At 34.4% G+C, this 57,671-nt stretch carries 44 protein-coding genes and 6 pseudogenes (1 of these 50 running past the window's edge); 23 read left to right on the top strand and 27 right to left on the bottom strand.

Annotated features, from left to right (window positions below; all coding sequences use genetic code 11):
• Window positions 1-1,242: 1,242 nt before the first annotated feature.
• Window positions 1,243-2,589, bottom strand: a complete 1,347-nt coding sequence (locus F6K18_RS00005; protein WP_287517497.1) for a TldD/PmbA family protein — start codon at window positions 2,587-2,589, stop codon at window positions 1,243-1,245.
• Between the two features lie 182 nt (window positions 2,590-2,771).
• Here F6K18_RS00005 and F6K18_RS00010 point away from each other — a divergent pair, with 182 nt between their 5' ends.
• The 7 genes and pseudogenes from F6K18_RS00010 to F6K18_RS00045 all read left to right on the top strand — a co-directional run bounded on the left by F6K18_RS00010 (window position 2,772) and on the right by F6K18_RS00045 (window position 6,557).
• The gene (locus F6K18_RS00010; RefSeq protein ID WP_287517498.1) at window positions 2,772-3,029 is read left to right on the top strand and encodes a hypothetical protein; all 258 of its coding nucleotides are present in this window, start codon (window positions 2,772-2,774) and stop codon (window positions 3,027-3,029) included.
• An 82-nt stretch (window positions 3,030-3,111) separates the two neighbouring features.
• Window positions 3,112-3,735, top strand: coding sequence for a hypothetical protein (locus tag F6K18_RS00015; RefSeq protein WP_287517501.1), 624 nt, complete (start codon window positions 3,112-3,114; stop codon window positions 3,733-3,735).
• Between the two features lie 442 nt (window positions 3,736-4,177).
• A complete protein-coding gene (locus F6K18_RS00020) occupies window positions 4,178-4,366 on the top strand; it encodes a hypothetical protein (protein ID WP_287517503.1) in 189 nt (62 codons plus the stop codon).
• A gap of 345 nt (window positions 4,367-4,711) precedes the next feature.
• Window positions 4,712-4,816: pseudogene (locus tag F6K18_RS00025) on the top strand (transposase); the annotation flags it as partial.
• 70 nt (window positions 4,817-4,886) lie between these two features.
• Window positions 4,887-5,351: pseudogene (locus F6K18_RS36295) on the top strand (choice-of-anchor W domain-containing protein).
• A gap of 11 nt (window positions 5,352-5,362) precedes the next feature.
• Window positions 5,363-5,470 carry a PEP-CTERM sorting domain-containing protein gene (locus F6K18_RS00040; RefSeq protein ID WP_287517510.1) on the top strand — a complete coding sequence of 36 codons (108 nt, stop codon included), beginning with the start codon at window positions 5,363-5,365 and terminating at the stop codon, window positions 5,468-5,470.
• 341 nt (window positions 5,471-5,811) lie between these two features.
• Window positions 5,812-6,557: pseudogene (locus F6K18_RS00045) on the top strand (IS1 family transposase).
• A 1,211-nt stretch (window positions 6,558-7,768) separates the two neighbouring features.
• On the opposite strand, the gene glcD reads toward F6K18_RS00045, so the two are convergent.
• From glcD to F6K18_RS00060, 3 genes are all read right to left on the bottom strand, one after another.
• On the bottom strand, window positions 7,769-9,247 hold the full coding sequence (glcD, locus tag F6K18_RS00050) for a glycolate oxidase subunit GlcD (RefSeq protein WP_287517512.1): 1,479 nt from the start codon (window positions 9,245-9,247) through the stop codon (window positions 7,769-7,771).
• Between the two features lie 541 nt (window positions 9,248-9,788).
• Window positions 9,789-10,277: a hypothetical protein gene (locus F6K18_RS00055; RefSeq protein WP_287517515.1), complete on the bottom strand. Its 489-nt coding sequence runs from the start codon at window positions 10,275-10,277 to the stop codon at window positions 9,789-9,791.
• 88 nt (window positions 10,278-10,365) lie between these two features.
• A complete protein-coding gene (locus F6K18_RS00060; protein WP_205127288.1) occupies window positions 10,366-10,527 on the bottom strand; it encodes a hypothetical protein in 162 nt (53 codons plus the stop codon).
• A gap of 804 nt (window positions 10,528-11,331) precedes the next feature.
• Here F6K18_RS00060 and F6K18_RS00065 point away from each other — a divergent pair.
• Window positions 11,332-11,733, top strand: coding sequence for a hypothetical protein (locus F6K18_RS00065; RefSeq protein ID WP_287517517.1), 402 nt, complete (start codon window positions 11,332-11,334; stop codon window positions 11,731-11,733).
• A gap of 305 nt (window positions 11,734-12,038) precedes the next feature.
• Here the strand turns inward: F6K18_RS00065 and F6K18_RS00070 are convergent, their stop codons facing one another.
• From F6K18_RS00070 to F6K18_RS00080, 3 genes are all read right to left on the bottom strand, one after another.
• Window positions 12,039-12,452 (bottom strand): hypothetical protein, encoded by a 414-nt coding sequence (locus F6K18_RS00070; RefSeq protein ID WP_287517519.1) that lies wholly within the window; start codon window positions 12,450-12,452, stop codon window positions 12,039-12,041.
• A 1,233-nt stretch (window positions 12,453-13,685) separates the two neighbouring features.
• Entirely contained in the window at window positions 13,686-14,408 is a 723-nt protein-coding gene (locus F6K18_RS00075) for a 1-acyl-sn-glycerol-3-phosphate acyltransferase (RefSeq protein ID WP_287517520.1), read from the bottom strand.
• A gap of 880 nt (window positions 14,409-15,288) precedes the next feature.
• Window positions 15,289-15,759, bottom strand: a complete 471-nt coding sequence (locus tag F6K18_RS00080; protein WP_287517523.1) for a nucleoside deaminase — start codon at window positions 15,757-15,759, stop codon at window positions 15,289-15,291.
• Window positions 15,760-16,167: 408 nt separating this feature from the next.
• On the opposite strand from F6K18_RS00080, the gene menB reads away from it, so the two are divergent.
• Window positions 16,168-17,001, top strand: a complete 834-nt coding sequence (gene menB, locus F6K18_RS00085; RefSeq protein WP_124144018.1) for a 1,4-dihydroxy-2-naphthoyl-CoA synthase — start codon at window positions 16,168-16,170, stop codon at window positions 16,999-17,001.
• Between the two features lie 333 nt (window positions 17,002-17,334).
• On the opposite strand, the gene F6K18_RS00090 is transcribed toward menB, so the two are convergent.
• On the bottom strand, window positions 17,335-17,550 hold the full coding sequence (locus F6K18_RS00090) for a hypothetical protein (protein WP_287276347.1): 216 nt from the start codon (window positions 17,548-17,550) through the stop codon (window positions 17,335-17,337).
• A 427-nt stretch (window positions 17,551-17,977) separates the two neighbouring features.
• A complete protein-coding gene (locus F6K18_RS00095; protein ID WP_287517525.1) occupies window positions 17,978-18,619 on the bottom strand; it encodes a DUF721 domain-containing protein in 642 nt (213 codons plus the stop codon).
• Between F6K18_RS00095 and F6K18_RS00100 the strand changes: the two genes are divergently transcribed.
• From F6K18_RS00100 to grxC, 5 genes are all read left to right on the top strand, one after another.
• Window positions 18,611-19,870, top strand: a complete 1,260-nt coding sequence (locus tag F6K18_RS00100) for a hypothetical protein (RefSeq protein ID WP_287517527.1) — start codon at window positions 18,611-18,613, stop codon at window positions 19,868-19,870. The two genes, F6K18_RS00095 and F6K18_RS00100, sit on opposite strands and share 9 nt — an antisense overlap.
• Before the next feature lie 612 nt (window positions 19,871-20,482).
• Entirely contained in the window at window positions 20,483-20,608 is a 126-nt protein-coding gene (locus tag F6K18_RS00105; protein WP_287517528.1) for a hypothetical protein, read from the top strand.
• Window positions 20,609-20,680: 72 nt separating this feature from the next.
• Entirely contained in the window at window positions 20,681-21,400 is a 720-nt protein-coding gene (locus F6K18_RS00110) for a PspA/IM30 family protein (protein ID WP_287517529.1), read from the top strand.
• A gap of 458 nt (window positions 21,401-21,858) precedes the next feature.
• Window positions 21,859-22,626 carry a PspA/IM30 family protein gene (locus tag F6K18_RS00115; protein WP_287517530.1) on the top strand — a complete coding sequence of 256 codons (768 nt, stop codon included), beginning with the start codon at window positions 21,859-21,861 and terminating at the stop codon, window positions 22,624-22,626.
• Window positions 22,627-23,767: 1,141 nt separating this feature from the next.
• Window positions 23,768-24,085, top strand: a complete 318-nt coding sequence (gene grxC / locus F6K18_RS00120) for a glutaredoxin 3 (protein WP_287517531.1) — start codon at window positions 23,768-23,770, stop codon at window positions 24,083-24,085.
• Between the two features lie 287 nt (window positions 24,086-24,372).
• Here grxC and menD read toward each other — a convergent pair whose 3' ends face one another.
• The 6 genes and pseudogenes from menD to F6K18_RS00155 all read right to left on the bottom strand — a co-directional run bounded on the left by menD (window position 24,373) and on the right by F6K18_RS00155 (window position 31,862).
• Window positions 24,373-26,130 (bottom strand): 2-succinyl-5-enolpyruvyl-6-hydroxy-3-cyclohexene-1-carboxylic-acid synthase, encoded by a 1,758-nt coding sequence (gene menD / locus F6K18_RS00125; protein WP_287517532.1) that lies wholly within the window; start codon window positions 26,128-26,130, stop codon window positions 24,373-24,375.
• Between the two features lie 65 nt (window positions 26,131-26,195).
• Window positions 26,196-26,891 carry a hypothetical protein gene (locus F6K18_RS00130; protein WP_287517533.1) on the bottom strand — a complete coding sequence of 232 codons (696 nt, stop codon included), beginning with the start codon at window positions 26,889-26,891 and terminating at the stop codon, window positions 26,196-26,198.
• A 193-nt stretch (window positions 26,892-27,084) separates the two neighbouring features.
• Window positions 27,085-28,710, bottom strand: a pseudogene (locus tag F6K18_RS37190) (SUMF1/EgtB/PvdO family nonheme iron enzyme); the annotation flags it as partial.
• An 81-nt stretch (window positions 28,711-28,791) separates the two neighbouring features.
• Complete coding sequence (locus F6K18_RS00145) at window positions 28,792-30,285, bottom strand: isochorismate synthase (RefSeq protein WP_287517534.1); 1,494 nt, start codon at window positions 30,283-30,285, stop codon at window positions 28,792-28,794.
• A gap of 389 nt (window positions 30,286-30,674) precedes the next feature.
• Window positions 30,675-30,848, bottom strand: a pseudogene (locus F6K18_RS00150) (zinc ribbon domain-containing protein); the annotation flags it as partial.
• Window positions 30,849-30,860: 12 nt separating this feature from the next.
• Window positions 30,861-31,862 carry a transposase gene (locus F6K18_RS00155; protein ID WP_287517535.1) on the bottom strand — a complete coding sequence of 334 codons (1,002 nt, stop codon included), beginning with the start codon at window positions 31,860-31,862 and terminating at the stop codon, window positions 30,861-30,863.
• A gap of 452 nt (window positions 31,863-32,314) precedes the next feature.
• Here F6K18_RS00155 and menA point away from each other — a divergent pair, with 452 nt between their 5' ends.
• A complete protein-coding gene (menA, locus tag F6K18_RS00160; protein ID WP_287517536.1) occupies window positions 32,315-33,211 on the top strand; it encodes a 2-carboxy-1,4-naphthoquinone phytyltransferase in 897 nt (298 codons plus the stop codon).
• 336 nt (window positions 33,212-33,547) lie between these two features.
• The gene (gene msrB / locus F6K18_RS00165) at window positions 33,548-33,946 is read left to right on the top strand and encodes a peptide-methionine (R)-S-oxide reductase MsrB (protein ID WP_124143994.1); all 399 of its coding nucleotides are present in this window, start codon (window positions 33,548-33,550) and stop codon (window positions 33,944-33,946) included.
• A 221-nt stretch (window positions 33,947-34,167) separates the two neighbouring features.
• On the opposite strand, the pseudogene F6K18_RS00170 reads toward msrB, so the two are convergent.
• Window positions 34,168-34,941, bottom strand: a pseudogene (locus F6K18_RS00170) (RNA-guided endonuclease InsQ/TnpB family protein); the annotation flags it as partial.
• A 36-nt stretch (window positions 34,942-34,977) separates the two neighbouring features.
• On the opposite strand from F6K18_RS00170, the gene F6K18_RS00175 reads away from it, so the two are divergent.
• Together F6K18_RS00175 and menH are read left to right on the top strand one after the other, a co-directional pair.
• Window positions 34,978-35,154 (top strand): anacyclamide/piricyclamide family prenylated cyclic peptide, encoded by a 177-nt coding sequence (locus F6K18_RS00175; protein WP_287242959.1) that lies wholly within the window; start codon window positions 34,978-34,980, stop codon window positions 35,152-35,154.
• A 181-nt stretch (window positions 35,155-35,335) separates the two neighbouring features.
• A complete protein-coding gene (gene menH / locus F6K18_RS00180) occupies window positions 35,336-36,166 on the top strand; it encodes a 2-succinyl-6-hydroxy-2,4-cyclohexadiene-1-carboxylate synthase (protein ID WP_353734971.1) in 831 nt (276 codons plus the stop codon).
• Window positions 36,167-36,177: 11 nt separating this feature from the next.
• On the opposite strand, the gene F6K18_RS00185 is transcribed toward menH, so the two are convergent.
• Complete coding sequence (locus F6K18_RS00185; protein ID WP_287517537.1) at window positions 36,178-36,738, bottom strand: EF-hand domain-containing protein; 561 nt, start codon at window positions 36,736-36,738, stop codon at window positions 36,178-36,180.
• A gap of 587 nt (window positions 36,739-37,325) precedes the next feature.
• Here F6K18_RS00185 and F6K18_RS00190 point away from each other — a divergent pair.
• From F6K18_RS00190 to F6K18_RS00205, 4 genes are all read left to right on the top strand, one after another.
• On the top strand, window positions 37,326-38,288 hold the full coding sequence (locus F6K18_RS00190; protein ID WP_287517538.1) for an o-succinylbenzoate synthase: 963 nt from the start codon (window positions 37,326-37,328) through the stop codon (window positions 38,286-38,288).
• Window positions 38,289-38,609: 321 nt separating this feature from the next.
• Complete coding sequence (locus F6K18_RS00195) at window positions 38,610-38,762, top strand: hypothetical protein (RefSeq protein ID WP_287517539.1); 153 nt, start codon at window positions 38,610-38,612, stop codon at window positions 38,760-38,762.
• A complete protein-coding gene (locus F6K18_RS00200) occupies window positions 38,746-40,191 on the top strand; it encodes a 2-succinylbenzoate--CoA ligase (RefSeq protein ID WP_287517540.1) in 1,446 nt (481 codons plus the stop codon). The genes F6K18_RS00195 and F6K18_RS00200 overlap by 17 nt, the downstream gene beginning before the upstream one ends.
• 1,069 nt (window positions 40,192-41,260) lie before the next feature.
• Window positions 41,261-42,382 carry an alkene reductase gene (locus tag F6K18_RS00205; RefSeq protein ID WP_287517541.1) on the top strand — a complete coding sequence of 374 codons (1,122 nt, stop codon included), beginning with the start codon at window positions 41,261-41,263 and terminating at the stop codon, window positions 42,380-42,382.
• 263 nt (window positions 42,383-42,645) lie between these two features.
• On the opposite strand, the gene F6K18_RS00210 is transcribed toward F6K18_RS00205, so the two are convergent.
• Entirely contained in the window at window positions 42,646-43,647 is a 1,002-nt protein-coding gene (locus F6K18_RS00210; RefSeq protein ID WP_287517542.1) for a glycosyltransferase family 2 protein, read from the bottom strand.
• Between the two features lie 1,013 nt (window positions 43,648-44,660).
• On the opposite strand from F6K18_RS00210, the gene F6K18_RS00215 reads away from it, so the two are divergent.
• Window positions 44,661-44,963 (top strand): hypothetical protein, encoded by a 303-nt coding sequence (locus F6K18_RS00215; RefSeq protein WP_287517543.1) that lies wholly within the window; start codon window positions 44,661-44,663, stop codon window positions 44,961-44,963.
• Window positions 44,964-46,061: 1,098 nt separating this feature from the next.
• Here F6K18_RS00215 and F6K18_RS00220 read toward each other — a convergent pair.
• From F6K18_RS00220 to F6K18_RS00260, 9 genes are all read right to left on the bottom strand, one after another.
• Entirely contained in the window at window positions 46,062-46,763 is a 702-nt protein-coding gene (locus tag F6K18_RS00220; RefSeq protein WP_287517544.1) for a TVP38/TMEM64 family protein, read from the bottom strand.
• Window positions 46,764-46,829: 66 nt separating this feature from the next.
• Window positions 46,830-47,798 (bottom strand): glycosyltransferase family 2 protein, encoded by a 969-nt coding sequence (locus F6K18_RS00225; protein ID WP_287517546.1) that lies wholly within the window; start codon window positions 47,796-47,798, stop codon window positions 46,830-46,832.
• Between the two features lie 297 nt (window positions 47,799-48,095).
• Window positions 48,096-49,664 carry an MBOAT family O-acyltransferase gene (locus F6K18_RS00230; protein ID WP_375341281.1) on the bottom strand — a complete coding sequence of 523 codons (1,569 nt, stop codon included), beginning with the start codon at window positions 49,662-49,664 and terminating at the stop codon, window positions 48,096-48,098.
• 58 nt (window positions 49,665-49,722) lie between these two features.
• A complete protein-coding gene (locus F6K18_RS00235) occupies window positions 49,723-50,307 on the bottom strand; it encodes a hypothetical protein (protein WP_287517548.1) in 585 nt (194 codons plus the stop codon).
• A 481-nt stretch (window positions 50,308-50,788) separates the two neighbouring features.
• Entirely contained in the window at window positions 50,789-52,675 is a 1,887-nt protein-coding gene (locus tag F6K18_RS00240) for a DCC1-like thiol-disulfide oxidoreductase family protein (RefSeq protein WP_287517549.1), read from the bottom strand.
• Between the two features lie 194 nt (window positions 52,676-52,869).
• Entirely contained in the window at window positions 52,870-54,114 is a 1,245-nt protein-coding gene (locus F6K18_RS00245) for an NAD(P)/FAD-dependent oxidoreductase (protein ID WP_287517550.1), read from the bottom strand.
• A gap of 1,106 nt (window positions 54,115-55,220) precedes the next feature.
• Window positions 55,221-56,678, bottom strand: a complete 1,458-nt coding sequence (locus F6K18_RS00250) for an MBOAT family protein (protein WP_124143983.1) — start codon at window positions 56,676-56,678, stop codon at window positions 55,221-55,223.
• 535 nt (window positions 56,679-57,213) lie between these two features.
• Window positions 57,214-57,621, bottom strand: a complete 408-nt coding sequence (locus F6K18_RS00255; protein WP_124143982.1) for an acyl carrier protein — start codon at window positions 57,619-57,621, stop codon at window positions 57,214-57,216.
• Window positions 57,593-57,671 carry the 3' portion of an acyl-CoA dehydrogenase gene (locus F6K18_RS00260; protein ID WP_287517553.1) on the bottom strand. It continues 1,724 nt past the right edge of the window, so only the last 79 of its 1,803 coding nucleotides appear in the window; the start codon falls outside the window, past its right edge; its stop codon occupies window positions 57,593-57,595. The genes F6K18_RS00255 and F6K18_RS00260 overlap by 29 nt, the downstream gene beginning before the upstream one ends.

The raw sequence follows: 57,671 nt of genomic DNA on the forward strand, positions 1-57,671 counted from the left end.
TGTCTCCTGTCTCCTGTCTCCTGTCTCCTGTCTCCTGTCTCCTGTCTCCTGTCTCCTGTCTCCTGTCTCCTGTCTCCTGTCTCCTGTCTCCTGTCTCCTGTCTCCTGTCTCCTGTCTCCTGTCTCCTACCCCTACTAAAAGACTTTTTCAGCAAGCCCTATTTATACTTATAGCGCTGTGCGCAGACAACAGGCAACAGCTCCGGAAGGGGGAATAAAAAACCGATAATATAAGACTTTTAGCTATTGGACAGTTCTTGTAATTTGTAAATATGCCAGCGCACATTGCTATACCTACTTAATATTACAGCGGTTTTCCTGCACGGTAGACCACAGTAGGGATGTTGCATGGAACGTCTCTACAGAGTTTTGATTGTAAAGATGTAGTTCATTAATATGAAAAGCGCTGTAATCAGAAATCTGCTGTATCACCAGAGGTCTCCATAGAATTAAGCAGCACAGTACCGACAGTACCAAAGAAATACTGAAATTATCTTCACTTTTCTCCTTTCTTTCCTCCTAACTCCTGACCCCTACACTCACCCATAAGACTTTTTCAGCAAACCCTAAGTATTTAACCGAACATGATATTAGACATCCTTAATCTTACAGCGGTTTTCCTGCACAGTAGACCACAGTAGGGACGTTCCATGGAACGTCTCTACAGGGTTTTGATTGTGAAGATGTGGTTCATCAATAGACATCTCCAGAAAAGAGGCAACAGGCAACAGTTCCGGAAAGCAACAGGGAGAAATAATTGATAATTTATGGATAAGAATTGATTTGATTTTTGATTTTTACCAGATGTCTAATTTGATTTTTACCAGATGTCTAATATGAAAAGCGCTGTAATCAGAAATCTGCTGTATCACTAGAGGTCTCCATAGAATTAAGCAGCATAGTACCGACAGTACCAAAGAAATACTGAAATTATCTTCAATTTCCTCCTTTCTTTCCTCCTAACTCCTGACCCCTACCCTCACCCATAAGACTTTTTCAGCAAACCCTAAGTATTTAACCAACATGATATTAGACATCTTTCGCGCATTCTCTTCCCTCCTGACTCCTGAGGAATGACTCCTGACTCCTAATCAAACGGGGTTGCACATTATGGAATGATACTGCCAAAAATAGGTTTAGACTTTGACTAAAAAAAACCTAATATTAATCGTTCTAGCAATTATCAAATCCAAAATCAAATTCAATCAAAAATCTCAAATCATTCGCCACTGTGCAACACCAATCAAACACTATCAGTCACACTACTAAAATTAAACGCTTTTACTCTTAGTCCAGGCAAAACACTATCACCATAACGCTGTACTTTGCTAACCGCATCCACATCCCGCAACATATCCGGCAAAACCTGATTAAACCGCAAATTTTTAATCGGATAAGCAATCTTACCATCCTCAATCCAAAAAGTACCATCCCGTGTCATACCAGTCATCTCCAATGTCCGAGGATTAACATAACGCACATACCACGAACGATTTACCAAAACAGCTCTTTCCGTCTGAGCAATTAAATCGGCCAAACTTTGTTCAGAACCCTGCATCACCACTGGAAACATATAACCCGTGGGTTCCTTACCTTTTTGTGCTGCCCAATAACGACTATAAGATAAAGTCTGTGGTACACCATCCTTAATCACTTCCAGATAATGATTACTCAACCCATTATTAGAGAAAGTCTCCAACTGCAACAAAGGATGTCCTGGATAGCGCTGCATCTGCACTAAAGGACTAAACATTTTTTCCCCAACTCGGTTGCCCACTGGTTTACCTGTTTCATCAGTACGCGACATAAACGATCGCCCCTCATCCGCAGCTCGTGCATCTAAATTAAATATTAGCCAAATCAATAGATCACCTAAAGCTGCCCCACTGAAAATCACAGGATAAACACCAGGGTTAATTTCTCTAGGTTCGCGGGAGGAAAAAGCACGGTTTATCAATTCCTCCGTTAGAGTTTCAGTAGGTAGTTGGTTTATTCCCCAGGCAGTACTACGACTCCAACTAGAGCCATTTTCAATTCTTGCCGTAAAACTAAAATCTGCTCTTGTATACTTATTATAGGCGCGTAACCCAACCGAGTTAGCGATCGCTCCTGAAAATGTATTTGTACTCAGAGTACCGGAGCCATCAACTCCTGCTTTAGCACTCATCGCACATACTTGTTGTACTATTTTTCCTCGTTCTAGTGGGGAGATAGTAGCGGTCAATTCATCAAAAGCGGGAGTACGTTTTTCATATTCTTGAGGTTCGAGTAGTGGCACCCATTCTGGGTCTTGTGGAGCAATGCGGGCGAGTTCCTCGGAACGACGAATAGTAGCTGTAATGGCATCCAGGTCTAATTCTGTGGTGGAGGCAGTGGCGCTGCGAGTTCCGAAGTAACTGGTAATGTTGAGTTCAAATTTTGTTTTAGTAATATTCTGACTAATTTGATTTTCTGAGTAGCGACTTAGGGATGATTCGTCGTTGCTAAGACTGACGACTATACCTTCTGCTTCAGATTTTTTTACAGTTGTTTCTACTAAAGATAAAGCTTCGTCTTGACTAAGAAGATTTGGTTTAATTACTGTGGTCATTTCAGTTATCAGTTAACAGTTATTAGTTATTATTAGGACTTACGCAGTATAAAGTATTTCCGTCATTGCGACCCACAGGGTTTGCGGAGCATTCCGGAACGGAAAGCAATCTCAAATCCTAATTTTTCGTACCTTATGCATAAGTCCTGATTATATCAAATCCGCTTAATTCGGTATCAAAAATGGGCGTTGGTAAATTACAGGATGAAATTTGTACGGGCAATCCCCCAATGATTAACCGGGGTAGGTTACAGAGCGCCACACCAAAATATAAATCATCCCATCAATTACCAACGCCCAAAAATGTCACATCTCCCCATCTCCCCATCTCCCCATCTCTTCATCTTCCCCACTTGCTGTTATGGATTTGTAGTAACGGCCTCAATTCTTTGCCTGGATTGATTTACATGGATTGTCGATCTATAAAAAATGAAGTATAATTGTAATATGAAAGGCACTCGTCTGAATTAGCTGTTTCATAGAGCGCCTGGATCGAAAATCAAATCACAAGAGGATTATATCATGGCTAGTTACGTTGGTATTCAATCCACTCATTTTTCCAATGAAATAATTTCAGAAATTCAGCCATTAGTACCGTTAGAAATTAAAATTGAAAGTGTGAAAACTGTTGGGGTTAGTAATACTCCCCAAATAATTTATAGCACATCAAAAGGACGGTGCAGCACTTTTTTATCTAAATCTCAATTTCTGAATTGTTTACTCTGTTTTTTGCAAATTAAACAGCGCAATATAGGCAAAATCAAAAGTTATAATTTTCAGCATTCTGGCATAAATATCAATACTGAAAATGGCAAGTATTTGATTATTTATACAGAAATTAAGGCTTTTATAGAACGATATAATCGCGCAGCATTAGAAAAGTTAGAAGTCGAATTAACTGCTATTAGTGCTGTGGTTAGAAATTCGATGAAAGGAACTGTTGCTGAAGTGAATAATGTTGGTTGTAGTTGTGCCGATATGATTTATCGTCGCACAATTTGTAAACATCAAATTGCGACTCAGTTACATCTACAGTCAAATGGATGGGGTTCTTTGACAGAATATTTACAACAAAATATAGGGAAAAAGTGGGAGGAGAAATTATTAGCTATGGCTAAAGTTGCGAAATCAGATTTAGGGTTGTAAGTGTGATTTACCTACACTGAAGCTAAGAATTTTCAGTTATTCAGCGAAACAGTGTAGGTTTCTAATGTCTTTAAAAATCATCAGATTTTTTGATAAATATAAGCAGTATCTTACTTAGTAATTAGCAATTTTTTCACAGCATTTAATGGTCTGTAACAACTAAAATATTACTTATTTAAATTTATTGAGCAGTTAAGGGATTGACCGATTTTAACTTTAGTTTTTCATCAAAATGCTCTCTGAAGCTATAGTTTAAAAATCAAAATTTATCTAGATAAAAAATTTTTTTCCTTTTCGTCAATTATATCTGTTTTCAGAAGAGGTAATTGTTAATAATTAAGGCTCTTCTAGAGTAGTTATGACAATTTAAGAATAAAAAAATTACATTTTCCTTAGTAATTTTAAAGTAAAGTATGCTCAAACCCTTGCTAAATATTGACTAATGACAGAAGTATGGGAAACGGATGTCATGAATACTGGAAAAAGAAATAGAATGACTCCAGCAGAAATAGAAACCATACTTAAAGAATTAGGAGAGTATTTATTAAAGGAAAAACCTTCCAAGTTAAACAGGTTGGGTATTGATGAAATAACTGATTTAAAAGCAGGGAAGAATTCTCCAGCAGTTTGAGTAGACTTAGACTTGAAAAAACCCATAGCATGATTGGAGAAAAGAAATCAGGAAGTGATAGGAGAATACTTGCGGAGCTTGAGTAAGTATCCCTTATTAAAGAAAAAAGAGAAGCGGAATGAAACAGAGAAAGAGAAGTTAAAGGAAGTAGAAAAAATCGCTCCTAAATGAATGTCTATGTCTCACAAAAAAGAGCAGATAAGAGACATATTTGAAAGTCAAATAACAGGCAATAAAGCTTTGTGGAAGATGGTGGAATGGACTAAATCATGTTATAAATATTTTCCGAAAAGTTGTCAAACAATCAGAAGATGGATTGATGAGATTTGAGGATATTTTGATCACCGGAGAACCCAAGGAACAGTAGAAGGAATTAATCAAAAAATCAAGTTAATTAAAAGGAGAGGTTATCGGTTAACTAACTTTGACAACTTTAGAAGAAGAACTTGACAGTCCTTGGCATTTTTGCTAGTAATTTTTCATATTTAGTCTAGAAGAGCCATTATTAATTGTTGAAACTTTGTCAGATTTTGGGGGCGATCGAAGTAGATCAAATGAAAATGGCGGTCAAACAGTTCCTACTCAGTACCGTTACTTTGATTGGGTAAGCGGACAAGGAGAAGATTTCACTCTGACATTCGACGACGGTACCCTCACCTACGAGATTGGTGGAAAAACTTTGGAATACAGTATTACAGATACTTTCAACGATCTATTTATCCGCACAACAGCTCGTAAATAAAATAATAGTGTTGTGGTAGATAAACTAATGCTAAATGGTGAGGCAATCAGGGAAAATTCTAGTTTTGCCTGCTCTGAAGAGGGATGTGGTTATTGGAATAGCTCCCAATATCTATGGTTAACCGATCTAGAGGAGAGTTTCACATTGACGGGTACAACAACTATGACTTGGACTGGAGATGCTAAAAACCTTAGAGATAGGACAGCTCCCGATCGCTCGCAACTAGCATTTAACTTAAACTAGGCGATGTGATTATGGAAGAAGAATTGGCGACAGTGCCAGAACCGATTTCTATGTCACTGTTTTCTGTTGGAGTTATGGGTCTGGCAATGACTGGTTTGTGTCGTCAGCAAAAAGGTTGAAGAAGGAAGAAAAATTAGATGGGGACTCAAACCCTAACCAATTGTAAACACCGTGTAGACGGTGGGGTATTAAACCCAAAAGAAAAAGATAAAAAACAAAAGGATAAATGATAGGTGTAGGATGATTTAATACTGATATATAGATAACAGACAATTAATTATTTCTGATTATACATAGCATTCTAGCTTCTGCTAAGGTACAGTTGTCTTTTTCTTTCTTATTGTCTGTTGCTTTCTGGAACTATTGCCTAAAACCTAGAATTTTTTTGTATCTCAATAGTATGGAAATTGTTATTTTGGTAGTCCATCAGATGTAAGGACAAGATTCAGAAAAACTCTTAATTGCCAAAAAAATGCTGAATTGCCCAAAGTGCAGATCCACAAAAATTGTTAAGAATGGTCCTATCCATAACGGTAAACAGAATTATAAATCCAAGATTTGTGGCCGTCAATTTGTGGAAGACCCTCAGCAAAAACTTATCTCCCAACAGACCAAAGACCTTGTAGATCAACTATTACTAGAAAAGATACCTCTTGCAGGTATTGCTCGAGTTTGCCAGGTATCTGAAACTTGGCTACAGGATGACGCTAATCGCAAATATGCTGAAGTTCCAAAACAAATAGAGGTGTCCTCAAAAAAAAAGGTCGATGGACTATTCAGTGTGATCAAATCTGGTCATTTGTCGGCCATAAAGGCCATAAACAGTGGATTTGGCTGGCTATAGATATTAGCAGCACAGAAATTGTTGGAGCCTACATTGGCGATTTGCTGACGCAACGCTACCGCGAACGCAGTATAGATGGAGCTAGAGGATTGTGGAATTCTCTGCCTGGTGTCTATCGACAGTGTGCAATCACTTATACAGACTTTTGGTCAGCCTATGAAGAAATTTTCCCAAAGACAGGACATAAAGCAGTTAGTAAAACAAGTGGTCTAACTAACTATATTGAGAGATTGAACTGTACCTTCAGACAGAGAAGATCTCCCTTAGTCAGAAAAACTTGATCATTTTCTCAAAAATTAGAGAATCATATTGGAGCTATCTGGTATTTCATTCACTACTATCATGCATCCTTACTTGTGTAGGACTACCGTTATTTTTACTAAAAGAGAGGTGTTCAACTCTTGGTCCATCGGATATGGCGAGGAGACCCGAAGAGTGACAGAGCCACTACCTCTTACAGAGAAGCTGCCTCTTACAGAGGAGCTTTCCTATGGTCATGCTGCGCAAACGCTAACGCTAACGCCATCCCATCCTACGGGAAGCTCCGAATATCGACCGCTTTTTTCTCCTTTAAAGGAGAGACTTTAAACCTTAATTATTCGGTAATCTGCTTTTACATTCATTAAATAAATTAAATCTAAGGAGCCATGTAAAAATAAGTTGTATAAATTTTGTCTGAATTTAATTGTGAAATCTAGCTTTGATCAAACAAAGTGTAATAGTTATTTTTACACAACTCCTAATATCAAGTCTCATTAATTAGCCATAATAAATTAGTCATCTAAAGATAACTAAAGATAGTTTCTGCTTTGAGCCAAGAAATTTATTTCTTGGCGGATGACATGACTCGCCAAGGATTGAAATCCTTAAGATGACTCTTGAGGAGTATGCCATCTTTTTCATCTTTTTATATTGTGGTTAATCAGTGCAACTTGATATAAGACCAAATTATCCAATAACTAATTACCCATATTTTATATAAGAAATTACAGCAATACAGGCTGAAAGTTGCTCTCAGGCCAGCAAATTTATAAGGTTTAGAAAAAAGTTTAATTTTTTAATTAATATCAATATCTGAAATATTTGTATTTGCTTCTGTTTATGTGTAATCTGACTGAAAAATCAAGAGGGAGTAGGAAGTGGAAAATTTATCACTAGATACTACTCCTCATCTATAAAGTAACTCTAATTCATTGGCATTTTCAAAAAGATTTTACCAAAATAATTGGGTCTAAAACCCCGCCTTTTAAGACGAAATATTTTTGGAGCGAAGCTCAAATCCCCGTTACAAAAATAACTTCTGACTTTTGACTTTTGACTTGGTTAAAGTCTCTATCTTCATCTGTCATTTTTTGATCTAGTAACTAGATAAGAAAGTGAATGTACAAGCAAAGATTAAGACAGTATATTGGCTTAATATTCGGTATGTTCGGTGGGTTACGGCAGACAGTTAATATTTTGGTTCGCGACTCATAATTATTGTTAATTATTGCCGCCTAACCCACCCTACGCCTGGATTTAATATTCCTTTTACAAACAGCCTCTAATATTTGATAAATAAGGCAAATAAAATTCAAAAAACCTCTGCTCCTTCAAACTGTTTAACCTTCTGAACATTAGCAGATTCTCCACAAGTTCTAGGTGTAGGAAATATTTTTTCAGGATTAGCTAAACCCTTGGGATTAAAAACACTTCTTACCCATTGCATCGTTTCTAAATCTGTCTCATTAAACATTAAAGGCATATAACATTTTTTATCTGAACCAATGCCATGTTCTCCAGATAAACTACCACCAACTTCCACGCAAATCTTGAGAATTTCTCCACCTATTTCTTCCACAGTTTCAAAAGCACCTTCAACAGCATCATCATATAAAACTAACGGGTGAAGATTCCCATCTCCCGCATGAAATACATTAGCAATACGATAACCATATTTTTGACTAATTCCTTCAATTTCACCTAAAACATAAGCCATTTTTGTCCGAGGAATTACTCCATCTTGTACATAATAATTTTTACTAATATTACCAGCAGCAGCAAAAGCAGCTTTCCGTCCTTTCCATAATTTCATCCTTTTTTCTGGTTCATGAGCAGTAGTAATTTCTATAGCTCCGTTTTTTTCACATATTTCTTTGATGCGCTGTTTGTTTTTATCAACTTCTACTTCTAAACCGTCTAATTCTACTAATAAAACAGCAGCAGCATTTCGGGGGTATAAATTAGTTTTGACCACATCTTCTACAGCATTAATACTGAAATTATCCATAATTTCCATCCCCCCAGGAATAATGCCAGAACTGATAATATCTGACACAGTTTGTCCGGTAGCTTCAATATTAGGAAATCCTGCTAAAAGCACGCAAACTGATTCGGGAGATTTGAGGATTCTGAGAGTAATTTCTGTGGCTATTCCTAGAGTACCTTCAGAACCTACAAATAAACCTGTTAAGTCATAACCAGGCATCTCTGGAATTTGTCCGCCAATATCAACTATTGAGCCTTCGGGAGTAACTATTTTTAATCCTAAAACATGATTGGTTGTTACACCATATTTGAGACAATGAACCCCTCCAGAATTTTCGGCAATATTCCCACCGATAGAACAAATAATTTGACTCGAAGGGTCAGGAGCGTAATAAAAACCAGCTCCACTAACTGCTTGTGTTACCCAATTATTTATAATTCCTGGTTGTACAACAACTTGTTGATTTTCTAGGTCTATTTTGAGGATTTTCTGCATTAATGAAGTGACAATTAAAACGCAGTCTTCTATTGGTAATGCCCCCCCAGAAAGACCAGTTCCTGCACCTCTAGGAAGCCAAGGAATATTTAGGCGATCGCATATTTTTACTGCTGCTGCGACTTGTTCAGTAGTGCGCGGTAATACTACTAATGCGGGGCGTTGGCGATAGCTAGCTAGACCATCACATTCATATACTAATAATTCTTCTTTGCGTTGAACTACGCCTTTTTTACCCACAACAGCTTCAAATTGTTTGGCTATTTGTTTCCAATTTTGTTTTGTTTGTTGTTGATTTTTGGTAAGCATTTTAGTTTTATTTATAATATTTGAACTTTAATTAGGATTTACACCAGCTTAAAAAAAGAATGCTACAAAAAGGTGCATCTCGATCAGAGATACTTAAAAAGAGATTCTCCAATTCATTTTAGATAGTTATATCTATATTACTTTTACCTTTTTTTTCTTCAATATTTTTTGCTTCTTTCCTCTTCCTTCTGACCTACGGACGTTGCATACAACGTTCCTACCATTTGTCACAAACACTTATCAAACTGGTATTACACAACCTATGAATTATAAACACTATATATCTATAACGTTATAGTTTTTATTCACTATATATAGCGTTTTTGTGTGAATCGTATTAAATTAGGATTTTTCAATTATACCATCTAATGAAGGGTTTTTTTAGGGAATGGTTTACTCCCATTTCTCACTAATTAATTTTAGAAACTGATTTATGGCCTAAAAATAGGCGTTTAAGAAAAAACAGAAAAATTTAGATATTATATTGAGAAATAAATATAAGGTAATATTTCATTCATAAATTGCCCTATAATATAATCTACTATTTATCTATAATTACTATCTCTTTTTTCCATTCTTCTGGAATGCCGTAAATTTGAGATTTTTGACAACGTTTGAGATAAAGTTTTACAGCTTTGTCTTCCAGGTTGATGTGGAAAATATTTAAGAAAATTTCTTTTGCTGCTGAATATTTTTGTTGATAATAAAGAATAATAGCTTGTTCAAATTCAGTTTTGGTTTGAATTTTTAATTGCTTTTGTGCTTCAGCATCTCCATCCAAAATTTCAAATACTGCAACTGCTTCTTTTTTCCTTTTTACTTTAACTCTATCTAAAAAATGATAATTATATTTATCTAATTCTTCTAAATCAAATAAAGTATTTCCACTGATTAAAATATTAGATCCATATAACTTAGTTAAATTTTCTAAACGAGAGGCTAAATTAACAGCATCACCGATCACTGTAGTATCAATAGGCATAGGCGTGAAAAAGATATAGACTTTTTGTACATAGCAGGCAACAGGCAACAGCTCCGGAAAGTAACAGGGAATAGATTTTTAGGAAAAAGGTACGAAAAATGATTTAGGGAACTGACTTTTACAACTCTAGCTTATGTTAAATAAAGGGTAAGTTTATTTTCACCAGATGTCTAATTCTTTTCCCACCTCCCACAGTTCCTAACATTAAATCATCGGTATTGATTCCAATTCCAATTCTAATGGATTGCTGTTGAATTTCTTGACGTTCTTGATTATATATAGCCAGACGCTTTAACATATTAATTCCGGGATTAATTGCATCATGTACAAGTTGCCGATAAAAAATAGCGCAAGCAGCAGTTATCTAATTGGTTAATTAAAACTAAATGGCAATCTCTTAAAGACTTTATTTAGGCTATATCCACAAAATAATTTCAAGATTTTATTCACAAGTGGGAGATTAAAGACGAATCATTTACAAGTTATCCAGTAATTAGTCAAAATGAAATATTAACTAGTGAATATGAACCAATAAACCAAAATAAATTTCCTCACAAACAAATAAGAATCTCAAATAATTTGTTCATGGTAATATTTTTTTTGTCGCAGCTATTATTGTTGGAATTGTTCTTTATTTCAGATAAATAACTTTAAACAAGTTCGGAGTTAAATAAAATACAAGGATTTTTACTTTTTATATTTGCAGCAGGGTCTATTTGGGACTTTGCTACCAGTCTTTTAGGTATAATTGGTGTATTTGGAGTAACTGATTGGAGACAAAAACATATTCCTATTTATATCACTGCTCTTGCTGGTAGTGCTTTAATTTTAGGGTTGAGCATAAATGCAGAAGATATTTGGTCAAAATCTGGAAATAATAAATACAAAATTTTAATCCCATAGTCATACATAAAACCCCCTTACCAAAACAAGTCCGTTTCCCTTTAAAGTTAATTTTCAAGCTGATAAAAATACAAAGTAAACAAGACTTATTAGTAGAACCAAAAAAATCAATACAAAAATTAGCGATCGCGTAAATAATGCCATTATTAAAGGAATGGAAATTCAACCTGAATACCGCCCTCAAACTGTATAGGAATGGTTGACATTACTTCAAGTTCAACCTCAGAGTATTATTTCTCAAATATCTAAGGTTTCTCGAACAATTATGTCTCAAATGGCTACCTTAAATATTCCAGGTATCAAACCTCTTTATCAAAATTCTGTCAAAACTTTTGATCGAGGAGAAACAAATATATTACTAACTGGAACAGGTATATTCATATTTATTGTTGCGACTTATATCTATTCTCCCAAACTTAATTTTCCTATAATTTCTCACCCTTCACCCCCTCAACCTATTCCTATTCCACAACAAAAATCTCATCCCACTATACAACCTCAAAAATCACCCCAACCTTTACCCGAAACTAATATTCCAGATATTTCCCAAACAACTATTAACTATGATGAATTAGAGTTTGCTGAAAAAATCTTTTGGTAAGGGTAGAACCCAGAACTAAGAACTCAGGAGAAATGGGAATTAATTAGGAGATGGTTGTAAGAATTGTCCCTTAATTTTTTTGCCCTTGTCTGCCCAAAATACTAACTTTTTGAGCTTTTAGACCGAAAATCTGGGATTTTTTTCCACCTAAAAAGACACTTGCATTTATCTGTCAATGCTTTGAGAGTTAATCAGCAACTCCTAATTATTGAAGCTTTCACTCCGGATTAGTAGCTAAATAGAAAATACAAGAAAAATAACATCGATTAATTGCTAGATTTATTACTTCTCAAGTATTCCAAATATTAATCATGAATCAAGGGAAAAGCATCAGGATAAGCCTGCCAAACTTTCCTCACAAAATGTTGTAATTTTTGGTGTGAAATTTGCAGATTTTTCTCTTGACTATCTAGCAATTCTAATTCAGTCAAAAGTGGAATAAACTCTGTATCAATAGCTTCCCTGAATAAACATATTGGCCAAACCAAATCAGCTCCATCTCGCAAATCCCATAAACTTGATTTTTCTAAATTGTTTTGATGATTTTCACACCTAATCTCTGAAGTAGATAATTTCAACAACAAAGGACGAACCCAACACATTTTGCGTGTTTCTAATACTTGAATTACTTCTGCATATAAACAAGTATTTTCATACTCCAAACACACAATTTGGCTAGATTGAAAATTAGGGATTAAATTTGTCAATACTGGCTTCATATACGAAATATCCTCATATAGCAGTCTTAAATTTACAGCAATTTTCGACTAAATTAAGTACAATTTTTGAGAATTTTTGGGAATAAGAAATAGTGATAAATCTTAAACTGTTCCTAACTATCGGTGCAAACTTTTATAAGTTGTGCAGAAATACAGAAAAGGTAAAAAAGATAGGAACTTCAAATTTTGGTAGTTCTGCAAATGTAGTGATATTGATAAGTAAATCCCTTTCACTTTTAGAAACAAAACTATAAAAATCACTACTTGTACATCACTACTCAAATATTTAATCTTATAATGTTATAGCAGTCAAAGAAAAGAGCGCGGATATATCAAAAACTTAAAACTCAGACAACACCAGATTTTTCCTTGTTCTTTCTTCCTTCTGCCACATATGAAATATGAAAAATAATGCTACGTAATACCTCCCTTAAAACTCTTTGACAAGAAAAAGGATACATAGCAAAAATTTTAGTATTTCATATTAGTTTTGGATTTTTTCCAAATTATTGATAATTATCATACTATACCATTTTGAAAAAAAATTATTACAAATAGTGTAGTTAAGGAATAAGGCTTGAGTTATCTAGAAACATAGTCATTTTATTCTAGATTTTGGCAATAAATTTATTGATTTTCAGACAGCGAAAGATAAATTTACATTAGTTTTAAATAATGTAGTTTCGTCAATACATAAAATATCACAGTTTAGAATGAAACAGCCCAGAAGTAGATGTGAAATAAAACAAAATAGGGAAGAAGTTAGAAAAAAGCAATAACAATAACAATAATATATTTTCTCACTCAATTAGCTCGATAATTTTTCACAAAAATAAACCAACTCCATACCAAAATCATCTATTATTTGTAACCAACATTTATCAAGCTAGTATTATATATATTTTTTTGACAGTATTCAAGTGTGCTGAAAATTGAGGATAATCAAGAATCGTTCAAAATCACTATAAATAAATAAATAAAAGCCTTTTCTATATTCTTGGCTATAGAATATTGATTTTTTCATAAAATTCAAAAACTTTAGACTCACAATGAAAGTTAATTATTCACCCTGATTGGCGAGAAAAAGTATATTTATTACTCCTCCTTCTTTCTTCTATAATTTACCAAAGAATCAAGATTTACAGCCTCTGATTTAAAGAATAGATAAATCACAAAAATCTTATTCGCCAATTTTATCCGTTTTCAGGAGAAGTAATTATTAATTATTAATTGTTAATTATTAATTGTTGAATGCCCATCTATATTTTTAAGTGCTGCTTCTAAATCCAGAGTTAAGTTTTGTGCCTGCTTTTTCCCCGATCCATAAATATAATCATTTACAGATAAAGGAACACCAATACGAACCATAACATTACAACCACGGCGTGGAATAACTGGGTTGTAATTCAAAGATATAGGCACTATTTTAACACCAAGATTTTGTTGATAAGACTCAGCTTGTAATCCTATTCTAGCTAATCCTGTTTTGAGAGAATGAACTTGATTATCGCGATAAATTTTACCTTCAGGAAATATCACTAACATTTCCCTCTTTAACATTAATTCTACTCCATAGCGAAAACAAGAAACTGCCGGATTTTTTGGATTAAGAGGAAACCCGCCCAAATGTCTAATCAACCATCCTTGTAAACATTTCATTTCATCCATACTAACCATAAATCTTAGATCTCGACCAGTCACTAATCTACCTGTAGTATAAGGTATGATTAACCCATCCCAACGAGAACGATGAGTGGGAGCTAAAATCACAGGTCCATCTTTCGGAATATTCTCTTTTCCAATAATATTTATTTTACGAAAATACAACGGCATTACTATATGACGACCTAAAAAATAAGACAAAGATGCTAACCAAGGAGAAATGCTAGAAGGTTTTGAGTTTACTGGAGAATGTAATTTCCTTAAAGAAGCTTGGATAAAGTCAAGATTTATCATAGTTTTTTTAGCTCAATCATCTAATTTAATTTCTTGACTCTAAGGTAAACTTTATTCCTGTTCTAGTGGCATCCTTGAATGACACTTCTTATACTGTCAGCTATAGAAATTAATACTTCAGTTATCATCTTTTTTATTTTTATCTGCCTATTTTATGTAAGCGTTCAGCTATTAGCAGTCAGCACTTCCCTGTGGGATGCTACGCAAACAGCAATCAATAATCAATAATTACTTCTCAGGTTTGGCAAGGGAACACATGGCAGTAACTTTTTATTCAAAATCAATTTCAAAGGTTGCTTTTACCTTCCACAAAATTAGCTGAACTCCGCAGTTCCGACCTGATGCGGCTAGCTAATATCTGGCTGCTGAATGCTGACTATTTTATAGTAGAAGGAAGAAGGCTTTAATTATCTAGAAGAGAAGAAAAAATCTTGTTTTATCTGAGTTTTAAACTTTTGATATCAAATCCGGTAGCATCTGTATAAAATCTTTTGAAGTAGGAGTCAGGAGTCAACCCACCCCTAACCCCTCCCAGGAGGGGAAGTCAGGAGTCAGGAGGGGAAAAAATTTATAAAGATTTGGTAATGGTGAAGATGGAGAATGTTTTTATACCAAATTCAACGGATTTGATATATATATCTTAATACCAAATCTCAAAAAGTTTGCTATATATCTTTGTAATGTGGAGATAGGGAAATGGGGAGTTAGGCAGTAGTTATATAGCAATCAAACATAGGATTACTATTCAGAAATGGTATAACCTTTCCTGAGACTGCTATATTTTCAAAGTTAATTTACTTTACTTAGATAAACACAAAAATTGCTCATTATCTGTCATTGTGGATAGCAGGTTTCACCACAAAATAATTCCCTTTCTTGTTTACCGAAGGTGAGCAAACCAAGACTGTAATTCTTGACGACAAACAGATTCCATTATTCCTCCCAATACAGCCAGACGATGATGAGAAAAAACACTATCTGGAAAATTAGCAACAGTTCGTATTGTGCCAGTTTTCGGATCGTCTGCTCCATAAACCAATAAACCTATTCTTGCCTGCAATATTGCCCCCGTACACATCGGGCAAGGTTCGAGATTAACGTAGAGAGTGCATTTATTTAAGTGCCAATTCCGCAAAATTTGTCCCGCTTGTCGCAAAGCCAATATTTCTGCATGAGCAGTAGGGTCAAAATCTCGCTGCCGTCGGTTTTGAGCTTCTGCAATCAACTTGCCATCTGAGTTTACTACGACAGCTGCAACTGGTACTTCTCCAGCATTACCAGCAATTTTTGCCAATTCTAATACTCGACTCATCCACTTTTGATGGACTAGATAACTTGGATGGTCAATCATCTAAAATCTCCGATAAAACCTGACAGGATTTTAGCAATAGACTTGGGCTTAGACAATCTAGCAACTTGTTTATCTAACACTAGTGCAGGATAGCGGAAATAACTGACCAGACAAAATCCTAAAACAATTACAAATCAATACTTTTGACTTTTAACTTCCATGTAGTGGTACTAGGTCGTTGTTCACCTGGGACGGGAGAAAACTTAAATCCATCAACCATAGTACAACAAGAAAATACTAGTTCAATATAAGCAGGATGTCAAAGGATTGACTAAAAAACAGGTGGTATTACAGTAAATCGAAATAATAAGGTTTGAGATTAGTTAAATAAAGCTGTTAGATATCTAGTAACCTGGTGTACTGAAAACAAAATATCTATCAACTTCTAAAAATATGAGTAATCAGCCTTTGCAAATAAAATGGCAAATTGTTAAAGAGTATAGCGATATTCTTTACCACAAAACTGATGGAATTGCCAAAATAACTATTAATCGTCCCCACAAACGCAATGCTTTTCGTCCTAAAACTGTGTTTGAACTTTATGATGCTTTTGTTGATGCTCGTGAAGATCCAAATATTGGAGTAGTTTTATTTACAGGTGCTGGACCTCACACAGATGGTAAGTATGCTTTCTGTGCTGGTGGAGACCAAAGTGTAAGAGGTACAGCAGGTTATGTTGATGAGACTGGAGTACCACGACTAAATGTATTGGACTTACAACGCTTAATTCGTTCCATGCCCAAGGTTGTCATTGCTTTAGTTGCTGGATATGCTATTGGGGGCGGTCATGTTTTGCATATTATTTGTGACTTAACTATTGCTGCTGACAATGCAATTTTTGGTCAAACTGGACCTAAGGTAGGTAGTTTTGATGGTGGTTTTGGGGCAAGTTATTTAGCTAGAATAGTTGGTCAGAAAAAGGCACGAGAAATTTGGTTCCTCTGTCGGCAGTATACAGCTCAAGAAGCTTTGGAAATGGGCTTGGTTAACTGTGTTGTACCTGTAGAGGAACTAGAAATAGAGGGCATTAACTGGGCTTCAGAAATTCTGGAAAAAAGCCCGATCGCTATTCGTTGTCTCAAAGCTGCTTTTAATGCTGACTGTGATGGGCAAGCTGGTCTACAAGAATTGGCTGGTAATGCTACTCTTCTTTACTACATGACAGAGGAAGGAGCTGAAGGTAAAAAAGCATTCCTAGAAAAACGACCTCCAGACTTTCGCAGATACCCTTGGTTACCTTAGAGATTGTTTGTCAAGAATTATAAAGTGTTTTTACTCCTCACCAATTCAGTATTTCAAAGCACAAAGTTTGGGATAAATAACCAAGTAGTTACAATTTAAAGAGCGTTCTTTTCTCTTACAAAACTTTACAAAAAGTCTCTTAGAGTCAGGATAAAAATGTAGCTTTTTTTTGACATGGATAAGTTACTGAGACCTTAACTTATATTTCTCATAATAACTAACCCCAATTTTGTTAGTTAGTTGAGCTAAAAAAAATTGGAGACAAACCTTGTTCTTATAGATAGAAGGGTATCAAGTACCCTCTTGAAAGAAACAAGGCTTTTAACTTTCATTTTAGGTAAAACTAACTACTTCCAAATTTTGATCGATTTGCTGATTCCAGATAGCTATGCTCTCAATATTTTCCCAGGATTTATTGAAGGGAGAAGAAGCTAATGAACAGGCTTTCCAATTACTTTCAACTGGTGTAGTTAACTTTTGACAAACACCACCACGTCTTCCTTCTGGTAAATAGTATCGGCAATTACGACAAACTAAAGTGGGTTTCATAAAAAATTTTCCTAAATTTAATTGAGTCTATCTTAATTATTTTGAATCCAAGAGACTCGTGGTTTTAATCTATTAAATCCATTGTGACACCTAGATTATGAATATCCCTATCAATTAAATAAAATTTATATTATTTTTATAATTACTTTATAAACAGAAACATTTATGTGAAATCTAGTACGTAAAAAATGTATGAATTAATACATTATTTCGGCAAACTTGATAGGGATCAACTTAAAAGACAAGTCAGATCGAAGTAAAATAGATAATATTTAAACCAAGTAATGGAAAATATTTTTGGCTTAAAGCCCATAAAGATAGACTCAAAAAACTATCAAAAATTTCTAGTCACCCACTTAATATAAAAATTAATGTTTTTGTCTTTTCAATTACATTTTAGGAGTTAAAATTATGAAATAATTAAAACTTAACTTGATGACCACTGTTTAGTGGCACAAATTGCACATACTGACCAACGTTGAATTTCTCCCGGGGGTGTAGGACATTGGCATTGAGGACATAGAGGTAAACCTTGAAAGCGGTTATTGATAGTTTTAGCCCAATTTTTAAATGTGGTTTGAGGGTTTTGATTTTTGTGAGTCGAATCTTCCAAGGTTACTTTTTGAGATTGAGGAATCATGCTAGGATGCTCTAGCCAATCATTTTTTTCAGTTTGCCTTGATTTATGAGAGTGAATTGTATGCCAGTGAGCAGCAGAAAACCTGATATTGTCTAGGGGTGTGGGTAAAAAATGATTGAGCTTATCTAAAAGTTGGGGCACCCGAAAACTAAGTTCTTGAGATAAAGCAGCACTAGATGTTGCAACATATAAAACTCCCCGGTCTATATATAGAGGCTTAGTTTGAGTAGCCATAACTCCTAACACTTGTTCCCAATACTCCATCAGTTTTAGAAACTGTTGTTGTTGGGTCGATCGCTCCATAATTTGGAGATAGCCTAAAATCTGATTGAGAGATTGAAAATCCATAGTCGTTTTACGATAGTTGGGACATTCTATCTCAAATATAAAATTTATTGAGTCGGTAACAGGAGTTCTCAAATGAGTCAAAGTTCTTTGGTTAAGTCCACGAAAAGCTCTACAGACCAATTGAATCCCACTTTGCAAGCTGTAATGGACAGTTTAGATGTACAACTAGAAGCAGAATTAACAAGATATCGCAAGTACCGCAGGCGAACAGAACAATCACAAGTTTCTCAGCAAAATAGTAATAAACAAATTTATAAAACACCCGAATTAATTTCTGTATCACCGGTAGATGACCAAACAGCATCCCCATTACCTTTATCAGAACCAAAATCATCACTAGAAGACTCTGAAATATCTGACACTTCCACTAACAAAAATTCACCAGTAGCGATCGAACCTCCAACTCCATCAGAACTTACTATGGCCAACAGAGGTGATGCAGAAAATCAGGATGGTGAGAAACAGACATCTCAACCAGGTACAGATAATTCCACAGCGCCAGATGACAACCTTGAATCTTCAGAACAACTTCTACAGAGTTTAGACAAATTAAAATCGCGTCGTCAGGAGCAACCTACTTACTTAGCAAGTTTGTTTACTCCTCTAGGAATAGTTTCCATGTTTCTATTTTTGATTTCTTGTACAACTTTGGGTTATGTTGTGATGAATCCATCAGGTCTGAAAAATCTTGGTTTAGACCGTTTGTTAAAAGATACTTCAGCTCAAAAAGATACAGATGATACTACTGGTGGTAATGGTCAAAATAGAGAGGACCAACCTTTACCAAAATCTCCTGACTTGGCATCTCAAGAATTTGTAGATTTAGATTTGAATACCCTAAGTAATGTTAATCCTAAATCTAGCCAGTTTCCATCTCCCACTGCAACATTGAAACCTGTGGTACCACCTCCAATATCCGGAAGTACTAATACTGTGGCACAACCTACTTATAAACCAAGGGCAGAACTTGATAATCTCAGCAGCACCTTATTGCCTCAGTCTACTCAATCTTCTAATCAACAATCTGTTGTAACTACTCCATCTTCTCCAGTACTATCTCCAACAGTAAAAAATTCTGACAGTTCTGAAATAACTACTCCTATACAGTCAGATAATGGTTGGTATTATGTTGTTGTAGATTATGTGAATCAAGAGTCTTTGTATAATGCACAGCAAATAGTCTCAGATGCTTATATTCGTGAAACGACTAATGGTATGAAGATACAAATGGGGGCTTTTTGGGACCCAGAAAAAGCAAAGAAATTTCTCCAAGAATTACGGCAGGAAAGAGTTGATGCGAAATACTATAAGTTACCACCTGAGAATTATTAAAATGACTTGGGCAAATAATTTTAGCTACCAGTCAGAATTGAAAAGTTAACTATGTTGAAGTAATAGGTAATATGATGTAGTTGATATGGATTGAAATATCACTACTAACTACTGAAAAAAGAATCAACTGGATACAGAGCTAAGAAACTTAACCCGTAGAAATGGAAAAATGCTTTGAGTCTGGCAAGCCTTCATCCATCAATAGACATCTCCTCCAAAAGAGGGAATAGGCAATAGATAATAGGTAATAGGGGAAATAATTGATAATTTATGGATAATAATTGATTTTATTTTTGATTCTTACCAGAGGTCTAATAGGCTTGTAATGCATCAGTTTTGACTTCTGCGAAGCAGTTAGCTTATTGACTACTAAATTATAGTGAGGTTTTTCACCAGATTTATATGACTCCTAAAGCTTATTTTCGGCGTTGCATATTTGGGGGATAAATTGTAGGTTCACATGAAAGAGTAAGTAGGCTTTACCTATTCCTAAAAAATTCATCCCTGAATTCAGCAGCCCTATTTTATTACTCAATTTACTATAGCAATAGACAGGTAGATTAGGACAGAGACTAATGATGCTCCAAATCAGGGGGGTAGTTGTGTATAGTAATGCTAAAGGAAGCACTGGGAGTGTGGGAAGATTGGGGAATAGGGAGTGTGGGGAACACCGGGAGTGTGGGAGAAATTAAAAATATATATCCTTACCATTACCATGCAGGACTACCATCAGGGTAAATGTTTTTCTCGCTGTTCCCTGCTATAGATAAATCAAAATATAATAAATAATAATGAAGAGGGATAGTCTTTATGGGACTTTTAGACCGTGTTTGGCGGGTAATTCGTGCTAATATTAATACTTTAATTTCTGGTGCGGAAGATCCAGAGAAGGTTCTGGAACAGACAGTGACAGATATGCAAAATGACCTGGTGAAACTACGCCAGGCAGTGGCACAGGCGATCGCTACTCAAAAACGTACAGAACGACAATGTTCTCAAGCTCAGTCTACTGCAGATGAATGGTATAGGAGAGCACAGTTAGCTCTGCAAAAAGGCCAGGAAAATTTGGCACGGGAAGCTCTAACTAGACGCAAGTCTTACCAAGAAACTGCTACATCAATGAAAGTTCAGGTGGAACAGCAAAAACAGGTAATGGAAAAGCTGAAGCAAAATATGAGACAGCTAGAACAAAAAATTAGTGAGGCTAAACTAAAAAAGAATATGTATATTGCCAGGGCACGTTCTGCTAAGGCCTCGGAAAAGCTAAATGAAATTTTGGGCACTGTGAATACTGGTAATGCTTTGAGTGCTTTTGAGAAGATGGAAGAGAAGGTAATGCAGCTTGAGGCTAAGTCTGAGGCGATCGCTGAGTTGGGAATTGATAGTTTAGAAAAACAATTTGCTTCTTTGGAAGAAGGTAATGATATTGAGACTGAGTTGGAGGCGATGAAGGCGGAAATGTTGCCTGGGGGAAGTAATTCTCAGTTACCAATTCAAGATAGTTCTAATCTCAGAAAAACAGAATCATAATTTGAAGATATATGGAATCAATTTACATGAATTATAGAGGTTTTCTTATTTGGGTTTAAACTATGAAGAAGAATCTGTCTTTTTACTTGAAGTATTCTAGCTACTCAAGATAACTAAGGTTCTGGGGATTCTTATTATACTGTTTTGCTTTAAACAAACTAATCTTGCTAAAGGACAAAGCAACAGACTTTTTCTCATCCAGCTAAACCCATCTTCAATATTTCAGTCTTAATATTTATGTCCGATGTTTTTCGTTGATACTTAATCTAAAAATCATTACCACTCAGCAAAGTCCTGATTTTTATGGGTAGTTCGCGGAGAAAGAAAGACTTAAAATGAATGTATAGCTATGGGGAGAGTATCCTTATCTATTACTAATGAAAAATTTGGCTTATAGTAGTTAGTATTGGCCAGTAAGAGCTAGAAGCTAAATTAAATATCAAAGGAAAAATAAAATTATGGGATTATTTGATAGAATTGGTCGCCTTGTCAGAGCTAATGTTAATGACATGGTAAGTAAAGCTGAAGATCCTGAGAAGGTTCTAGAGCAGTCTATTATTGATATGCAAGAGGATTTGGTGCAGTTGCGTCAGGCTGTTGCTAGTGCTATTGCTACTCAGAAACGTAGCCAACAACAATATAATCAAGCTCAATCTCAAGCTAATCAATGGTACTCCCGGGCACAGTTAGCTCTACAGAAGGGAGATGAAAATTTGGCCAAGGAAGCTCTACAGCGTAAGAAGACTTATTCTGAGACAGCAGACACTGTAAAAGTATCTTTGGACAGTCAAACAAGTCAGGTAGAAGTTTTAAAGCGGAATTTAACTGCTTTGGAAGGTAAGATTTCTGAAGCTAAGGCGAAGAAGGATATGCTGAAAGCGCGAATGACTGCTGCTAAAACTCAGGAGCAACTCAATAATACCATGGGTTCTCTGAATACTAGCGGGGCAATGGCAGCTTTTGACAGGATGGAAGAAAAAGTTTTACAAATGGAGGCCCGTTCCCAAGCTACAGCAGAGTTAGCTGGTGGCAGTGGTTTGGAAGAAGATTTCCGAAAGTTGGAAGCTAGTAGTGATGTTGATGATGAGTTAGCGGCTATGAAGGCACAACTCTCTGGAGGTTCTGTAAATCCGAATCCACTACCCGCGTCGAATCAGGGTTCAGCAGAAAAATCGGAGGTGGATGCTGAACTGGAAGATTTGCGTAAACAACTTGACAAAATGTAAGTTTTGTTTATTTTCTCAATGTGCTGATATTTCGGCAATACTTTGAGCCTTGATGGATATTATAGCGATTTTCAAATATATAGACTACAGTGGCCTCCTAATGGATACTCCCTAATCCAAGAGAATTTTGTAGTCTACTTAAATGAAAAGTGTTGTAAGTATAATCTGTCAAGGCATTTTTCTGTTAAATTACACAATTTTGGGCACAAATACTGAGGTTTTACTATTGGCATAGTTATCAGATTGGGCTATGTACTATATGGCAATAGACAGATAGGTTAGGACATAGAGTAATAATGATCTTTAGACAGGGAAATATTTTTCCCACTGTTTTCTGTTCCCTGGTATAAATAACTTAGATTTGCCTCTCCTCAATAAATCAGCTAAAAGTGATTATAGGACTATTAAATTTAAGCTCATTTATGTATTATTCAATAATAAGTAAAATTTATGCCTTCTACTTTCATTAAATATTTATTAACTTAATTATGTCTAAATTACGCTGGCTAATTCTCAGTTCTTCTGCTTCTGGATTTGGTCTTTGTTCAGTTTTATTCGCCATCTTTACAGTGTTTAATGAATTAAGTATTTTAAACGTTTTGGTGCTGATTTTGGTCTTAGTTTTTTTGATGCTTAATTTAGTATTTACAGCTCATTATTTTTCTCAAATTTCCCGAGAACTATACATTAGAGATAAAATGCAAACACAAATGAAGATGAGGGCTAAACCTACAAGGTATCGATATTAAATTTTGAGTCAATCATTACTGTAATATAGTTGTCGGGAATATGGAACAGACTATTTATAGTAAATACTTACTAAATTAGTACAATATCATGTCTGTTTAATTAGCGATAAAAAAAATATATTCTCACTTCAACGGCAAATCTTCCTCATTCTTCCTGCTCCCCACTCCCTGCTCCCTTATTCTTATTTATCAGTATTCAAACAGATATGATCTAATACAACAATCTTGGGCAAAATATTGATAGGTATATTTATAAAAAAAAGACACTTTTTATCAAGTCATAAAATTGCTAAATAAGGCAGAAGGTTAGTTTAAGTTGTTGCAATTTTCAGGAAAAATACGTTAAAAAGTATCTACACTTGCTAATTTATTACTAGGGCTAATTACTAAAAATGTTTGACTTTATTAATCCTATTCTTGGTCGTCATCCAGAACAAATTAAGGCTAACGTTGAAATTTATACTTGGCAAACTTGTCCCTATTGTATAAGGGCAAAACTTTTGCTGTGGTGGAAAGGTGTCAACTATACAGAATACAAAATAGATGGCAATGCAGCTGCCAGAAATACTATGGCTGAACGTGCGAATGGATATTGTACTGTGCCACAGATTTTTATCAATGACCAACATATTGGTGGCTGTGATGATATTTATACTCTAGATGGAAAGGGTGAGTTAGATCCTTTATTGAGTAAGCCTGCTGCTGCATAAATTTGGGATTATTTGAGAGTAAGAAAAAATTCAATTGTTATAGCGTATTATAGCGCTACGTGCTAAGGAATAGGGAACAGGGAACAGGGAATAGAGAACTGTAAAATGGTTTTTCCTGTGGAAACGCTCTGCGAATAAGATTGAAAAATGTCTTAACCAATTTTTGTAGTGGTATACACTTTAATTTATAGCAGTCGAAGCAAAGGGCGCGGACAGATCAAAAGCTTAAAACTCAGACAAAGTAATACTTTTCCTTCTTCCTTCTTCCTTCTTCCTTCTTTCTTCTGCTATTGCAATAAATCTGCTGCAAATTTATCTAAATTATCTAACCGCCATCTAGCATCTAGTTGGCGGTTTGTTTGTAATTCTAAAACTCTTATTCCACTACTTGGTAGAGTATTTAAAAGTTGTCGTAATTGCTGCCAAGAAGATATTTTCTGATGTTCTACACCATAAGTATTACAGAGATCAGCAAAATTAATATCTTGGGGAGTAGCAAAAAATTCTGTAAAAGGTGGTTCAAATTTAGCTATTGGTAGCATTTCAAAAATTCCACCTCCTTGATTATTAATCAAAATAATAGTTAAATGACCGACTAATTTATTTCTCAGTAAAAAACCATTAGTATCATGTAAGAGTGCTAAATCTCCTGTTAATAAAACACTGCTTTGTTGACGATGAGCAATACCTAAAGCAGTTGATAAAGTACCGTCTATTCCATTTGCGCCTCGATTGAAAAATGGCTTGATTTGGGAATTATTAGGAACCCAGAAAAATTCTACATCTCTGACTGGCATACTATTAGCAATAAATATTGGTGTACCTTGGGGTAATATTTGAGAAATTAACCAAGGTATTTTAGGTTCAAATATTTGATTAATTGCTGCCATTTTTTTGTCGATCGCCTCTCTAACTTTTACCTCGGCATTGCACCACAAATTTAAGTAATTGCCATCGGAGTTACTAGGGAAAAATTTAGGAATAAAAATTTGAGCTAGTTGTTCTACTGAAAGTCGTAAATTATTTGTCTTTCCATGGAGCGGGTCAAAATTATCATCACTTTGATGGATGATTAATCTGTGAGGGTTAGTTGTTTCTAGCCAAGTTCTTAATTGTTTACTTGTTGGTAATTCGCCGATTTGTAAAACTATTTTAGGAATAAGTTTTTGCGCTATTTCCTGATTCCTTAAAATTAAATCATAAGTGCTAATCAAATAGGGATTTAACCGAGAATAGTTTCTCAGAGGAGATAAACCTTCAGCTAAAACTGGGAACTTGAGAACTTGAGAAATTTGAGCGATCGCCTGACAATATTTTTGAGGATTTTTGGGTTGTGCTAAACCTGCAATAATTATGCCTTCGCCAGATTGAAGTTGATTTTTTAAATCTAATGTTAAGTCAATATTTGGCAAAAATTCTGTTGTGAAAATTGGTTGTACTGTAGCAAAAAAGTTTTGGGGAAATTGTGCTTCTAAAGCAATAACTTCTGGTTGGAGTATAGGAGGTAAAGGGTCTCGAAAAGGAATATTAAAATGCACAGGTCCAGGTGTCGGTAAAATTGTTTTTCTCCAACCATGAATAATTGTTTGTCTTAAATATTCAAGTATTTTTAGTTCTATAGAAGGCAAACTTAGTTCAACTTGCCAGTTGGGATAACTGCCATACAATTTAACTTGATCTATTGTTTGACCTGCATGACAATTTCGTAATTCTGGAGGTCTATCTGCCGTTAAAACTAATAGTGGGATACGACTTTCTTTTGCCTCTATTATGGCAGGATAAAAATTGGCAGCAGCAGTACCGGATGTACAGACTATTACCACAGGTCGATAATTTTTCCTTGCTATTCCTAAAGCAAAAAATGATGCAGAACGTTCATCAAGAATAGGAATAGTTTCGATTTTTGGGTGACTAGCGAAGGCAAATGTTAGAGGTGTGGAACGGGAACCAGGACTAATAATTGCTGTAGTTAATCCCAGATATTGTAATGTTTCTACTAAAATTGATGCCCAGACTGTGTTTATATTTCTAAAATCAATTGGCATTTTTGAGTTTTGAAGTACTGAAACAATAGGATATCAATTAACTGAACCTTCCCCTTCGTCTATGTCTAAGTAATTATTTCCTTTAGTTCTTTAATTTCCGACTTTTTCTTTTTGGCTTTAGACTTTTTTGGAGTCACTTCTGGAGGCGGACCATCATCTCCATCTGGAAAATATTTTCGCTCAACTATATATTCTGGTTCGACTTCAATCCACAGCCGGGCACCTCCAGCTTGACTTTTATTAGGTTGATGAGGTTGATAAACGATTTGGCAAGGTCCGTTAATTTTCAGGGCGTGGCAATATTTTTTTTTATCCCCCACTTTCACAGCAATTGCTGGATGAGAAGTTCCATTGTCTCGGTTGTAATCAATATTCTTCCGTAGAACATGAACAATAGTCTTGGCTTTGCGTTGAAGTTTATTCCAAGTAGGTTGTGGACCACGACTACCTGGTTTAATCTCTGGCATTCCCCGATGGTTAAGGGGAATCATCCAAAGTCTTTTGACTTTATAAGCACCTTGGACTCGACCTTGATTAAGTAGAGTTCGCAATCTACCTGTTGAGATATTTAGAAGAAAAGCTGCTTGTGTTGTAGTTGTTAATGAGATAGTCATAACTAAGACGTTATAGTTTTGAGATTTTGTCGTATGATTTTTGATTGAATAAATTAATTTTAAATTTTGAAATACAATTTCATAAGTAGCAAGATGGAGAGAATCAAATTTGGACTGTCTCAGATAAGCTGCGCTAACATTCTTCAACCCAACCTACTTTTAGTTGAGTAGTCTGTAGATCGCTTGACAATAAGACTAACATCTTAATCCGTACATCTGTGCCATAATCCACGTGAACGCCCAACCCAACCTACTTTAACCACACACAAGGATTTGGCCACGGATACAACGATGGATTTAGGTAAAGATAGAGAAAGGGAAAAAACAAAGGGGAAGAATTCTAGGAACGAAAGGCAGAAACGACCGGAACAAACGAGACAATCCGAAAACCCCTACTGCCACTGAGGTAGGGGGTATAGTTGAGGTCACGCCTGGCACACCGACAATCCCCAGAATAGTCGCCCCAGCAACTGCCACGGAGCAGTCTTGCATTACTATTTTTCCTAGTTTCCCAAGCACTTCCATCAGTAGGCGCTCTATCATAATTATCGTGCCAAACATCCAGACACCATTCCCAGACATTGCCGTGCATATCGTATAAACCAAAGGCATTGGGAGGAAAACTTCCTACATATGTTGTTTCTTGCCGATATTTTCCTTTAGGGGCATTGCCATAAGGATGCTTGCCGTTGTAGTTAACTAACTCAGACGTTATAGTTTCTCCAAAATAGAAAGGAGTAGTCGTCCCGGCACGACAGGCATATTCCCACTGACTCTCACTGGGGAGGGTGTAAATTTTCCCAGTTTTCTCAGATAGCTTTCGACAAAACTCTATGGCGTTATGCCAGTTCACATTTTCTACGGGGCGACTTCCTCCTTTAAAAGATGAAGGATTATTTCCCATAATGGCTTGATACTGGTTTTGGGTAATGGGATATTTGCTCATATAAAAAGGTTGGAGAGTAACTTGATGTTGCGAACTTTCATTAGAATTTCTTCCCGCCTAATTTTCTGGCGACCCCATGAGAAAACTTCCCCCAGGAATATAAACCATTTCTAATTTAATCTTATTATCCAAGTTTTCCATTTTTTGCCTGGCACTTCCCTGGGTACGATTAATAATTTTGCCAGAGTTGTTGACAGTAACTACTTCAAAAGTAAAGATTTCCCCTTTCGACTCCCGCTGCCTTTTTTCCTCAGCCTCTCTTTCTTGCCTTTCCCTTTCCCGCCTAATTTTTTCTTCCGCCTGACGTTGAATTTCCTGCCAAACACCCAGAACAATATCTCGACTTTTCACTGCCTCATTTAAACCCAAATTTATCGCCCGGTCATAATCATCAACCGCTTGCTGATATTCTCCTAATTTATAGTAGGCATTACCCCGACAATTATATGCCTGACCGTGACTATTATCTAACCTTATAACCATACTCAAATCACGAACCGCCTCTCGATATCTTTCCAACTGGATATAAGTCAAACCTCGCCGATAATAACCATCAGCAAATTTAGGATTCAAATCTATAACGTAGCCAAAATCAATAATTGCCTCCTGATATTTTTCCAGATTAAATTTCTCAATTGCCCGCTGGTAACAAGAATTTATTACACTCAACTTTTTCTCCTTAGCCAAACCAACCAAGCAGCGATTAACTTTAATAATAAACTCCTCATCCAGAGGCAGTAAATTTTCAGCCACTATGTAAAATTTTTCTCTGCCATTCTCGACGGAAAGATAACGGGAATTTAACCAAGACTCCCAGGCAAAATCCAACATTTTTTCTGCAAAAGTAGGATTAGATAAACCAGTTAAACCAAAAGCAATATCCACAGCAAATTCTGGTACTAATTCGCAGCGGTCTTTTTCCATTGCTCTGAGACTGCCAATATAACTTTCAACTACCATTTGAAACAGGTCGTCTGCCAAACGTCGATCTACAGAAAATTCTGTTTCTAATTTAGGGAGAGGTAATTATCAATTATTCATTATCAATTATCCATTATCCATTATCCATTATTGAACACTGTTCCCTGTTCCCTGCTATACTTACACTAAAGCTTTTAATAAAGTCTGAAGTTTTAGTTGAACTTCTGCTAATTCTTTCTCTGGTTTTGAACCAGCAACTATGCCTGCACCTGCATAAAGTCTGGTGCGGTCTCCGTCTATTAATGCTGACCTAATACCCACCACAAATTCCCCATTTCCTTGATAGTCTATCCAACCTATAGGTGCTGCATAAAGCGATCGCTCGAAGGTTTCAAAATTATGTATTTGTTGTTGAGCAGTATCTCTAGGAACTCCTGCTACTGCTGGGGTGGGATGTAGTTCTGCTAGGATTTCTAATAGATGAATATTTTGGGAAATTTCTGTTGTAATTGGTGTCCATAAATGCTGAATATTTGACAATTGTAGTAGATGAGGTTGAGATGGGTAATGAGGATTTAATCCTAAATCTTGGAGATGTTTAATAATAAAATCTATGACAAATTGATGTTCTCGTAAATCTTTTTCACTGCATAATAAATTCTTGGCTAATTTGACGTCTTGAGTGGAGGTTTTACCTCTGGGTGCTGAACCTGCTAAAGCGTCTGTAATTAATTGGTTATTATTAATACTAATTAACCTTTCCGGACTTGCGCCTATGAAGTTTTGACCTTTGCCATTACTGGTAGAAAATACATAGCAGTCTGGATAAATGAATCGTAAGTTGTTTAAAGACTTAATTAAGTTAACAGGGGTTTGAGAATATATGTCTATGGCGTGTGCTAAAACTATTTTTTTTAAGGAATTTGAGTTAATCAAATCTAGAGCGGAAGCTACTGATTTTTTAAAGTCCTGTAAATGATTGGGATTAATTTTCCGAAGATTTCCGCGAGGCTTGATTAAACTTGATAAAGAAGTATTATTTATTTGAGTAATTTGCTGGTATTTCTGCCAAATTCTCTGGGAAATATTTTTAATATTTATAGATGTAGTAATAACTGTATTAATAACAAGTATACAGCGATTATTTTTCTGAGTTATTTGCCACTGTGGCAAAAATATAGTTGCAGAAGGAAAGTGAGAGTTTATAGATGGTTTCTCCTGATAATTACCATTTTGAGAAATATGTAGATTGATTTGGGAATCTTGTTCAAAGAAAGTAAAACTACAAAAAAAGTGAGGACCTGAAAATGGTAAATGTGTTGCACCTAAAACAATTGTATTGTTAAGACATGACTGAATAAAAGCTCGAGCTTGTGAGAAACGGTTCCCACTCGTAACAGTCAAGTGGGTAGCAGCATCTATAGCAGCGATCGCTAAGGTATTTTTTTCAGTATTTGTTTTTCCAATAATTTGTTTTTCGAGATAAAAATGTAGTTGATGAGGTTCACAAATTTCCTGCAATACTACTAGGGGATCTACTGGTAATATTTCCACAGAAATACTAATGACTTTTTTCTGTACCTGTTCCGTTAATGTCTGTTGACAATTTAACAGAAACTGATGCAGGTCCTGGCAGCTTTGAAATAGATTAACAGAAGTGGGTATTGCAGGCATGAAAAAAAGAATCGGAAATTTTCACTGAATATTAAGAGAAAGTGATTGGTAGGGCTGTTCAATTACTAAATATGGCCCAATTTATCCCCTAGTTTTAATTAAAATTATCACCTTTATTTATATTAGACCCCATAGTTATGGTCAAAATTAAATCTTTTTCCCTCCTTTTTTTGCATTTCTCTTTTCTGTTTTCTTTTTGAGACTTTGACATATAGTTAGCGCCAGGCTATTGCCAAGAGCTTTAAGTTTGGTTTTTTGACACTCCCACCGTTAAATCAAAGATTATAACGGGGGATTCTTGATTTAATGACTCTTATACTAGGTAACAAATCAAATAAGCTGAATTGTACCCCCGTCAGACCGTCTCCACAAGCTCTCTTGCTCCGTCTTTACGCTGAGGGAAACTCAGCGCAGGCGGTGCGCTTTTCTTTAACGGTGTGCCCCACCGCTATTAATCCTCTATTTCTGATTACTTTTGCAGCAGCTACATCACGATTAACCTGACAACCACAGTTGCTACAATTATGTTTTCTCTCAGCAAGTTTTTTCTTGTTTAAATAACCACAATTTGGACATTATTGAGATGTATAATTCTTATCAACCTTGGCATAATATTTACCTCTTTTCCAACAAACATAAGGTAATATTTCATTAATAAACTTACCTATTCCAGAGTCTAGAGATTGCTTTCTAACAATACCTTTAGACCAGGAAGTAAAGTTAATATCTTCAACAAAAGTATTATCTGCTAAATCACAAAGTTGATGAGCTAATTTAAAATGCCAGTCACGTCTAGTATTAGCTATTATTTCATGTAAGCTAGCTATTTTATTCTGAAGCTTTAACCAATTACTTGACCCTTTAGTTTTATTTTTAAGTCTACGTTGCAGCAATTTAAGCTCGCGTAGTTGACCTAACAAAAACTTAGGTGATGTAAACAATTTACCTGTAGAAGTTGCTACAAAATTTTCTATTCCTGCATCTATCCCTAAAGACTTTTTTCCTACTGGATTATCTGGAACTAACTCTGATGATTGGAAACTAACCATCAAATAATAACCACTAGCTTTTTTAAATATCCTAGCTTGTTTAGCTACCATATTTTCTGGATATGGTCTGCTTTGCCTTAATTTAATCCAACCTAACTGAGGTAGTTTAAATCTGTTATTACCCAAGCAATTCTTTAACATTGCTGGAAAGACAAAACTCCTCATCCTCTTCTTGAATCTAGGAAAACCTCTTCCTAAACTTTTCATATCAACAAATGCTCTATCTAAAGTTTTTAAAGTTTGTTGTAATACTTGAGCATTAACTGACTTTAACCTAGGATTAGTTTTCTTAGCTACTGTTAAACTTTTAGCTTGACAATTATAATTAGGGTAGGGAGCATCAGCAGGAATAATATATTCAGAAATAATTGAACAACTATTAATCAGTGATTTTCTTGAACTTAGCCAGTCTTTCCGCTCTCTCAAAGCATAATTGTATACAGTTTTGCAAACATCAAGAATCTGATTAATTTCTGCTTCTTGTTGTTTTGTAGTTTTGAGTTTATACTGGTAAGTTAAAGTAATCACGTTGACGGTTTTTTTTGTTTCCTAACCTATTAATAATATCACACAATATTATTAATTACAAACCTTATTAAATATCTCAAAAACCTAGATCAAAGGATTCGCTACCGCTCAATTAATTTGCGTTTTTGTAATTCATCTCACCGCTATAATCTTTGATTTAGCGGGAGTCCTCTTTCAACATTCTCTGATAGAGGATTATTCAGAACAACTAGAAAGGCCAAATTGAATCAAATGTAAAGGAAAAATAAATTACATAATTTTTTGTTAAGTTTTCTGCATAACTCGGAAATTAAAGTCTTAAGAGATGAACAATTGTTGTGAGCGAAAAATATTTCTGAAGTATGTTTATCATTATCTATACTTAGGGTTGAGAAGTTTGTCACAACTGATTAAACTATGACAATCAACGAGCATAACTATTGCCACAATCAAAGATTAATTATCAAATTAAGATGACATTTCAAACAATAAATCAATCTCAAAAAAAATTATGGCTAGCTGCCATCAAACCACCTATGTATAGTGTAGCTATTATGCCTATATGGGTGGGAACTGCAATAGCTTTCTGGGAAAAAAATTCGATTAATTGGTCGATTTTTTCAACATTTCTTACATCAGCAATTTTAATTTTGGCCTGGGAAAATATTAGTAATGATGTATTTGATTCAGAAACAGGTATCGATAAAAATAAACACCATTCTTTAGTAAATTTGACAGGAAATAAATCTTTGATGTTCGTCCTGAGTAATTTATTTTTACTGTTGGGAATTTTAGGAATTTCAGGAATTAGTTGGTGGCAAAAAGATTTAACGGTGATTGGATTAATATTGTTGTGCTGTTTTTTGGGATATATTTATCAAGGTCCTCCTTTTAGATTAGGATATCAAGGCTTAGGAGAAATTCTCTGTTTTTTTGCTTTCGGTCCTTTGGCAATTTCTGCTGCTTATTATAGTCAAACTAAAAGTTGCTCAATGATAAGTTTGACCGCATCAATAATTATTGGAATTACTACTACTATTATTCTCTTTTGTTCTCACTTTCACCAAGTAAAAGATGACTTAGCAGCAGGGAAGCTATCGCCTATTGTGAGAATGGGAACTAAAGCAGGTTCTCAATTATTAAGTTGGTCTTGTGGTATTGTTTTTGTACTCATTTCTATCTGTGTAGGTTTAGGAATTTTCCCTGTTTGGACTCTGTTAAGTTTTGGTGGTTTACCATTTGCTATTCATTTATGTCGCCATGTTGGTAATTATCACGACCAACCAGAAAAAGTTAGTAACTGTAAATTTATTGCTGTTTATCTACATTTTTTTAGTGGATTATTATTTGGTTTGGGATTTATTATTTAAACATGATATATGGGAAATATGAGGAGCAGGAAACAGGGAACAGAAAACAGTGGGAAAAATATTTCCCTGTCTAAGATTGATTGTCACTCTTAATAGACATCTCCAATAATAAAAAATAAAATCAATTATCGTAGATAAATCATCAATTATTTCCATCTACTCTGTAGGGACGTTGGATTCAACGTCCATATTTTCTATATAATTTTCTGCCCAAGGAAAAAAACAATCCTCAGAATGCTTAACAATATGTTACAATTAGTCAAGCATGACAATATATAGCACTTAAAAATTAGGTGTTGTGCTCAAAAATAATCTGTGAATAGGAATATTAAAAGTATGGTTAGTAAAGTTCAAAAAAGCGAAAAAGAGTGGAAAGAACAACTCACACCAGAACAGTTCAATGTAACTAGAAAAAAGGGAACTGAAAGACCATTTACAGGGGAATATCACAACAATAAAGAAAAAGGAATATACAAATGTGTTTGTTGTGGTGTTGACTTATTCAGTTCCGAAGAGAAATATGATTCTGGCACAGGTTGGCCGAGTTATTGGGCACCGATTAATCAGGATAATATCAAAGAAGAAGCTGACTGGAGTTTATTTATGCGAAGAACAGAAATTCTCTGTAGTAATTGTGATGCTCATCTCGGTCATGTTTTCCCTGATGGTCCTCCACCAACTGGATTGCGTTATTGTTTGAATTCTGCTGCGCTGAAGTTTGTTAAGTCTGATTGACGTTCTCCTCTGCCTAAAGGCAAGAGGATTCTAAATATCACTATGCTCGACTTTCTCTTTCGTCGAGTCGGCTTATCTGTTTGGGTTTCCCCATCCAGACAGAGGCCAGTCTCTCCAGAGATGTTACTTTCCCCGCGCCCCGGGGTAGTTGATAGTTGCTTGAGAGCAGATTGGAGAATGTTGATTGCAGCATTTGCCTCCTAGGTCGGAGCTACGCTAACGTCTCTATCTGCTTCATAACCACAGTGGGGACATTTATGGGTTCTAGTGCTTAAAGTTTTGCTTACTTTTTTACCGCAGTTCGAGCAGTTTTGAGATGTATTGAATGGCTCAACTGCGATAACTGGAACTCCATAAATGCTGCCAAAATACTCTAACCATTCCCTAAATTTGTACCAAGCAGCATCATTAATGGACTTGGCTAAATGATGATTTTTAACCATGTTACGCACTTTTAGGTTTTCTATCGCTACCAAGTCGTTAGACCGGATGACGTGCTGTGCTGCTTTGCCAGCCCAATCGTTACGTCTGCGTAATACCTTGAGATGCGTTCTACCCAACCGATTTCTTGCTTTTATCCTGTTTTTGCTACCTTTTTTAGTACCAGATAAACGCTTCTGTAGCTTTTTGATTTGGCGCTCATCCTTTCTGAAAAACCGAGGATTATCGACTTGATTACCTTCAGAATCGGTGTAGAAATGATTTAAACCTACATCTAATCCCGTTTGTTTTCCTGTTAATTCTTTTTTTTTCTCCCTGGTGTGGTCAATCAAAAACTGAGCATAATAACCGTCATACCTTCTAATTATTCTGACTCGTTTAATTTGTTTGAGTTGATAATAATGAAGGTTGCGACTTCCCCATAGTTTAAAAGTACCAACTTCAAATTTATCCGTTAAAGTCAAATAACGTCTATCTTCTGAAAGTTTTCAACCAGAGGTTTTATATTCAACCGAGGCTCTGACCTGGTATTTTTTAAACTTAGGATAGCCCTTCTTTGATGAGCTAACTTGATAATAGGAGAAAGCACAATGAAAAAAGAAAAGAAAAATCTTCTACCTCAAATATCTGCACCAGTCCAGCGACAAATCACAGGTCAAGAAGTAACAGCTCAAAGCTCAAATAATGGCATAGCTTCATCTATCTTTGGTATTGAGGAGCGTGGTAGCGGAGTTTACTTAACTTTTGCAGGAGATGATGCAGAGTAAAGCTCTTAAATAATTACATATCTCAGAGTACTTCAAAATTTTTTCTCTAACTTTATCAGTTTTGATTAATTTTAAATCATGCAAAAGTAAATGAGTCTAGAGAAAAATAACAAAGGTAGTAAAAAATTAAATGTCTGTGAATAATCTACCGCCAATTATTACCCTAATCTAGGGTTTTTTTTTGACAAAATTGACAGAAATATCTTGTTATTATCAACTCAACTATTATTTAACAGGTAAGACTAATAACCCTGTTATTCTATTACTACATGGATTTATGGGAAGTAGTAATGATTTTGTCGATTTCATTCCCCAATTATGTGAATATTTTTGTTGTCTAACAGTTGATTTACCTGGACATGGGAAAACTATGGTTACTGGCAGTGATGAGTATTACGATATGGAACATACTGCCATAGCATTGATTCATTTATTAGATGAGTTGAAAATTGATAAATGTTATTTATTTGGTTATTCAATGGGTGGTAGATTAGCTTTATATATGGCAATTAATTTTCCCACTAGATTTAGCAAGTTGATATTAGAATCAGCGTCACCAGGATTAAAGACTGAAATGGAGCGATCGCTCCGTTGTAAATCAGATTTAAGGTTAGCTGATAAGTTAGAAAATAGTAATTTTCAAGAATTTTTATCTAATTGGTATAATCAAGCATTATTTAAATCTTTGAGGCAGCATCATAACTTTGAGAAAGTCATAGAAAGACGGTTAGAAAATAACCCTTTAGAGTTAGCAAAGTCTCTCCGAAATTTGGGAACAGGCAATCAACCTTCTCTCTGGGATAAATTATTAAATCATCAGATTCCTACTTTATTAATGGTGGGAGAATCTGATGATAAATTTAAAGCTATTAATTTAAAAATAGTAGAATTATGTCAAGTTGCTAATCTGAAAATAATTCCTGAATCTGGTCATAATATTCACTGGGAAAATCCTAGAGAATGGATTGAAAATGTAATAAATTTTTTGGCAGAAGGAAGGAAGAAGAAGTAATTCAAGAAAAGCTAAATTTCATAGGAACCATAAAGCCAGTTGCCTAAAGCATCAGGATTGTTACTGACATGAAAATCTTGACTTCGTTGAAGATATTCTTCTCGTGAAATATACCCTTTTCCATCCCCATCTAATTTGATAAATGCAGATTTAGCAGTTGCTTCATCTAAACCAATAGCTCGGCAAAATTGTATGTATTCAGATTGAGAAATAGTTCCATCATTATCCGCATCAAGGATACTGAAAATAGTATTAGCTTTAGCAGTATGAGATTCCTGCATTTCTCGTGAATTAGGAAAATTATCAACAGATACCTCGACAACTTTTAAGTATTCCTGAAGACTCACTTTTCCATCACCATTAATATCAGCAGGTTGCCAAAAATTCGTCCAGATATCCTTAAACTTAGCAAGAATATTTTCAAATTCTAATGTTCCAGGTTGCCAATCTCGCAATTGAGCAAGATTTTTTGCCCACCTTTGTAAGTCTGCTTCTTCTACATAGCCACTACCATCAACGTCATATACATAAAAATTCTTAGTGTGTTTTTTTGTCAACAACTCGGTAAGCATTTTTTTCCTTTGAGAAAGAACAAGATAAGTATGTCACGACTATAATTGATTGCCGAGTAATTTTCAAGAGTCAGATTTAAAATTAGCTGATCAATTGAAAATGTAAGGATGATTGTGATTTTTAGGTAAATAAATCAGACAGTAAAAATACAACTTTTATAGATGTAGTCTAATCTAATTAAAACTGCTATAAATTTTATCCTTACCTTGCAATAAAAAAGGCAAAGAGGTTAAATTTTTCAAAAAAATCTTCCCCTAAAAATTATGTACTATCAACTTTTTATAGATGTAGTCTAATTTAATAAACACTACTATAAATTTTATAGCAGTCACTAAGGGGCTTAGGACATAAAAGACAAACATAGCTATCGCCTCTATGAGATGGTCTAATAATTTGATATTTTTCTCTGTCCTAACCGCTGTAGCAGTTGCTATATAGTCATTCCAATTAAGATTGAGACACTTAACCTTGATATAATCCTTAAAAATAAGGGATTTATCCGTCTCATTTTTATTTGAAACTACTATACCTTGCAAAAAATAGACTAGGAGGTTGAATTTTTCAAAGAAAACCTTCCACAAAAATTATGCACTATCAACTAAAATTTTTCCTCTACAAAAGGAACTTCAAACAACCTCTCAAAACCAGCCATGGTATCTGGAATATTAGAGAAGGAATTATTTTGCAACTAACCAGTGAAACTGGAAAAATAGGTTTAGGTGAAATTGCACCTTTGAGTTGGTTTGGCTCTGAAACGTTGTCAGAAGCTTTAGATTTTTGTTACCACTTACCAACAGAAATTACAGTAGAAACAATTTTATCTATTCCTGAAAATTTACCTGCTTGTAAGTTTGGTTTTGAGTCAGCTTGGGAAAATCTTAGAGAAAGAGAAATAGACAAGAAAGAAGGATTAAAAAGTTCTCATTTTTACAGTGCTTTATTACCAGAAGGACAGGCAGCTCTAGAAATTTGGCAGCAACTATGGCAAGAAGGATATCGTACTTTTAAATGGAAGATAGGAGTTAATAAAATTCAAACGGAACTACAAAATTTTCAGCAGTTAGTTAAAGCACTTCCTACAGAAGCAAATCTCAGATTAGATGCTAATGGTGGATTAACTTTCGAGGAGGCAAAACAATGGTTAAAAATATCTGAAAATATTAATCTAATTGAATTTATAGAACAGCCTTTACCTGTCGATCAATTTGAGGAAATGTTGGAATTAAGTCATCAACATTCGACCCCTATCGCTTTAGATGAATCTGTGGCTAACTTCAGTAAAATGCAACAATATTATCAACAGGGTTGGCGAGGAATATTTTCGATAAAACCTGCCATTTTTGGTTCACCTTCGCAACTCCGTAATTTTTGCCAAAATCATACTATTGATGTAGTTTTCTCTTCAGTATTTGAAACAAAAGTTGGTAGAAAATCAGCACTACGACTCGCGACAGAATTACAATCAAATATACTTAAAAATCGCGCCTTTGGTTTTGGAATTACCCATTGGTTTGATGAACAAGAGGAAATATGGCAAGACAATTTATAAACCAAATTTTTAACTATCTGAGTGCAAGTAGTGATCGACTAATTGGTAATAATACCGTTTCATGGAAGTCAAAAGTCAAAAGTCAAAAGTTAAAAGTTAAAAGTTAGATTTTATAGGCTCAAAACTTTGATGCGCTCAGTAATTTCAGGAAATTATTTCACATTTCAATATAAGATAATTAATGTAGCCTAATTTGATGAAATTAGTATAAGTAGGTAGGTCTAATTAAACGTTAAAAAATTGTCGGGGCGGGTTTAAGCGAAAGCCTTGAAGTAAGAGCATCTAGTTGTCAAAACCCTCCCTCTTTATTCTATTGAGTATTTGAAACAAAAATTGGTAGAAAATCAGCACTACGGCTGGCGACATAATTACGACAAAATCTACTCAAAAATAGCACCTTTTGCTTTGGAATCATCCATTGATTTAATGAACAAGAAGAAATATGGCAAGACAATTTATGAACCAAATTTTTAACTATCTGAGTACAAATAGTGATTTACTGATTGGTAATAAAAGTATTGATATCTATCCCATTAGTCAAAAAAAGTTTGATTACTTGAACGAAAATTTTAACCCAGAATCTCCACCAAAGATATTTATATCAGAATCAAATCCCGCAGAATTTATTACCAGTTTTGTTGCTACTGTTGCTACTGGTTTTCAAGTCTTTTTATGTAATCCAAATTGGGGTAAACAAGAATGGGAGCAAGTATTAGAATTAGTACAACCAGACATAATTTTTGGAAATACTCCCGACGAAAATTTTCTAGGAGCAGATATATACATATATGATGTATCTCCTCAAAATAGCATCTCTCTAAAACCAATACATACAAATAATAATACCAAGGAATTTTTTCAGAAAAATTTGATTATGATTCCTACTGGTGGCTCATCTGGAAAAGTTAAATTTACCATTCATACATGGGAAACATTAATGGCATCAGTGGAAGGCTTCCAAAAATATTTCCAAGTACAACAAATTAACTCATTTTGTGTTTTACCCTTATATCACGTCAGTGGCTTAATGCAGTTTATGCGCTCCTTTACTACTGGAGGAAATTTAGTAATTTTGCCATCATATAAAGAAATTTTCGACAAAAAGGAATGGAATATTAATCCCAATAAATTTTTTATTTCCCTAGTACCAACTCAGTTACAAAAGCTGATACAAAATTCAGAAACAGCAAACTGGTTATCTAATTTTCAGACAGTGCTTTTAGGTGGCGCACCTGCTTGGCAAGAATTATTTGATATAGCCAGAAAATATCAAATTAAATTAGCACCTACTTACGGAATGACTGAAACTGCTGCTCAAATTGCTACTCTTAAACCCGAAGATTTTTTGATAGGAAATAATAGCAATGGTCAAATTTTACCCCACGCAGAAATTATGATTAAAAGTGAAAATGGGGAAATATTAGGCAAAAATAAAATTGGAATTATTAACATCAAAGCTAATTCTTTAGCATTAGGGTATTATCCCAATATATTTAATCCTTCTGAAACTTTTGTGACGGATGATTTAGGATTTTTGGATAATCAAGGTTGCTTAAATATAGTAGGTCGTCGTAGCCAAAAAATTATTACTGGTGGGGAAAATGTTTTTCCGGCAGAAGTAGAAGCAGCTATTTTGGCAACTGGATTAGTTACTGATGTTTGTGTAATAGGTTTACCCGATAAATATTGGGGTGAAATTGTGACCGCTGTTTATGTTGCTGATGACTTAGAAGTTTCTTTAGAAAAGTTTCTGGCTGCTATTAATGGAAAATTGAGTAAGTTTAAACAACCTAAATCTTGGGTTAAAGTTAAAAATTTACCTCGTAATTCTCAGGGTAAAATTAATCGTGAATTGTTAAAAGAAATAGCAATTCAAAAAAATTATATAATCAATTATGAATAAGAACGAATAAATATATTAGGAATAAATAAATATATTAGGAATATATGAATCAAACAAAAGCTTTAATTATCCTTGCTCAATAGGAAGCTTGAACAAGAGACAGCTTAAAAATGAAAGTTTAGTAAATATTTGGGATAAAGAGGCAGAAGAGGCTTCAACAATTAATAATTAATAATTAATAATTAACAATTACCTCTCCTTGAAAAGAAGAGGATTGACGCGGTAGGGAAAATTTTTTCTTTTCTCTTAGTCGATTGGATATGGCGAGGAGACCTCTCCATCCCACCCTACGGGAAGCTCCGAAGATCGACCGCTTTTCTCCTTTAAAGGAGAGGCTTTAAACCTTAATTATTCGGTAAAAAGACCGAAAATAAAAAATCAAAGATACAGTGATTGTTATGAATAATTATTTAGCACATACAAGTAGTTTAATTAAAGCCAAAAGGAAAGAATAGGAATAGAAAAAATTCTATCTGTTTTTTCCCCAACAATTAACTCCATAATTAAATTTAATAGAAGCAGAATGACATCAAATAAAAGCTCATAAAATTGCCAGCAGAATGTTTGAAGATGAATATGATTTAGCCTTCGGCAATAAAAAAAGTATTTGTCAAAGAAGTTATGCTAAAAAATATCAATTAAAGTAATATAGCAATCCAATTTTATTTGTGCCCAAAATCTTGCTGCTTTTTGGGAATAGGGTATGGGCAATGGGCAAGAGTTTTGGGATTTATTTCTAGTTTTTGAATTTTGACAACCTATTTAGGATTGCCATATAAATTTAACTCTAATTGCTGAAAGATAAAGATACAAAAATATCTATGTTTTTAACTTTTATTTAGGGCAACCTATTTAGTATTTATGATTAACAATTCAGTTATTAGCATTCAGTCTTAACATAATCTTGCTCTTGACTAAGCAAAATTATTTAAGACTAAATCTATAGCCATAGATAGTTAAATATCACTCAAAATTATAATTTTTTGATAACTTCAATCTATGTTTAATTCCAGGTAAAATAAACCAATGAATATGAAATTATCATCCTAGAAACTGAGCAATAAAAAAAATGACTACTCAAACAAATTCACAAACCCTACTAACTCCCTTAATGATGGGAGATTTAACCCTAAAAAATCGAGTTTTCATGGCTCCAATGACCCGATCGCGAGCAGGCACAGAGCGAATGCCCAATGCGATGATGGCCGAATATTATGCTCAAAGAGCTGGGGCAGGTTTAATCATTTCAGAAGCAACTGTCATTTCCAAACAAGCTAATGGTTGGCTAAATACACCAGGCATTTACTCAGACGAACAGACAGAAGCTTGGAAACAAGTTGTAGATGCCGTCCATAGTAAAGGCACTCCTATGTTCCTTCAACTTTGGCACTGTGGACGAGCTTCTCATAGTAGCTTTCACGAAAATAGTCAATTGCCCGTGGCCCCCTCTGCTATTAAGTTGAATCAAGAATACGTTCATACTCCCATTGGCAAACAACCATTAGAAACTCCTCGCGCTCTAGAAACAGAAGAGATTCCAGGAATTGTAGAAGATTATCGTTTGGCTGCCGAACGTGCAAAGTCTGCTGGTTTTGATGGAGTAGAGATTCACGGAGCAAATGGCTATTTGATTGACGAATTTCTACAGTCAAAAACCAATCATCGGAGCGATCGCTATGGTGGCAGTCTGGAAAACAGATTTCAGTTTCTCAAAGAAATTGTAGAGTCTATTTTAACTGTTTGGCCTGCTAATAGAGTTGGGGTAAGAATTTCTCCTAATGGTAATTTTAACGATATGGGTTCGCCAGATTTTCGGGAAACTTTTATTTATGTTGCGCAACAGTTAAATAATTATGGGTTAACTTATCTTCACGTTATGGATGGTTTAGCTTTTGGTTATCACGAATTAGGTGAACCGATGACTTTGGCTGAATTTAGAGAGGTATTCACCAGCACTCTTATCGGAAATTGTGGATATACTCAAGAAACTGCTGAAACAGCAATTCAAGCTGGAAATGCCGATCTAATTGCTTTTGGACGACCCTTTATGAGTAATCCAGATTTAGTAGAACGTTTTACCAATGGCTATCCTCTTAATCCACCTGCTGATGTAAAAATTTGGTATTCATTTGACAAAGAAGGATATATTGATTTTCCCACTTATCAACAATCCCCAGTAAAAGTTTCTTAGTTTAGTAGATAAGTACCTGGCAAAAATCTATTGAAAATTATATTATTCCCCCTTTGTCAGGGGGAGAATTCATATCAAATTTAGATAAGGAGTCAGGAGTCACCAAGTCAGGAGTCAGTAGGTAGAAAAGAGTTTTTCAGTAACTTTAGAGTCAAAAATAGGTATAATTCCCACTATTGTTTTGGGTGAAAATTTACCACTAATTGAATTTCATACATCAAATCAGCAACGCTTAAACGCCTTCTTCCTTCTTCCTTCTTCTATTAATTTTTACCAACAATTTCTCTAACTCGATAAATAGGTCGTTCTTGAGATTCGTGATAAGTTCGCATCAGTAATTCTGCCAATAAACCAAAACTAAATAATTGTAAACCTGCCAGTAATAAGACAACAACTAAAATTAGTAGAGGGCGATCGCCAATCCCTTCATTAAAGCCAAATTTGAGGATAGTTAAATAAATCCCAAAAAATAGACCAACTCCCCCAGAAATCAAACCCAACATTCCAAAAACGTGCATCGGTCTAGTGAGGAATTTTTTCATAAAAAATACTGTTAACAAATCCATCACAACTCGGAAAGTTCGCCCCAAACCATACTTACTTTTACCATAGCGACGAGCATAGTGGTTAACAGGTACTTCTGTAATTCTTGCTCCTTCAATAAAAGCTAAAGCTGGTAAAAATCTATGTAATTCACCATAAAGGTTCATATCAGCAACCAATTCCAAACGATAAGCTTTTAAAGAACAACCATAATCATGTAAATTTACCCCTGTAACTTTACCAATTATCCAATTAGCAATTTTAGAAGGAAGTAGTCGTGTAACAGCATCATCCTGCCTATTTTTTCGCCACCCACTAACTAAGTCATAACCTTCATTGAGCTTAGATAATAATAGTGGAATATCAGCCGGATCATTTTGTAAATCTCCATCTAAAGTAACAACTATTTTGGCCGTAGCATACTTAAACCCTGCTGCCATAGCTGCAGTTTGTCCATAATTTCGGCGGAGAATTACTGCTTTTAAATCTGTACGTTTTTGAGCTAATTCTGTTAGTAGTTTTGTCGAACCATCCCGAGAGCCATCATCTACACAAATAATTTCGTAGGTAAGCTGATTTTCCCTTAAACTAGTAGAAATTGTTTCCAGTAGTTGAGGAATACTATCAACTTCATTGTAAATAGGTGTCACAATAGATATATCTAATAGAGTAGGAGAACTTTTATTTACTCCTATCTCTTGAGTGGATAAATAGTTAGTCATTTTAATTAGCTACTAGGGATAAATCTTTATTTTATTTAGTTTATCATAACCACTTGAATTTTTGACTGAGTATTCGTAGCAGCAAAATTAGTAATAATTTTAACCAAGACTACTCTAGGGGTAAATACAGAAAGCGAAAACTTGTCTAAGAGACTGTTTGTAAAGTTTTGTAATATACAATGATTGACCTTTAAACTGTAACAAATTGGTTATTTATCCCAGATTTATAGGCTGAAATACCCAATTTGCGAGGGGTAAAAACACTTCATAATTCTTTACAAACAACCTCTAAAGTCTCTCAAAATTACTCATAATTATAGCTATAAAACTAAAATGAGTAAGTTTGTTCAGTTGTCTATCCATTGAATCACTATCAGCTACAACTAAGATATGAAACTAGTTGAACATCATGTGATCAGCAAATCAGATTATTCGTGGTCATAAATTGACCACAAGGCTTTTTTGTCTAACAATCTGTTTAACTTAGCTAACTACTATTATCGCCAACATTTCTTTGAAAACAAAAAGAAACTAAGCTTTAATCAACTGTATCATCTAGTATCTAAAAGTTACAATTATCAAGCTTTACCGAATAATTAATAATTAATAATTATTAATTAAATAATTCTGGTTAAAAGCCTCCCCTTTCAAGGGGAAAAAAGCGGTCGAGAGATGGCGAGGACACCTCGCCATATCTAATCGACCAAGAGAAGAAATAATATTTCCTTATATTCAATCAAGGACGGTTTTAACCAGAGGTAATTATCCATTATCCATTATCCATTATCAATTAATGAACTACCAAGGTAATTAAGCAAATAATCAGAAGATTAGACTCAGCTTGGAGTAGTTATTTTGACGCTTTAAAAGAATGGCAAAAACAGCCCAATAGATTTTGAGGAAAACCGAAAATCCCCAAATATAAACATAAGGCAAAAGGCCAAAATATTCTGCCATATCCAGATGAATCAATTTACAAAAAAGCATTAAAAAAAGGAATTTTTCATCTGCCGATGAGTGAAATAAAAATTCCCACTTCACAGACAGAAATAATAGAGGCAAGAATTATCCCCAAAATTAGCTTTTATATAATAGAAATAGTCTCTGAAAAATCGGAGGAAACAACAAATAATCAACAAATAGCAGGAGTATATTTAGGAGTAAATAATTTAATAGCTGTAACGACAAATCAAACAGGAATTTTACCTCTTTTGATTAAAGGCAGACCATTAAAAGCCATTAATAAATTTTATAATAAACGACGCTCTTGTTTACCGAAAAATTGTGGTTTAAAGCCTCCCCTTTTAAGGGGATAATAAATCAAAATTTTCATGATTAGTCAATCCTCTTCTTTTCAAAGAGAGGTAATTATTAATTATTAATTATTAATTATTAATTGTTGAAAATATCAATTAAAAACTAACCAGAACAAATGTCATTCTCATCGGTTAAAAAAATTAACTCACAAAGGAAATTGTCCAGTAGAAAATTATCTCCATACAGTAAGTAAAAGAGTAATAGATTGGTGTTTCATTAATTGATAATTGATAATGGATAATTGATAATTACCTCTGGTTAAAACCGTTACGGGATTGAATATTATTTCTTCTCTTGGTCGATTGGATATGGCGAGGAGACCCGCTCTTGACAGAGCCGCTCCGAAGTACGCCATCCCACCCTACGGGAAGCTGCACTAACGACCGCTTTTTTCCCCTTAAAAGGGTCGGCTTCAAGGCGCGAATTATTTAATTATTAATTATTAATTATTAATTATTAGGTAAACCATGAAATAGGAATTTTAATTATTGGGCAGAATCAGAATTGGAAACAAGAGATAAAATTAGGTAAAAAGAACAATCAACAATTTGTGAATATCCCTGATTATAGGTTAATAGAAATGTTAATATCTAAAACCAAATTAAGAGGAATAAAAGTAATAATTACAGAATAATCGTATACATCTCAATCGAGCTGTTTAGATGGGGATAATTCACCAAAAGATGGAGAAAAAAAACCGAAATTTAGTGGAAAAACAGTAATAAGAGAGTTGTATAAAACCAGGGAAAATAAATTATTAAATGCTGATGCGAATGGGTAATTTAATATAATTAAAAAAGTAATTCCTGATGTCTTTGACCAAGGAATAAAGGGTTTGCCGTTTAACCCTGTGGTGGTCGATCCAGTTGCGTTAAACTAAGCTTTCAGGTTTTTGAGTAAGTTTGAGTAAGTTTAGTTGAGCGGTAATTTCATTACTATATATAAGTTGAGTGAGTTCTGGTTCAGCAGAGCATTAATTCTTAAGATATAGGTGACATAACATAAGAGTTGAAACTAATTTGATGAATCAACTCTTAATTTAAACTTGCTTTTCATTTTTGTTATTTGGTGATTTTTGGATATTAACCAAAAGAGATTTAATTATCAAAAAAATCTGATGAAGATGAATCTTTCATTTCTTCTATAACTTTCTTTGGCAGACTGCGACGACGACGATACCAAGTTGCACCTCCTACTAACATAGCGATGAGACTTAACGCTCCAACTAAAGGCAAAATGTCACCTGTTTTTAATGCTGTTAAACCAGAACTTCCTAACATTACAAAAGGCAAAACACCAGGTAAAGTTCCCAAGATAGTACCTAATAGATAATCTTTAAAACTAACAGATGTTAAACCAGCAGCAAAATTTACTAAACCATAAGGAATGATTGGCAATAAACGAATGGCAAACATATAAAATAATCCTCCCTGACGCATTTCAGCATCCATTGCTTGCCATCTTCCAGCCAACTTTTGAGAAATCCATTCTCGACCTACAGTACGAGAATAATAAAATGCGATAATTGCAGCAATTATTGCTGCTAAACTTGTCCATAATGTACCTATCCAGGGTCCAAAAATTGCGCCTCCAGCCAGATTAAGTGCTGTAGAAGGTAAAACTAAAATAGTTGCTATTGTATAAATAACTATATAGATTATTGGCGCCCAAATACCTGCTCGTTCTAGCCAACTTTGAACTTGTTCCGGAGGTAAACCACCTAATAAATAAGCTGTTATTCCCGTGGCAATTATACAAATAATTGTCAGGAGAAAAATACCAGTTTTAAAATTGAACATTAAATCTCTACTCCGACCCAAAATTACTGCTTTAGTATTCTTGATTTAATGACAAAAACTTTGAGATTATTCACTCCTAGTCATCTGATTTTCAAATCCATAACTTTCTCTGACTAAATAAAGAGGTCTTCTCTTGACTTCTTCATGAACGCGACCTAAATATTCACCTAAAATTCCTAGAGATAATAACTGCATTCCACCTAAAAATAATATCGCTACTATTAATGAAGCGTAACCAGGAACATCAATTCCAAATATCAAAGTCCGAATCACTAAAAAGCTAGCATAAATAAATGAAATTAAAGAAATTGATATCCCAATATAGCTCCAAATTTTGAGAGGTATTGAACTAAAAGCAGTGATACCTTCAATTGCTAAATTCCAGAGTTGCCAATAATTCCATTTTGTTTCACCTTTGAAACGAAGATCTCGGTCATATAATATTGAAGTTTGTTGATAACCTACCCAGGAAAATAAACCCTTCATAAAACGGTTAGTTTCTGGTAACTTTTTGAGAGCTTCTACAACTTTTCGGTCCATTAACCTGAAGTCGCCAGTATCGGGCGGAATTTCTACAGGGGTCAAACGTTGAATTGTACGATAGAATCTTTGGGCTGTGAATTTTTTGATCCAACTTTCTCCTTGGCGCGATCGCCTAGTTGCGTAGACCACATCATATCCTTCTCGCCACTTGGCTATCATTTCCACAATTAATTCTGGTGGGTCTTGTAGATCCGCATCTATGGGTATAACTGCATCGCCTACGGTATAGTCAATACCTGCTGTTATAGCAATTTCTTTACCAAAGTTACGGGAAAAGTTTACTACTTTAATTAAGGAATTGCGTTGATGATATTCTACTAATAACTTTAGAGTATTATCTTGACTACCATCATTAATACATATTATTTCATAAGTCATTTCTAGAGGCTTTAGCACCGATATTAGCCGTTCAAACAAATAATCAATATTTGGCTCCTCGTTATAAAAAGGAACGACTATGGAAAGTTGTACTTTCTTTTCTTCTGAAAGCATATTAAAAGCAAATATAAAGTCGTGACCATCCAGATTATACCAACAACAAATTTATGCTATTCCCCTTATATCGAATATTAATTAATTTTTATCAGGTACTTATATAATTTAGTATTTCTATTATTTGGCTTTTACTTCCATCAGAAAATATAGTAAAAATATGTATATAGTCAAAAACTTTTCTAATTTTTTGGTAGATTAAGCTTGAGAGAATGTAGAATCAAGTTGATTATTGTTACTCATATTTATTTACCAATAAAAGTATTTTTTAACTCATATAAATACTCAATATAATTTTTATCTAATTTTTTCTGCTAGCTTGGCATCATATTTTTGTTTAATTTCTTTTACCAAGTTTACTTCATTAGGATGATTTTTAACCCAAATTTCTCGGTCTTGACGAATTTTTATGAGATGAGATTCAATATTTTCTGAATTAATTAAAATTCCAAAATCCTCTGGTACTTCTTCTTTTTTGTAAGAGAGGAGCCTATTCAAAATTAAATTCCCTACTTTAGGAGTGTAATGAGAATTATCTGTATAATTTTCCATATTATTATGGATAGGTTCAGTTGTGATACTGTTATATCCATAAAAATCAAATACATCACTAATTTCTACAACTTTACGTTTCCATTCTTCAAAAGTTGACCACTGACCAGAACTTTTAATAATTTCCCATTGAGTTGCATGAGCAGGAGAAATATATGATATTAATTTAATTTTATTTTGTTGGCATAAATCGACTACTTTTTTAAATTCATCTAGTAATTGAGTAGATAGTTGATAGGTTGTATGGTAACCCACATAATAATTACCCATAATTTTTTCAAATCTAGACTTAGTTTTTTTAGGGTCAACATTTAGATAAGGTATAAATCCATTTTCTCCATCAAAAATATTATTTGGTAGATTTTTATTACTATCAATTACTCTTGTCAAAATACCAATCCAAACTGCCCACCACCAAGTAGGTTTTAATTTTGCCAAAATTTCCTGAGTATTTGGTAAGAAACTTACAGAAAAGGTTAAACCTATTAAACCCAAAATTGAGAAAATTTTACTCCCCCAAAGTTCTGGCAAATAAGTCATATCCGACCAAGATTTAAGCTGAAAACCAAAATTAGTTAACACAGATAATTTACCTTTAGCTTCTCCTGGCATAAGTACTCCATTTAAACCTGCCATTGTCTGTAAAATTTCTAAACCATCCTGAATATTTTGCGCTCTAAATAAAACCCAACTAACAATAACAGCAACAAAAGTAATTACCCATGCCAATACTTTCGGCATCGGAATATTTAACTTTCGCCACCAATGATTAATTGATACATAAACACCATGCAAACCTCCCCAAATCACATAAGTCCAACCTGCACCATGCCATAATCCACCTAACAACATTGTTGTCAAAAGATTACTATAACGACGTACTTCTCCACGACGACTTCCACCCAGAGGAATATATAAATAATCTCTCAGAAAATTGGATAAAGTAATATGCCAGCGTCGCCAAAAATCACTAATAGAAGTAGCCTTGTAGGGAGAGTTAAAATTAATCGGTAATTTAATATTAAACATCAACCCCAAACCTATCGCCATATCAGAATAACCAGAGAAATCAAAATATAGCTGAAAGGTGTAACTTAAAGCTCCTACCCAAGCTTCAATAAAACTCAACTCATAAGCATTATTCAAAGCTCCTACGACCCAAGGCGATATAGTGTCAGCTATCAATACTTTTTTACACAATCCCAAACTAAAAAGACTTAAACCCAAAGCCATATTTTTCTGGGAAAAAATAAAATTACGCAATTGACGAAACTGAGGAATAAGTTCATCGTGGCGTAAAATAGGTCTGGCGATTAATTGGGGAAAGAAAACTACAAAGAAACTATAAGTGAGTAAATCATATCAAATCCGTTTAATTCGGTATAAAAACATTCTTTATCTTCACCATTACCAAATCTTCATAAATTTTTTCCCTCCTGACTCCTGAGGACTGACTCCTGACTCCTACTTCAAAAGATTTTATACCGATGCTACCGGATTTGATATCATAATTAGTCTCTCTTGTTTCCCCACGATAAGCATCTACTAAATAAGCTATCTGAGTAAAAGTATAAAAAGAAATTGCCAAAGGCAAAATAATTTGCCCTGCATTCAAATTTGTAGAAACTACTGAATTAACAGTATCCAAGAAAAAGTTCGCATATTTATAATAGGAAATTATTCCTAAATTAACAGCTATACCTACCCAAAGTAAAACATTTGCTCGCTTACTTTCTGGTTTAGCTTCAGCAATAAATTTCCCCATTTGAAAATTCCACAAAATTGAAATTATCAGCAGAGGCAAATAAGCAACATTCCAATAACCATAAAAAGCAAAAGAGCTAGCAGTTAACCAAACCTTAGCAGCTTTAATTAAACCAAACTTGGTTAAAGCAAAGAATATAATCAGAGTTAAAGGTAAAAAACCAAAGATAAAAACATAAGAGTTAAATAACATACCAGGGCAAACGCATCTTATTTTGAAGTTCTTGTAGGGCAAGGATGTCAGGCTTCTAAGTATTTATACTCATTACTCTTCTAAAGCTTAACGGTAGAAGGTTCCAGAATTTAGATGCGTTTTCCCTGAATTAAGATACCTAATCACTTTCTCCGATACGATTTTGCTAACAAATGTTAACAATGCACAGCAAGATCGCCTGCTGAGGGGGTATCTCCCAAAGTCTACAAGAAAACCTGTAGACGCTTTTTAAACACTTACATCGTTTTGGTGATCGACGTTCGCAGAAGTTTTAATTACTTGACCATGCTAGGGGTAACTTATCAGGATAGCCGTTACATAGTGGCCTGGTTTTTCACCACAAACTACTCTGTCTGCACATGATTATAGTACAATCTATGCAACTATATCGGTATAACTATATCAACGTATATGAATTTATGTGAATAAATATTAGCAAATCAACAATAGTTAATCAACCCTAATTATTTTCTTGGTCATCTGAACAAGATTTTTGCATGACACTTTTCTTTTCCACAGTTTGTGTTTCCCCTGGTGGTACAGTTCTCTCATCCATAAAGAAAATATCCAAACTTTCTAATTTTTCTGCACCCTGATTATTTTTATTCCATTCACGACAAACATACTCTGCATAATAAGGATAAAGTTTTTTACCTATAGCTCGATTGAAATTTAGGAAATAAGTCCGCCATTGCATATTAGAATACAATTTATTAAATTGTTTCATAGTTGGTTTATCCCAACTTACAGGTTCTCCTTTTTCATACAAAACATCAACTTCTTTACCATTTTTCAACTTACCAGGAATAACATGCCAACCATCATCTCTAGGTGGAGCAGGAGCAAAGATACTCCAAGATTTCTCTAATTTTGTCACCTTACCAAAAACATCCAACCTTTGTACAATCCGACGTTGAAATAATTTGTGAGTCTTAGTAATTAAATCTTGCTTTTGTACTTTTCTTCTTTGATAGGTTTGTCTGACAAAACTTTTAACGTTCCAAATAAAAGTATAAATAATTAGTAAAAATATAATGATATTTAATCCGCGATAAGGACGTATATTTAAAGGACGAAATTGAAAAGGTTTAGTAAAGTTGCCAGCAAATTTTCTATTATTGGCAATAGTTTCATAAAATTTAGTTCCAATTGGCATGATTGATGGTAATCCCATCACAAAAGCCAAAGGTTTAAATATAGGAGACAAACTAAATACATAAACTAAAGCTTCCCATTTAAAAAGTCGATTTTCTTGCCAGTCTACCACTACCCAAGAATTTTTATCCTGCATATCAGCATAGATAGATTCATCAGTTTGACAAGTCGTTAATGGCGTTCCCGGTAAAATCAAAAAAGTGCGTAGCAGATAAACAACTTTCTTACAAAATCCACAGTCTTTATCATAATAAATCTTTAATCCTTGCCGTTCATTTGTCTTAATTTTTTCCTGCCAATTATTCCATACTGGTGTAGGAATCAAAGCCAACCAACTAACAATACTTAAAAAAGGAAATATTCCTATAGTAAAACACAAACCAAAAGTAATATGTAAAAGAATAAATGAAACAACAGCAAAGGAACGGAAAAACGTAATTCCAAAAGGAATAAAAATCATCCAAGGTCCTAACCATTCAAACCAAAGAGCTGCCCAGGTTAGTAACTTTAATATAGGCTGAGGAAAACTTAGTAAAATTTGCCCGAATGTTGTAGCATACCCATCAAAACTCAAAGAATAATAGACAGCATCTCCATCAGGCCACCATAATTCACTTTTTGTTTTATATGCTGCTGAACCTGCATAAATAAGCACCATTTGTGCCATTAATGCAAAAGTAGCAGCAGAACAAATACGTTTCGGTAATTTTTCTGTTGATGAATTCAATGCACTATCAATTGAATAGTTTGCTCCCAATGGTAAGAACATTGACCAAAAAAGTAGCACCCTTAATACATCATCTCCAGCAAAAATCAGGGTAGGATTTCTATTATGAATAGAAATAATAAACGCCCACATAGCAATAGTTGCTAATCTAGTTCGATATCCTACTAGCAAAGCTATAGCTATTAATCCTGCAAATAAGAAAATTAACCCCTGTACAAAAGCTGCACCACTAATTGAATTTATTGACCAATACAAAGGATTTGAAATTTCCTTGAGTAATGTTCGGGGCAATACTCCAGCATCACTATAATGAGCTGTTAAATCTCCAGCACGGATAATTAAATCTGTGATAATTATTAATGCTAACCCTATTCTAAATAGGGCAAGCGATCGCAAATCTAAACCAAACAATTTTTCCAGTGTGGCACCTAAATTATTTTTTTCCTTTTCCATACTTACTGTCATTTTAATTATTTATAGTAATTTCATTTGAGTTGCGTAAAAAACATGGTTGCTTTTAGGCAACAGGCAACAGGCAACAGGCAACAGGTAAGAAGGTTTGCCGAACTTTTTACTATTAGTAAATAACTAATTCTTGTTTGACATATTATTTGAAAATGCTATAGTTATTGACTGTATTAAAATTATAAATTATCTATTTATCTCAATTTTTTGTTACTAGCTGATTTGCCAAATAAATGTTGCCACCAAACTTGTAATCTATGGCGAATAACTTTAAATTTGTGAGATAAAGTAGGTAATCTTTGAAGATAAACTCCTAACCTAACCAAAGCAGCAAAAGAGCCAGATAAACTAATACCAAAACTAGAAATAGCTGCCGTATTCATCCCCAAAGTAATCATCTCTCCCAAATGTAAATAATGAAACGGTCTTGGGCGTTTATTATTTAAAGTTTTCCATAAATTTTTGGCTGCTTGACTTGCTTGTTGATAAGCAACTTGAGCTGTTGCTGGAAGTTGTTGTTTATTAGCATATAAAATCTCCGCAACATCTCCCAATGCAAATACTTCTGGATAGTCAACTAACTGTAAAGTTGGCTCACAAATAAGTTGACCTCTAGAATTATGAGAACAATCCAAATTTTTCACCAACTCTCTCATTTGAGTCCCCGCAGTCCATAATATTAAATCGGTGGGAATAACAGCAGTTTCTCCAGCTTGCAAAATAGTGATTTTGTCAGCTTCAATAGCATTCACACCTGTCTGTAAACTGATTAAAACATTTCTTTTATCTAAAGCACGTTGAGCATTTTTCCGAGTAGCAGGAGTAAAACTTTTCAAAATTTCCTTTCCTCTTTCTATCAGGCGTATTTCTCCCCTTTTCCCTAATCTATCTGCTATTTTTCCTGCTAACTCTACCCCACTCGGACCCCCACCTACAATACTTACCAGAATTTTTTCTTGGCTAGAATTTTCCAAACTTTGTAACTTTTGTTCGAGGTTTTGAGTATCAGCTAAAGTTCTGAATGTCAAAACATTTTCTGCACCATTTGGTATTTTTCCATTAGTGACACCCACAGCAATAACTAAATAATCATAAGGCAAATTTCCTCCCTCTAAAAGTTTAACTTGACTACTTTTTAAATCAATATCTTCAACCGTGTCTTGGCAAAACTGAATGTCTTTATTTTTGAGTAATTTATCAAAAGATGGAGCTATTTCCCAAGTTTTAAGTTCATCTGTAATCACCTCATAAAGTAAGGGAGTAAACACAATATGATCCTGTGAATCTATTAAAATTATTTGACAGTTTTTATGTTTAAATCCCCGAAAGCTTTGTAAATACAATGCTGTATAAAGACCGCCGAAGCCACCGCCTAAAATACAAATTTTTGTAGGTACATTACTTCCTTTTACTGTTTCAGATATTTTTCCAGTTTCCACAGCTTTTAATATCGATAATTATTGATTTTTGGCGTTGGTGAAAAGAGGTATGATATCTTGTCCGGATAAGAGCGCGAACAAAAAACTTTCCCCTCCTATTCCTTATTTCTTCTTCTTTATTCCCTCCTGACTCCTGACTCCTGACTCCTGACTCCTAAATAATTAAGATTAATATCATACCCTAATTTACCAGCGCCGATTTTTTACCTATTCTATAAAAATTACTCCTGACAAATCCCGATATGAAAATTTTCAGGAAGCAGCCTTCAACAATTAATCATTAATCATTAATTATTAATTATTAATTATTAATTATTAACTCTCCTTGAAAAAAAGAGAATTAACTCAAAATATTTTTTTTTCTTTTTTCTCCTTTAAAGGAGAGGCTTTAAATCTTAATTATTCGGTAATTTTTTTTTAAATTAACTTCAAAATTTTTACAGGTATAGCAATTTACTCTGGCATATTTACACATTATTTTTTGTACATCTTTTCTAGATTGCACTTAATAACTCTAAGTTGTAAGTACCTGAAAGCGCATTGCTATAATTATATTTTTGAATCAAGTCATATAAAACTTTTTGTCAGAGCAAAATGTATTAGTACCTAACCAATTTTACTATTCAGAATTCTCCTTGCCACTATTGTTTTCATACCCTAACACCTAACCCAAAGTTTTAATATGATAGTAGAGCTTGTTTTAACCTCCATCGACCGCATGTTTGGTTTTACTGAAATATTTCTTCAACCGATATACATCAGCACTCCAAATTAAAATCAATATGATCGCATTTAATCTGTTAACCATTGTATTTCACGCCCCAAAAAGTTTTGTAAATCCAAAATATTCTTTCGGAACAAATGTTTTAAATCTAATCATTAGACATCTTGCAGAAGTCAGGGAATAGGGTATTGGAAATAGGGAGATGAAATTATTGATTTGATATCTTAAATTGATTTAATTAACACTTTTACCGAAAATTTGTGGTTCAAACCCTTCTCTTTTAAGGGGATAAAAAGAAAAATTTTCCTTTGAGTCAATCCTATCCCTTTTAAAGGAGAGGTAATTATTAATTATTAATTATTAATTGTTGAACAGAGTTCTATTAAAACTCAAAGTAAATAAATTCAGAAGGAATAGTTGCCCCCAGTAAAATAGTTAAACCTAGCAGACCCCTAGATATCCAAGGAGATAGCAACAACTCATACTCATCTCGCTGCTGCCAAACTGCCAAATGTTCTAAAAATAATGCCCCGATCGCCACAGCTAAAGTAAAAACTAAAGCCCAAGCCTCATTTATGCTATAAGAGCTAAAAGCATCGATCACCCCTGAAAGTGAATAAGCTCCAGGTGTAACTAAAGTTACTAACTTAGTACCCAACCTACTAATATTAGTTTCCATAAAAAATAAACAGCCTAGAGTCACGGACATAAACGTCAAGGCCCAGGAAACTAAATCAGTTCTAGAAGTCCATCTACCCACAAACCTCTGAAAAGGTCTCCCGGCATATCTGATTGCCAATAGTAATGCTCCGTGGTAAGCTCCCCATAAAATAAAATTCCAGGCTGCCCCGTGCCAAAAGCCTGAAAGAGTAAATGTTATAAATAAATAAAATGGTGCCCATTGTTTATTTGCACCCATCAAAGGAATAAAAACATAGTCCCTAAACCAGTTACTCAGAGTAATGTGCCAACGTCGCCAAAATTCTTGGATACTGACAGAAGTGTAGGGTGCCAGAAAGTTTAATTCTAGTTTAACTCCCACAAATCTAGCGATACCAACAGCCATAAAGCTGTAACCACCAAAGTCAAAATATATTCTTAAAGTAAACAAAAAGGCATGAAACCAAACTAACAAAGCATTTGTTGCTTGCTCTAGGTCTATATATGGAGTAATGTTATCTGCTAGAACAAATTTCATAAATAAGCCTAGAGATAACCATCGCAAACCTAATTCAAAGTTTTCTACAGTAAACTTGAATTTAAAAGATTCTAACTGGGGTAATAACTGTTTGCGTCTTTCGATTGGACCTGCTACAATTTGGGGAAAAAATGCGATAAAGTTGACGTAATCTATGAAATTAATTGGCTTTTTCTTTTTAGCTGTAAAAGAATCTACAACAAATGCCACCATCTGAAAAGTATAAAAAGAAATACCTGGTGGAATAGTCTTATATACAGGTAAAGGAAAACTTTGTTGCCAATTATTCGGAATTCCTACCACTAAACCTACTACATCTTCTACAAAAAATGTGAGATATTTAAAGTATGCTAATACTGCTACATCAAATACTATTAAAAATGTAGCGATCGCCCTTGACTCCCAACCACGCCTTTGCAACATTAGTCGCACCATTATGTAGTTGAAAATCACCTCAAATATAAATACGGCAAAACTTTTTAAACTAGCATTTAAAAATAATGTTAGTGATAATACCATCAAGCCAATGGTATCAAAATAATCTTGCCAGAAGTTTAACCTTTTTCCTAGAGCGCGGATGGTGAAGAAAGGCACACTAAAAATCAGCAGCACCCACCAGAAGGAAAAATCAGAAAAATTCAATTAACTATTTCCTCCTCTATACTTGATAGCAACCTATCCCAATAAATTATGGTATGAGGTATTTGTCAATCTCTGAAATATTGAAAGATTTTTTAGTTACCAAAAGCAATTTTATTATTGGTAACTAAGATTTTTAATTTTATGAAGATAAAGTCTTAATATATACTAAAAATCATTAGTATAACTAAGTAAAAATTCAGCCGTGAGCCATCAGCTATCTGCTATCTGCTATTACTTTTGGTAAACATTCAAAGCTGTATTAATTCAGCCCGGATTAAATCTTACTACAAAAGTCGTTAAGTCTATTTAAATTTCAACCCTATCCTCAAAAGCAGACTATTATAGCACTTGAAGCACAGGTTAGAACAGCTCAAGAGTCTAAAACTTAGACCAGGTGTAAGATTTTTCCTTTTGCCTTCTGCCTTCTGCCCTCTGCTATATTGCTGTTTGCGTAGCATCCCGCAGGGAAGTGCTGACTGCTCATAGCTAAATCCTCACATAACTAAGAATTTTCTCCGGGGGTTCTTCAGTTATTTTATGAACCACTTACTCCCTTCCAAAAACCACCCCAACCTTTACCAGATTTTTCAGCAGTTTCTTCCGCTTCTTCTGTTTTTTCTTCAGAGCTTGCCAAATTTTCTAATGCCTCAGAAATATCAAACTCAGAAACTAAATATTGAGCAGATTTTTCTATAGTTGGATAATCCCAAAATAAAGTAGAAGGTAACTCTAATTCTAGTTCATCTTCCAGCTCACCAACTAGAGTTACTGCATCAATTGAGTCCAAACCATAACGAGTTAAAGGTTCGGTAAATTCGATAGTACTTTTGTCAACAGACAATTGTTCTGCTAACTTTTCAGCAATCCACTTTTGTAAAATTTCTAAGGGGGAATTTTCTGTTTTTGCTTCAGTATTAAGCGTGCTGGAGTTCTGAACTTGCATTTATTTTATTCTCCTGTTTTTTAGTTTGTGCTAGTTGAAAAGGAACAATA

This window comes from Okeania sp. SIO2C2, from assembly GCF_010692625.1.
In the GTDB taxonomy this organism is placed as follows: domain Bacteria; phylum Cyanobacteriota; class Cyanobacteriia; order Cyanobacteriales; family Microcoleaceae; genus Okeania; species Okeania hirsuta.

Bases quoted from the DNA above. Each gene is read 5' to 3' on its own strand.
- F6K18_RS00005 (WP_287517497.1), bottom strand. From the start codon at position 2,589: ATGACCACAGTAATTAAACCAAATCTTCTTAGTCAAGACGAAGCTTTA.
- F6K18_RS00010 (WP_287517498.1), top strand. From the start codon at position 2,772: ATGGGCGTTGGTAAATTACAGGATGAAATTTGTACGGGCAATCCCCCA.
- F6K18_RS00015 (WP_287517501.1), top strand. From the start codon at position 3,112: ATGGCTAGTTACGTTGGTATTCAATCCACTCATTTTTCCAATGAAATA.
- F6K18_RS00020 (WP_287517503.1), top strand. From the start codon at position 4,178: ATGACAGAAGTATGGGAAACGGATGTCATGAATACTGGAAAAAGAAAT.
- F6K18_RS00040 (WP_287517510.1), top strand. From the start codon at position 5,363: ATGGAAGAAGAATTGGCGACAGTGCCAGAACCGATTTCTATGTCACTG.
- glcD (WP_287517512.1), bottom strand. From the start codon at position 9,247: ATGCTTACCAAAAATCAACAACAAACAAAACAAAATTGGAAACAAATA.
- F6K18_RS00060 (WP_205127288.1), bottom strand. From the start codon at position 10,527: ATGTTAAAGCGTCTGGCTATATATAATCAAGAACGTCAAGAAATTCAA.
- F6K18_RS00070 (WP_287517519.1), bottom strand. From the start codon at position 12,452: ATGAAGCCAGTATTGACAAATTTAATCCCTAATTTTCAATCTAGCCAA.
- F6K18_RS00075 (WP_287517520.1), bottom strand. From the start codon at position 14,408: ATGATAAATCTTGACTTTATCCAAGCTTCTTTAAGGAAATTACATTCT.
- F6K18_RS00080 (WP_287517523.1), bottom strand. From the start codon at position 15,759: ATGATTGACCATCCAAGTTATCTAGTCCATCAAAAGTGGATGAGTCGA.
- F6K18_RS00090 (WP_287276347.1), bottom strand. From the start codon at position 17,550: ATGAAACCCACTTTAGTTTGTCGTAATTGCCGATACTATTTACCAGAA.
- F6K18_RS00100 (WP_287517527.1), top strand. From the start codon at position 18,611: ATGAGTCAAAGTTCTTTGGTTAAGTCCACGAAAAGCTCTACAGACCAA.
- F6K18_RS00105 (WP_287517528.1), top strand. From the start codon at position 20,483: ATGCTAAAGGAAGCACTGGGAGTGTGGGAAGATTGGGGAATAGGGAGT.
- F6K18_RS00110 (WP_287517529.1), top strand. From the start codon at position 20,681: ATGGGACTTTTAGACCGTGTTTGGCGGGTAATTCGTGCTAATATTAAT.
- F6K18_RS00115 (WP_287517530.1), top strand. From the start codon at position 21,859: ATGGGATTATTTGATAGAATTGGTCGCCTTGTCAGAGCTAATGTTAAT.
- grxC (WP_287517531.1), top strand. From the start codon at position 23,768: ATGTTTGACTTTATTAATCCTATTCTTGGTCGTCATCCAGAACAAATT.
- menD (WP_287517532.1), bottom strand. From the start codon at position 26,130: ATGCCAATTGATTTTAGAAATATAAACACAGTCTGGGCATCAATTTTA.
- F6K18_RS00145 (WP_287517534.1), bottom strand. From the start codon at position 30,285: ATGCCTGCAATACCCACTTCTGTTAATCTATTTCAAAGCTGCCAGGAC.
- menA (WP_287517536.1), top strand. From the start codon at position 32,315: ATGACATTTCAAACAATAAATCAATCTCAAAAAAAATTATGGCTAGCT.
- msrB (WP_124143994.1), top strand. From the start codon at position 33,548: ATGGTTAGTAAAGTTCAAAAAAGCGAAAAAGAGTGGAAAGAACAACTC.
- F6K18_RS00175 (WP_287242959.1), top strand. From the start codon at position 34,978: ATGAAAAAAGAAAAGAAAAATCTTCTACCTCAAATATCTGCACCAGTC.
- F6K18_RS00185 (WP_287517537.1), bottom strand. From the start codon at position 36,738: ATGCTTACCGAGTTGTTGACAAAAAAACACACTAAGAATTTTTATGTA.
- F6K18_RS00190 (WP_287517538.1), top strand. From the start codon at position 37,326: ATGCACTATCAACTAAAATTTTTCCTCTACAAAAGGAACTTCAAACAA.
- F6K18_RS00200 (WP_287517540.1), top strand. From the start codon at position 38,746: ATGAACCAAATTTTTAACTATCTGAGTACAAATAGTGATTTACTGATT.
- F6K18_RS00205 (WP_287517541.1), top strand. From the start codon at position 41,261: ATGACTACTCAAACAAATTCACAAACCCTACTAACTCCCTTAATGATG.
- F6K18_RS00210 (WP_287517542.1), bottom strand. From the start codon at position 43,647: ATGACTAACTATTTATCCACTCAAGAGATAGGAGTAAATAAAAGTTCT.
- F6K18_RS00215 (WP_287517543.1), top strand. From the start codon at position 44,661: ATGAGTGAAATAAAAATTCCCACTTCACAGACAGAAATAATAGAGGCA.
- F6K18_RS00220 (WP_287517544.1), bottom strand. From the start codon at position 46,763: ATGTTCAATTTTAAAACTGGTATTTTTCTCCTGACAATTATTTGTATA.
- F6K18_RS00225 (WP_287517546.1), bottom strand. From the start codon at position 47,798: ATGCTTTCAGAAGAAAAGAAAGTACAACTTTCCATAGTCGTTCCTTTT.
- F6K18_RS00235 (WP_287517548.1), bottom strand. From the start codon at position 50,307: ATGTTATTTAACTCTTATGTTTTTATCTTTGGTTTTTTACCTTTAACT.
- F6K18_RS00240 (WP_287517549.1), bottom strand. From the start codon at position 52,675: ATGACAGTAAGTATGGAAAAGGAAAAAAATAATTTAGGTGCCACACTG.
- F6K18_RS00255 (WP_124143982.1), bottom strand. From the start codon at position 57,621: ATGCAAGTTCAGAACTCCAGCACGCTTAATACTGAAGCAAAAACAGAA.